Origin of the sequence: Streptomyces sp. NPDC088733, assembly GCF_044751185.1 — a bacterium.
Taxonomy (GTDB): Bacteria; Actinomycetota; Actinomycetes; order Streptomycetales; family Streptomycetaceae; genus Actinacidiphila.
In genome coordinates, this window is the sequence record NZ_JBIVLH010000043.1 from 1 (window position 1) to 41,823 (window position 41,823).

Consider the following 41,823-nt stretch of genomic DNA (forward strand, 5'->3'; position numbering starts at 1 on the left):
TCCACGGCTTCCTGCTCACACCCCACGAACGGCGGAATCGTCGCACCGGACACGCCCACCAGAGACGATTCACATGATCGTGTTACGAGCTCTAAAGATCCAATTACCCGTTCGCTGCATACAGTCAGCGTTTCAATCAAGAAGTGCAGGCGATCATGCGCTCCATGGGGGCAATAGTTACACCGGGTACTCGCATGAGTACTCGCCGAGTCGTGCAGATGGTCGGCGTCGCGCTGATGGCAGCGCTCGCTCTCGTCATGGGATCCGGGGCGACCGCGTTCGCCGCGCAGCCGGGCGAAGAGACCTACCCGCACCAGCAGTACGAGAACGGTGCGCCTCTCCGGCACCGGGGCTTCACCGAGGCCCGCGACCTCCGGGATCTCGTCCAGGTGTGGCGCGGTTTCGACAACGACAACATCTGGGTCTCCATCAACAACGGCGCGCCGATGCAGTGGCCGGGCGCACAGTCGCACGCGGCGCCGCAGATCGTGTGGACGGCGTACGGATTCCGCGTCTACCACACCGGCACGGACGGCCACATCTACTATGCGGGCCTTTCCACGGACGCCTACGGCCACATCACGGCGCTGGGGAGCTGGCAGCAGGTCCCCAACAACGTCGTCACGCCCAACGACTCCCCGCCCGCGGTGACCTCGCTGTACCACGCTGGTGACGTCAACTCCGAACTCGACCACGGCGGCGAGTCGGTGTATCTGGCCTACCGCGGCGCCAACAGCACCCAGATCTACGGCGCGTTCTTCTACGGCGTGGGAAGCAACCGCTACCCCAACAACTGGCACGCGCCCACGGCCATCCCTCACGCGACCAGTGAGGTCGCTCCGTCCCTGTCCTACCACCAGTCCTGGAACCGCATCGTCATGGCGTGGGCCGGGGAGGACCTGCACACGTGGGCCGCGTCTCAGATCGTCGGTCACAGTGACTGGTCCGCTCCGGAGCAGATCGGCACGATGCAGACTGTCACCAGGCCCGCCCTTGTCCTGACCGACAATGGTGGGGGCCAGATCGCGGTGGTTCCCTACGCGAACGGCTGGAGCGGCGGCACCACGGAGCTGATCAGCATTTTCAGGGACACGTCACGTGCGTCGGGAATCGGCTATGCACTGTGGACCGGAGAGATCACCGGGAACAACTGGTCGAACCTGTTCCTGTCGGCGATCGAGGACGAGGCCTACTTGAACGCTACGGACTACCGGGGCCTGGGCTACTACAAGCACACGTTGACGTTCAACGGATCGCCTCAGAAGCGGCGGTGAGCATCGCCGGTGTCCACTCGGTGACCGATCCCCATCTTGAGCGGGGGTGCAACGCCTGATCAGTGGCCTCCTACCCTGACGGTAGGGGGCCGCTGCGGCGCCGACAGCTAGACTCATCGGGTAGCCGCTGGTTCTGGGCCGGGCCGACCAACATCGTGTTGGAGGGCCCCATGACCTGCCCGCTGAAGATCCATGAGCTGGCCCGTTGTCGATGTCGTCTTGCCGCAACCACTTCGACAACGTGACGGGATGGATACCGAGCTCCACAGCCGTCTGTGTGGCCTGCTTGCCGGCGCGGATCAGCGCGATGGCGCGCGCCCGGAACTCCGGAGGATCGCCCGGAACTCCGGAGGATAGGGACGAGGCATGACGGCCAGCCTTCCGTGAAGGGCTGTCAGTTAGCCACCAGAACTGGAACCTGAAAGGCGGGGCAGGTCAACCTGCCCGTGCCCCTCTGGCCTTCCGTCGCCATCGGTAACCGTGCTTGCCACGCGTGTGCTCCCGCCGTCCCCAGCCCATCAGTCGGTCATCCCCAGGCTCCGGTCCGTGCCGCGTGCGGCGAGCGGGCGGCACTGCCGGCATGACATCGGCAGGGCGGCGATGCGGCAAGGACCGGTGGTCGCTTTCGCATACGGTCGCATCAGCTACAGGCGGCGATCCGCGGACGCGGTGGCGGCGGCTGGTTGCGGCTCGCACGGCGCCGAGGACGGCGGCTGCGGGCCCTGCGGCAGCCACACCGAAGCGCCCGGTCCCGGCGGGTGCCGCGCACCAACCTGGTGGCGGTCCGCCGTCGCGACACCGAACCCCCTGCGGGTGCGGGAAACGCACTTGAGGATTTCCGCAACCCCATCATGCAGGACACGGCCCTAGACCGGGCAAGCGCTCAGAAAATATAGAATCCCAGCGTCAACCTTCTGGCATTTTTTTACCATCACTGCGAGTTGATCGCGGATGGCCGTAAGGCGACCCGTGGCGCCGATAGGACATGGCTGAAATGCGCCATGGCAAATCGGCGACAGGTTCGCTTCATGCAAGGGATGATTTCAAGACCTTGCAGATGCAGGAGAGGCTCGCTCATGGCACGAACCTCCTGGTGGGGTGTTGACGCCAACAGCATGAGCGGCTTCCGCACGTTCTGCAGACGCGGTTCGGAATCGTGCGAGGGGATAGCCCTGAACGATCTCGTCCCGAAGTCTTAATGCCGACAATTCGGTCGGGGTCGCGGCGGCGCGTCATGATGGTCGCTTTCGACACCCAACCCGAATGCCGGAATGTCAGAAGGGATAGAAATACCAGTGAAACGAATCCGCCTTTGGGTGGCGATATCGACGTCGGCCATCGTTGCGGCGGGTGCAGTCACGCCCGCCACGGCTCAGGTTCCGTCGGCGACCGCGGCACGTACACCGGCGCCGCAAGACCGCACGGTCACCGTGCGGCTGATCACCGGCGACCGGGTCACCCTCAGCGACGCGCCGAACGGCAAGAAGGCAGCATCGGTACAGCGCGCGCCGGGCCGTGAGCACGTCCTGTTCCAGATGACCGAGAAGGACGGCGCGCTGACGGTGCTGCCCTCCGACGCGGCGCCGCTGGTCCGCACGGGGCTGTTGGACGAGGGGTTGTTCGACGTCGCGGGCTTGGCGGCCCAGGGGTACGACGAGGGGCACAGCGGCGCCCTGCCCCTGATCGTGGCAGCTCCCAAGGGCCCGGCCCGTTTGGCGGCCGAGCGGGTGGACGCCCTCGCGGAGTTCCAGGACGACTCGGCCGAGCCGCGGCGACTGCCGAGCATCGGCGCCCAGGCGTTGCGCGTGGCCGACGAGGACCTGACCGCGTTCTGGAAGCAACTCGCCCCAGCGACGGGTGCGGACGTGGCGAGCGTCGCCGCGGTGACCCCGAAGGTCTGGCTGGACCACAAGGTGCGTCCCACGCTGGACCGCAGCACCGCACAGATCAACGCGCCTGCCGCCTGGGCAGCCGGCCTCCACGGCGAGGGCGTCAAGGTCGCTGTCCTCGACACCGGTGCCGACCGGACGCATCCGGACCTCGCGGGCCGTGTCAGCGAGGCGAAGGACTTCAGCGACAGCGGTTCCACCGACGACCACTTCGGCCACGGAACGCACGTCGCCGCCACGGCCGCCGGCAGCGGCGCCGCCTCGGCGGGCCTGCGCAAGGGCGTCGCGCCCAGCGCCGACCTGCTGATCGGCAAGGTGCTCGGGGACGACGGCTCCGGCAGCGAGTCCCAGGTCATCGCGGGAATGGAGTGGGCCGCGGCGGAGGGCGCCAGAGTCGTCAACATGAGCCTTGGCGCCGACATGCAGACCGACGGCACCGACCCCATGAGCCAGGCGGTGAACGAGATCTCCCGCAGCAGCGGCGCGCTCTTCGTCGTGGCTGCGGGCAACGCCGGCGAACTCGGCACGATGACGGTGGGCTCGCCCGGCGCGGCCGATGCCGCCCTCACCGTCGGCGCCGTCGACCGCGACGACTCGCTGGCATCCTTCTCCAGTCGTGGCCCGCGCTTCGGCGACAAGGCGGCCAAGCCGGACATCACCGCTCCGGGCGTCGGGATCGTCGCCGCGCGCGCCGCCGGTACGGCCATGGGCGACCCGGTCGACGACCTGTACACCGCGGCGAGCGGTACGTCCATGGCCACGCCCCACGTCACCGGGGCGGCTGCCCTGCTCGCCGGTCAGCACCCCGACTGGACGGGTGAGCAGCTCAAGGACGCGCTGATCAGCACCTCCCACACGGTGTCGGGCCAGGTGCCCACCGAGCAGGGCGGTGGCCGCGTCGACGTCAAGGCGGCGTTCACCTCCCCGGTCACAGCCACCGGCACGATCATCCTGGGCCCGTTCGACCGTGACGCGTCCCCGGTGCAGCGCGCGGGGGTGGTCCGCTACTCCAACAACTCCGGCAACGAGGTGTCGCTGAACCTGCGTGCGGCGCTGACGACCAAGAGCGGTACGGAACTCCCGGCGCAGACGCTGACGCTGGGTTCGAGCACCGTCCGCCTCGCCCCGGGCGCAACCGTCGAGGTACCGGTCGGAATCGACCCGGCGAAGGCGGGTCGCGGCTCCTTCTACGGCTACGTCACCGCCACGTCCACCGGCGGCGTCTCGGTGCACACCACGCTCAGCCTCTGGGTCCGCGCCCCGATGCACACGATCACCACCACGTCCTACGGACGCGACGGTGAGCCCACCGTGTGGGGTTTGCTGGACGTCTTCGGCGGGGACACCGAGGTCCGGTTCACCGATATGGGGGTCGCCGAGGTGGAGGAGGGCACCTATCAGATTGCCGGCACCCTTCTGGAGGGCGGAGGCGCTGACGGCGTCCGGGTAATCCAGGTCATCAACCCCGAGGTGAAGGTCACCAAGGACACAACCGTCACCCTGGACGCGCGCGAGACCAGGCTGCTGCGCGTGCGCACGCCCAAACCCGCCGAGCGGCGCAACAACCTGACGTACCAGATGTACCGGAAGATCGACGGCGTCGAGCAGACCCAGGGCATCTACTACGAGGACGGCGGCGGGGACGTAGACCTGTACGTGAATCCCACGTCCAAGGTCAGCGAGGGCGCGTTCGAGTTCACTTCCCGCTGGGAGATGACGGCTCCCGAGCTCAGGGTCGAGGTCCGCGGCGCGGACTTCCGCATCGAGCCGTTCTACGCCAAGCAGTCGCTTCCGTTCAAGTCCCAGGGTGAGCAACTGGTCGCCGTGGACGCGGGGACCAGGGACAACCCGGACCTGCGGCCCGGCACTGTGCGGGGCAAGCTCGCCGTGATCCGTGACGACTACGCGATGGAAGGGGACGACCTCGCGAAGACCGCCGCTAAGGCGGGGGCCAAGGGCATTGCGATCGTCCTGCCCGAGGGTTTCCTTGCTTGGACCCGCTGGAAGCCGATGAACACCCGCACCGCTGTGCCTGTGATCAGGATGACCGCGGGCGACGGAGCCAATCTGCTGAACCACATCAAGAAGCGCACGACCGTCGTCAATGTGACGGGGACAGTGGAGAGCCCGTACCTGTACGACATCGCGTCTATCTGGCAGCAGTCCATCCCGAAGGACGTGACGTACACCGTCACGGACCGCAACACCGCGCAGGTCAAGGCGTCCTACGCCAACAACGGGCCACTGCACTGGACCAGCGAGCAGCGCTTCAGCTGGCGCCCCTACGCCGAGTTCGCCTGGGAGACCTCACGCTGGGCGCCGACGGACAAGTCCCGCACGGAGTACGTTACTTCCGGCGACACACAGTGGATGCACGTCGTCGACTTCATGACCGGCCCCGAGCAGTACTGGAGCGGCCCCCTGGTGTCGGGTCTGTGGGACGCTCCGCGCACCTTCACGACAGGTGAAAAGGCCACCGAGCAGTGGTACAAGGCCGTGGTGCGGCCGTCCATCCCGCGCGGCTGGAACCGTCCCGCCGTCCGCAACGGTGACGTTCTCAGCCTGTCGATCCCGGAGTACACCGACGCGGTGGCCGGCCACTGGGGCCGCAAGGAGGTTCCCCCGGCGGACGGTGGCATCGGCGCGAGGGCCGGGACGTCCGCGGCGGGGGACGATCCGTCCTACAGCCACGGCGACACCGTATCGGCAGTCCTCTACCGCAACGGCAAGCGGGTCAGTGAGGCCGCGGACGCCTGGAGGGACTTCTCCGTCCCTGCTGGGACGGCCGACTACCGCTTGGATCTGACGACCGCGCGCGAGACCGAGTTCTGGCGGACAGGCACAAAGACCTCCACGTCCTGGACGTTCCGCTCCGGTACCGCTGCGCGGGAGACGCTGCTGCCGCTCCTTCAGGTCGACTACGGCCTCCGCGCCGACCTGGACAACACCGTCGACGGCGGGAAGCGGCACGACGTCGACCTGACCGTCAGGAACCAGGACGGGCTCGTCGCCCCCACGGGGGTCAGGTTGAACGTCGAGGTTTCCTTCGATGACGGCAAGAGCTGGAACGGGCGGGTCCGCGTCAAGGACCGCGGCCACAACCGGTTCACCGCCACCATCGACCGGCCCGACCACCCGCGAAAGGGCGGCGCGTTCGTGACCCTGCGCGTCACCGCCACCGACAAGGCAGGCAACACCGTCCGGCAGACCGTGGAACGCGCCTACCAACTCCGCTGAGACCGCACACCCGGCCGGCACGGCGGGTGCCGGGGGCCAGTGCCCCCGGCACCCGTCGTCGTCGCACGTACCCCCCTCTTCAGCCGGCTCCCCACCACTTCGGCCGACGGGTGTCGTTGAGGTGACGGCCGGCCTTGAGGCGTTCCCACAGGTCACCTCCTTCCGGAAATCCCAGGGCACCGTACCCGGTGTCCGCTCGCGCACACGGGCCCGGGACGGGCCCGTTGGACGCGCTGCCCGCCCGCGAGGGGAAGGCCCTGGGCGCCTACACCGTCGTCCTCGTCGGGGCACCGTGCCCCGGCGCCCCCCTCAGCCCTGTCGTGTCACCTGCTGGGAAGCCATGCCCGCCCCACAAGAGCAACAATCCCCGCACCGCCCTGATCGAGGCCCGTGGCGATGGGACGTTGCTGGTGGTGGGTTGTTCTCGGAGCGGGTGAAGCAGGCTGCAGCTGGTGTTGTCGTACTTCGCACAGCCGTTGAACGGGCAAGGGGACGTGCCCGCCGCATAGGCGACGATGCGGATCGGACGCAGACGCGCACCAGTTCGGTCTCCTTGAGCGCCTTCCCGTCGCGCGGATGCTGGCCTCAAGCGCTGTCATCAGCTCACCCCCTCCACGACCGTGAGAGCCACGCCGGACGAAGTAACTGATTAGGGGCGGTACGAGGTGAACGGGTCATTGTGGACGTGCCGTTGACGTCGGGCCCCGCGTAGGGGGCGGATCAGGGGGTCAGGGTGACGAAGGTGTCCGCGATGCGGTCGGCGTCGGTCGGGTGGGAGGCGATGGCGATGATGCGCCAGGTGCCGGAGGCGTGACGCCGGACCTCGAAGTGGACTCCGAGGCGTTCGATCTCGGTGTTGTCGGCAGTACGGCGCGACCAGATCACGTCGATCCCGGCGGAGTGCGAGCTGTAGGCGATCACTCGGCTGTCGGGAACATCGGTGTGGGTGTATCCGGCGGCCCGCAGCGGCTCCTGCTGCGCGGCAAGGTAGACCAGTACCGCGTCCGGGTCGGTGCACCAGTCGTACAGGGCGCGGGCCGGGTCGGGGTCGTCCCTTGAGACGTTGAGCGGAGGGACCCAGAAGTCCAGAACGACCCGGGGATCGGCGGAGGGGTCCGCAGCCACGGCGGTCCAGGCCGGGAGGTACTGGTGGAAGAACCAGTCTCGGGCCTCCTCGGCCGCACGCGCCACGTTGTCCTTGTACTGGCCGAGGTCCACTTCGTTCCTTCGCCCTCCTCGCACCCCGGGCACGAGCCTGGCCCGGGCCCGGGATTGCCCCGACGACATTCTGACAAAACGTCAGACAAGAGGAACCCGACCCGCCGACCCACGCCGGGAGCGGCCGCCGCACCGGCCGCACGACCGCGTGTTCCTCTGGACGCCATCGTCCGTGCAGGCAGGCCCTCGGGGCGTGCGCGGGCATCCGGCGCGGACCTGTGCGTGACGACGAGAGAGGCGGACAGCGAAAAAGGCCCGTATCCCCATCCTGATCTCCCGACGCTGTGTACGGGGCCCGCACTGGCCAGTCGCTCCGTTGCGGGTCACCGTCGCTGGCGCGAGGCGATTCCGACGGCTGCCAGTGTGACAAGGGCTCCGAGCACGGTCAGCACAGAGGGGGATTCCTTACCGGCCGGCACCACAAGGTCGAGGGTGAGGGATCCGATGAGCTGTCCGGCGATGGAGCCCATGCCGAGGAGTAGAACTCCGACCTTGCGTACGAGGTGGGCGGATGCCGCGATGAACACAACCCCGTAGGTCCCGCCCGCATACAGCCACGGGTCGGTGGGCAATGTCTTGGCCGGGCTGGCATCCGCGAGGGTCTTCACTGTCCAGATCGCCGCGAGGAACAGGGTTCCCACACAAAAGTTGAGCCAGGTCGCGGGCAGAGGCGAACCTGACACTGCGCCGGACGCACCGTTCATCGCCTGCTGAAAGCCAAGCAGGAAGCCTGCGACCAGTGGGGCGAGCCCTGGCAACAGAGCTGTCCATGCTGCCGCTGACACGCGCGGTCAAGCCCACCCGCGGCCTGGCGGTCCTGGCGCGTGGCCGTCGTAGTGACCTGGGCCGGAACCCGCGGCGTGATGCCACTGGCCGCAGCCCTGTCCAAACCGCTCACCACCGACAGCGGCACCGCACTGACCGGGCGCCCACTGCTCTTGGTACTGACCACCGCCGTCGTGGTCTTCGCCTTCGTCGTCCAGGGCCTGAGCCTGGCCGGCGTAGTGCGCCGCTCCGGGCTGGTATTGGAGCCCGAGCACACCGCCCGCGAGGAAGCCGACATCCGGGACACACTCAACCGCGCAGGCCTTGCCCATGTCGACGAACTTGCCACTCTGGAGGTGATGCCCGAAACCGTCGTCGCCCGCGTTCGCAGCGGACTCAGCGCCCGCCTCGAGCAGAGCACCGACAGCTCCGACGGCAGCAGTCTGGACGCCGCCTACCGACAATTGCGGAAGTCGGTGATCGCCGTCCAGAGCGCAGAACTGCACCGCCTCTACGACGAGCACCGCATCAGCGACACCACCCGCCGCCGCCTCCAGCACGACCTCGACCGACAAGAAGCCGCACTCGGCAGGCAATGAAGGGGGCACCGCCGAAATGCGGTGATCGGGGGTTCGTAGGCCGCCGGCGAGGTGTCCCCTACGTACTCTCGTCCCAGGTCTGGGCGTCGAACCGGGTCAGGGGTGAGCGACGACGGCCACCGGCGCGATGCTGCGATGCAGAACCGCGTGAGTGACCGGACCGATGTGGCTGCCCACCGCCGAGCGGCGGATCCTCCGGCCGACCACGACCAGGCTGGCGTTGGCGGAGGCGTCCACCAGGTGGTCCGCCGCCCGGCCGATGACCTGGTGAACATGGACGTCCACATGGGCGTACTTCAGCAGCCACGGGTGCATGGCCTCGGTGAGCGCCGCGTCGCGTTCCGACGTCGCCGCCTTGATCAGATCCCCCAGGACCGTGCCGGGGCCGTGTACGTGCGGCGGCAGGGTCCAGCCGTGGACGACCTGCAGGCGGGCAGCCCGATCTGCTGCGGCATCGAAGGCGAAGGCGAGCACGTCCTCGTGGGGCCGGTCCAAGTCGAGGCCGAGGACGACGTCCCGGTACGCGGTGGTGGCCGATGCCAGCCCGTCGGCATCTGGCAGGTGCTCGTCCTGGGGGCCCTTCCCGGCCCTGACGAGGACGACCGGGCGGTGCACGGCGGCGATGACCCCCAACGCCACGGAGCCGACGAGGAAGCCGGTGATGCCGTGCAGGCCGCGGGAGCCGAGCGCCATGACCTCGGCCTGGTCGGCCGCGGCCGCGAGGACCGCCACCGGCTGCCCGGAGATCTCCTCGGACGTGATCTCCAGCCGTGGGTACCGATGGCGCAGGGCGACGGCCGCGTCCCGGGGTACAGCAGCGGCCCAGGCGCGAACGGCGACCGGCCCGGCAAGCGGTGCATTGGCGTACGGCTGCCATTCCCAGGCATGCAGCAACCGCAGGGGCAGGCCGCGCAGACCGGCCTCCCTGGCCGCCCAGTCGGCGGCCGACAGGCTCTCGGCCGAACCGTCCAGGCCGGCGATGACAGGACGGAGCATACGATGACCCCCTCACGGAGAGTGGCCAGCAGGCGCGGCCCTGATTCCAGCGTGCCCGGCGGACGCGGGGGCCGCATGGGCCGCAGGTCCCCTCGCGGGACCGACCGGCCCATGCGGCGAACAGGAGAACTCACGCGAGTTCCGACTGGTTGCCGTACACGCCAATGGCCCAATCGCCGCAAAGGCCCGGGGACGTAGGGTCCCCGGGCCCGTTGACCGGGACGTACGGGCGGGCTCAGCGGAGCCAGGCGTGGTCGTGGATGAGGGGCAGCCGGGCCCAGACCCTTCCCAGGCCCCAGGTGGCGCCCGCAGAGCCGGCGGCCAGCGCGATCAGCACCACGGCGTAGACGACGTGGTAGTCGACGAACGGGTTGCTCGACATACTCGGGGACCCGTCGGCCAGGTGCTTCGCAGGCGGCCATTCGGCGATCCACATCATGGCCATCAAGGCGGTGCCGGCGACGGCAGCGAGCCGCAGAGCCACACCGCTCATGACGGCGATGCCTACGCCGAGCAGCCCGAGCATGAACAGCCAGTCCACCCAGCCGGCGCCGGCCCAGCTGTGGAACGTGGATTGCATCGGCCCTGCGGCGACACCGCTGAGGAATCCCTTGGTGGGAGAGCCGCCGTCGATCCAGCCCTTGCCGGAGGCGGTGGCGTAGCCGAATCCGAAGGTCTTGTCGAGGAAGGCCCACAGGAAGACGAAACCGGTCAGGACACGCAGGCTGGCGAAGACGTACGCCTGTGTCGCTGTGCCGGTGGCCTCCTCACCGGATGTCGGCACGGCTCCGGTCTCGTGCAGAGACGGAAGGCGGAGGCCGGTGCGCCGGTGGGGGTGTCCTTGGATGGCCATGATGCTGATCCCTTCGGGACGGTGCACGGACGATGGATGGTGGCGTCGTTCTTGTGTCCTCACTGTCCCGCTGTACGAAGGGCACTGCCGTGGGCCGAAGGCCCATTCCACGAGGGCCGAACAGCCCTGCCGCTTGGGCTTGTTGGGTGGACGACGTCTGGACAAGGCCGACCTCCCAGGTGACGGGCCGCCATCGGGCTGTGGGCGGCGCTCAGTACGCCAGGCGGTGGATGAGCCACGGGGAGCCGTGGTCGACGATGGATGACCGGCTTGTCGCGGGTGAACAGGGCGTTGTACTCCGGGTCGGCCATGCCGTGCGGGTGCTCGTCGTTGGGCAGCAGTCGTGCCAGGTCGACGATGTCGATGACGTGCACGGCGAGTTCCGGCCGGTGCCTGCGCGGCAGCGAGGGCGACAGAGCCGGAGCGTTGCCGAGGGAAGGCGTCGGCTCCGGTCAGCCGTGCGGGTACCGACATGCCCTGCGCCCCCGGATGTCCGCGCCGTCTCAGGTCTCCGGGCCAGGATGGGCGCATGCCGAAGTCACAGAGGTGGCACAGGACCCTGCCCGGAGTCGCGGTACTGACCGGGTACCGCAGTTCATGGCTGCGGGGTGACATCCTGGCGGGCCTGACGGTCGCTGCGTACCTGGTACCGCAGGTCATGGCTTACGCGGGCCTGGCCGGGGTCCCACCGGTTGCGGGGTTGTGGGCGGCCCTGGCACCGCTGCTGCTGTACGCGGTGCTGGGGTCGTCCCGGCAGATGTCCATCGGCCCGGAGTCGACGACCGCACTGATGACGGCAACAGTCGTGGGGCCGCTGGCCGCGGGAGACCCCGGGCGGTATGCGGTGCTGGCAGCCGCGCTCGCTGTAGTGGTCGGGCTGCTGGCAGTGGTCGCGTGGGCCGCACGGGTGGGATTCGTGGCGGACCTGCTCTCGCGGCCGGTACGAGGTACCGACGAAACGGGCCTCCGGAAGTGACGAAAGTCGCTCCCGGGGCCCGCTTCTCGCGTTGATCTAGGGATCCGCAGGTCGGGTTGGCTGAACGTAACGTCCCTCACACGTCGAAGCCCCCTCGTCGGCCGTCACAGGTCGACGAGGGGGCTTCCGTGTTGAGGTGATGTCCTGGGTGTGATGCCTGTCACTCAGGTGGCGGGCGTCAGGTGGCCGATCGGGGTCCAGGTGCCCAGGGGCTTCGTCTTGCGTCTGCGGTTCGTGCGCCTGACGGGTCGTTCCCCGCTGAGGGCCAGGCTGTCCAGCCATCTTGTGATCTTGCGTCTGTTGGCGTGGGCGATCTGGAACACAAGAAGGATGGTCTGGGCGGCGAGGCCGCGGATGGGCCGTGACCGCGAGGACTCGATGGATTCGGCGAGTGGGCTCTTGGCGAAGCCGTTGAAGCCTTCGACGCTGTTGCGGAGGCGGAAGTAGATCTTCTGCCACTGTTCATCGCCGTAGTCCAGGGCCTGCCAGTGCTTGGCCCCTTCTTCTGGGGCGAGGGTGATGGCTCGCTGGCGGCAGACCTTGACGGGGCCGGTCGGGCTTGGCTCCGGGTCGACGAGGGGGAGCTGGATGCCGCGGCCCAAGGAACGGGGCTTGAGGGGGCACTGGACCTTGCCAGCCTCTGCGGGGCACATCATGCGCTGGTGGCCTTCGGCGTCCTGCCGTTCTTTGGGCATCAGGCGGTAGGGCTTACGTGCGGCGATGCGCGCGGTCCAGGTCTCGCGGTCGATGCGGCCGGCGTGGAGGTCGCCGGTGGCGTCGATGAGGGCCTGGGGCATGGAGGGGCAGTACCAGGTGCCTTCGACGAGGATTGCTCCTTGGGTTCCGCCCTGGTTGCCGAGCTGGTCGACGCGGTAGTCGTAGACGGGCTGGTAGCCCAGGGCCCGGACGGGCAACTGCCATTCGGCCGGTTCGGAGTTGTTGTAGGCGCGGTCGCCGGCGAGGTAGCCGGGGGCGTAGCCGCGCTTCTGGAGCCGGGAGATCGTTTTCAATCCGTTGTATGCGGGCCGCTCTCCGGGCTTGTCCAGGCAAAGACCGAGGACGAGTGCCGGGGGGACCTCGGGATCGGGCGTGCCGTCGTCTAGGAGCGGCTTGTCGTGCCGGGTGTCCCTGGTGACGGCGAGATGGGCGTCGAAGCCGAAGAGGTAGCGCTTCCTCAAGGAGGGCTTCTTCTGCGGGATGCCTGAGAGCTTTCGCGACTTCCGGGAGGGCTCTGCGTCGTCGGCGAGGGGCGAGGCGTCTGGGTCGCGGTGGTCGCCCTCTCGTACGTACCAACCGGCATCGGGGTCGGTGGACAGTTCAGGCCCGTTGGTGCGGCGGCCGCGGGCGTAGGTACGCACGGGAGTCGCATCCACGGCTACGCCGCCCGTCAGTTCGGCGAGCAGATTCTTGAGCGGGCCCACGGACGCGTCGAGTACGAACTCGGTGAACAAGGCCAGCCGATGCTCGCGCGCTGCGAGATCCGCGGGGTCGGCCGTGTCGATGAGCCTCTGGGCCTCTTGGCGCGTGAGGTGCTTGTTGGGAGGCAGAGGCGATGGGTCCATTGCGGTCTTCATGGCGTGGAACAGACGGCGTACGACGGCGTAGGCGGCCTCGAAGCCCCAGTCGTTGTCCTCGTAGTCAGGGATTTCGAGTTGGGTGCGCATGGCCGGGCTGAGGCGGAAGTAGAGGACGTCCGTGGTCCGCTCCAGGATGATCTTTCCGCCGGTGATCTGGCAGCACAGGTGGAGACCGATCAGCAGGGTGCGAAGGCGGAGCCGGCGATGGCGCCCACGGGGGAGGTGAACAAACTCTTCCAGCAGCGGGACGAGCGAGCTGCCGTCCACTTCTTCGATGGCGGGCTCGACGTCCGCGTCGGATAGGTGGTTGCGCTGGACACGCATGGCTGCCAGCCGCGCGTGGCGGTCCTTTGCCGCTGTCCGTCCGCCCGTCATTGCTCGCCTCGCAGAAGGGCCGCGGCGTCCGTCGGGGAGACCCCGGGCAGGAAGGGGAGGATCCGCGACAGGCCGTGGAGCGTGTCCACACCGGCGGCTGCGACGATCACGGTGATCGGGAGCCGCTCCTCGAAGAGCTCCAGCAGCCAGGTCGCGCGCAGGCGGCCCATGACCAGGCGTGGAAAGTCGTGGCTGCGCCGCGTGCGGGATAGGAAGTTCGTCACGGTGTTCGTACCGCGGCTGTGGCAGTTGGGCCGGAACAGATAGCTGGCGGTCCCAGGGTTCTCCAGACGCTCGGCCGCGGCACCCAGGACGCCCTCCCAGCGCCTACGGCACACGATGAGCCGCTCCCGGCGGCCGCGGGTGGCCACGACGACGGCTCCTGCCCCGCTGAGGGGCCGGCGTACGTCGTGAGCACGCAGAGGGATGATCTCGGGCGAGTCGAGGCCTGCACCGGCTCCCAGGGCCATCAACGTCTTGCAGCCCCAGCGCAGTTCATCGGTCGGCTGGCTGCCGGCCCAGCCCCACAGGTCGGCCAGTTCGGTGCGGCTGTAGGGACAGTTCGCGGTTGAGGCGGAGAGCTTCGCGGGAGCGCCGGTCAGGCACTCGCCACCGATGACGATCTCGCGCAGGCGTAGCAGCCGTGTGCGGTAGTTCCCGCGCGTTCCTGCCCCGACCTGAGGGCAGCCCACGGCGATGAACCGCTCGATGACCTCGCGCGAGAGCCAGACCTCCGCCGTGGCCGGCAGGCCTTCGCCGTTACAGAAGAGAGCCAACTGCGCCAGCGCCGTGAGCAACTCGCGCGCCTTGTAGGGCGTCAGCGGGTCAGCAGCCAGGACCACGCGGCGCACCTCGTCGCCGACGCGGCTCCACCCCGCGGGGGAACCGGCCGGACGATAGGAGTTGATCCGTTGACTCATCACATGCCGCCACACCAGCACCCCAGCGGACGGGGTGCTATTCGAATAACATCTATCCGAGGTGGAGGCCGGACGCGACTTGGGAGGACCGGATGAGTCAGACTGCACTTCATGCCGCAAGGAGATGCCCGCAGACTGCCACCGCGTGCTTATCGCATCAGCGGCACATGGCCTGAGGCCGTCATGGAGGAACACCACGGGGCCCGTGTCGCCCAAGCGCTTGCTGCCAAGCTCCAGGCCGCGATCGACGGGAAGCAGTGGTCCGTTGCCGAACTCTCCCGTCAGAGCGGCGTCGCGCGGTACACGATCACAAAGGCCCTCGCGGGGGAGGCGTGGCCGGACTTGTTGACGATCGCGAACCTCGAGAAGGCGCTCGACGTGGATCTGTGGCCTGGGCGCGGTGTATGACGTACGCCCGGTAATCACGCGCGCTCCGACGGCAGCGGTGGGCAGAGTCATTGAATACGCGAGATCGAACATGAGGTGGTCATCCCTTCGGGGGAAGGGCGGCACCATTTCTCGTAACCCGCTACCGGCGGCACGCGGCCGTCCGTAAAGTGAAGCGTGGCACGAACTGATCCGGCTCTGTGGAAGGTTCTCGGAATGTTCGTTGCTGTCGGCCGCCACCAGAGGCGTAAGTCCTGGTGGCGGCCTTCCTTTTACGCGCTCTCGCCAGGAGTGGTGCCTGTGCCGAGCACGCTAGCCGTGATCGACGTTGTACTGGTAAAGCGCACCGGGGTGCTTGTGGAGAATGCCGGCACGCCACATGTCGTCCATAGCGACGCGGAGAGCCTTCTCGTTTCCGTCCTGCAAGGCGGCAACGACCTGGGCCACCTTCCAAATGCGGCTGGGGTCCTGGACCAACAACTCCTTGACGAGCTGCTTGCGAGTGGGGCCTCGGGAGCCACTTGAGCCGGACTCCTCGTCCGGATCGCCGTAGTCGGGCGAGTGTAGGTCGTCTGCCTTGCGCTGATCAGGCACTCCGTTGCGTTTCCAGTCCTCGAAGGTGTCCTTCTGCTTCTTGAGGTGACGAACGTGTCGCAACCTTTGGCGCACCTTGAAGAGATCTTTTTGAGTTGCTTCCTCCTCCTGTTCGAGCATCTTGACGTACTTATCCGGATCGCTGGCGTACTCCGCCCATGGAAGGTCCTCAATCATGTGAGAACGGTATCCATGAGAAGGCACAGGGGAACCCCTTCGCAAGGGGTAATTCACCCGATGTGGCGACAAGATCGAGTACCTCAGGTGAGGTGTACATAGAGCGCTGCAAATTACCTGTGCCCCTGTTTTTGGCCCTGTCTGCATTTTTCCTGTCTCGAGGCACGGGTGACACAGGGGCAGGTTTGTTGGGTTAGCTAGCACAGTGGGCTGTGAAACCATTCCGCCTCGCCAATTGGACAGGTTGTGTGCCAGGCCTGATTTTCCAGGACGTGAGGCCTGTTTCGTTGAAGGCATCTGCGTGTGTATGTCTGTTGAAACCTGCTGCGCAAGGTCGGGTAGGGCTGGGGGCGGCAGATGGGTAGCTGGTGCGGCGTTTGCGTACAGGGCTGGATTCACAGCGCCTGCCAGAATCGACCGGCCCGTGTTGATGTTGCGATGGACTTCTGAAGGTCGGGTCAGGAGGACAGGTCCTGGTGGGCGGATGTTGTCTGAACAGTCCTGGGCCATGCCGACGGCAAGCCTGTCGACCTCTGGTCTGCCCGTCTCGACTGCCGCGTCCTAGTGGTTTGGGGGACAGGCCTGTGTAGGAGTTTCCTACTTGAGCTGTCCCCCACGGCAGCCAGACATTGTCGCGAGCCCGTGTAGGCAGGGCCGCTTCGAGAGAAGGTGGCTCCCGTACCGGGTGTACCGCGGTTCCTCAGGGAAGCCCCTGCCTCGGCGCCTTCATCAGTCAGGACCGGCAGGGTACGCGCAGACTATTGCCACTCGAGGGTCAAGGGCCCGTCAGGTAGCCATCCGTCCCAATAGCCATCCACGACATCCGGTAGCTCTGGCGGTAGGACGCGAGTCCCAGGCTGACGCAGCTGTGCCGGAGTCCACCACCTGGCGGGTTGGGTGGGATCCGCAGCCGCGATGTGTCTGATGAGCTCCGCGGGTAGGGGGCTCTCCGGGATGGCCAGGAGTAGTCGCCTCTCAACCCGGTGGCCTGAGGAGGGATGGGGATGCGACGCCCAGATGTGCCCGACCACAGATCCAAAGTGCACAGCGACGGTCCCGGCGGTTCCCGCCTTTGTGAGAGCCGACGCTGCGGACCCGTACGAGGCTGGGCTGGTCGTCTGGCCTGCCATGGGTGACCAGGACCCTGCCCGATCAACAAGTAGGACAGTGCGCCGGCAGCGGTCCAGCAGAGCAACAAGCGCAAGTCTTTGAAGGCGAGGCCCGGGAATCAGCATGTGGCTAGCCTGAGGGCATGTTATTCGAATCGCATTCCAATTGGTGCATACGGGTGAGGGGGCAGTCGGCGGTTATCGGAGCCGGAGGTTATCGTGGCCATCCTGTGCTCGTTTGTGTGTTTCGTCGCGAAAGTGAGCCGGGTGCTGGCCCTGCCGGAGCAGACTTCTGGGCATGACGAACAAGAACAGTGGTGTCTCGACCGACGATGCCTTGCGCGCCATGCGGCGCATCACCGGCCGTCGAGTCGAGGGCGATCGCGCCGCTGATGCTTCGGCCCTGGATGGTCGGACGCAGGAACGTGTCCGGGCGCTTACCCAGCTACTCGGCCGAGACTCAAGGGCGCGAGGACGCGGCCACGAAGATCCCATGGATGATTTCTCGATCATGCGCTGGTGGCTGCTGCAGCAGGAACACGAGGCCATCCAGGACGCTCTCGAGGCGGGAGAGACATGGGAGACGCTGGCGGGCTCGCTCAGCCTCGGGTCGGCGAACGCTGCCAAGGAGCATGCACAGCTTTTGGAGTGCGTCTTCGGCCCAGAAGAGGCGTCGCACGGGACGGACTAAGCAGGCCAGGCGGCTCGGACCCAGTGGTAGTGCGCCGTGCCTCCGGCGGGTCAGGTTCCGAATCGCCCCAGCGGCTCTTCTTCTAGCTGCTGGCGTACGGGTGTACGTACCTGCCTTTGTTGAACGGGGTGAACCAGGAGCCGAGATCCATCGGCGCGATGCCCAGGGACGCTGTCTCCGGGGCCTCGTCGATGCCGTCCATGGAGTCGTCGTAGAGCCACTCGAAGTCCATGTCCTCGTAGACGCCGTTGGCGAACACGTCGAGTGCCGACGACACTCCCGAGCTGAGAAGGCCGTGCGTGTCAAGAACGACGCTCGCCTCCCGTAGCAGCAGCTTCAGGGCCAGCTCTTCGGCGACGCAGCTGAGCTGTTGGAATGTGCCTTCCGTGAATCGGGTCGTCATGGCGAGGGCTGTCACCAGGAAACGGCGGGTGAACTGAGCGTTGTATTGGAGGGCGTAGCGGCCAGGCAGCTCATCCAGCAGCCACATCATTCCCTCGCACTCGGCGACGTTGCTGTTCTCATGGCTCAGGGTCTCGGCGTCCTGGAACAGTTCATCCACCAGCAAGCTCGTGCCGTACACCAGGGCGCCGGCCGCGAGTTCGGCGTCGCTGGCGGTGGTGCTGAAATCCTCGTCGTAGGTCGACTCCGGGTCGCCGTCCTGGAGCTCCTCTTCGGTTAGGCAGCCGAACATCCCGGGCCCGAACGCCCGAAGCTCGGTGGCCATGGACCGCATTGACCGTTCAGCTTCTTCGGCGTCTGCCTGGGCATCGAATGGCTCCGTTTCGGCTCCAGCCTGAGGCGACTGCCCGAGAATTGCCCGTCGGGCCGCAGGGTCGTCAGGGGGAGCATCGGGTCCATCCGCGGCTTCCAGGCTCTCGCGAGCCAGATCAGGGTGGAGCTCGACCGCACACCGCTCGATGGTCCAGTCAGCCAGGAGCTCTGACCTGTCCAGGAGCTCGGCGACTGCCGCGGACACGGATTCTTCGGCGAACTCCAATGCCGGCGCCTCCACGAACACCTTCACCATGGCCCCGCCGGGGTGGACGGCGACGATGCTGTCGAGGAGGTCGACCTCGATGCCGTCCGGTCCTTCGATTGCTTCGATCGCATCGAAGCCCTCTTTGAGCAGTGCCAGCGCCCCGGTCCGGTGCAGGGCGTCCATCTCCGCACCGCCGGCGGGAATGCGGGTATCCACGGTCACGACGTACACCACCCCGCCAGCCTGCCAGGCCCACGCACACTGTGAGGCCGATTCTGTGAGTCCGGCGGGAGCGCACCGGCCCCCGCGCAGCGGAGCAACTCGTCCGGGCTTGGCCGCGGGTCTCCGCGATAGGTCCACGAGTCGTGGCATTGCTGCGTCAACGGTGCCTTGGCAGTGCTCGACGGAGGGGGTCGCCGCGTGAGCACAACCCCACGCTGGAATGGGTGCTTGCGGAGAAGGCTCATTCCGGCAACTTGGCTGTAGCGGATGCACCCTCAGCCATCCGGGTGCACGGTAGGAGTGCGGCCCCGCTCGCACACCCCGGCAAGTCCATTGCCCGCGCAGCGGGACCGCCCACTTTTCCGCTGGAGCGCCCAGCGAAATCTAGTGTTGGAGCCGTATCCGAACAGGGAGAAGCGGTGCTCGCAAGCGTTTCCGCCGATGAGCACGCTGATCGCGTCGGCGACGCTGTGCCACAGGGCTCACTCCTCCGCCACGCTGGCGCTCTGGTCCGTGCAGCACTCGACCGCCGGGTTGTCGGCGAGGTTGCCCGGGCGCAAGTCCTCCGGTCGCCCAGAAGCCGTTCGCCCTGCGGTCCCGGCAGGTCAGGCCGCGGCCAAGTGCGCCGGGACGCCGGGGACGCTCGCGCCCCCGGCGGGGTCGAGGGTGCCGTCAAAGAAGGAATCCTCGATGCGGTCATGGTCGTAGAACCACTCGAGGCGCCTCAGATGGAATCGGGGCCCCGGGTGGGGTGCAAGTGCGGGACGCAGTGGTCGGCGGGGCCGATGCCGAAGCGTGGGCCAGGCCGCGAGACCACCGCGCAGCCTGGGGGCGGGCACGGTGGACGCGGGGCAATTCACCGCGTCCGCCACGTACACCGGCCGTCCCGCTGCGGCGGAGGGGGTCGTCATCCTTGCCGGTCTCCGGGCTCGTGCTGCTTCCGGCCGGGGAGCATCTCCTGCACCTTCGCCTTGAAGCCCTGACGGACCATGGCGGCCCGGTCGGAGTCGCCCTTGAGGACGGAGGCGGCCGCGGCCTCGATCTGGTCCAGCGTGGCGTGCGGCGGGATCGGGGGCACGGCGGGGTCGGTACGGAAGTCCAGGACGAACGGCCGGTCCGCGGCGAGCGCCCGCTGCCAGGCGTCCTCGACGTCCGCGGGCTTCTCCACCCGCAGTCCGTCCAGACCGATCGAGCGTGCGAAGTCCGCGTACCGTACGTCCGGAAGCGACTGCGAGGGCAGGAACTGCGGGGCGCCGGACATGGCGCGCATCTCCCACGTGACCTGGTTGAGGTCGCCGTTGTTCAGGACGGCCACGACCATGCGCGGGTCGGACCACCCCTCGTAGTACTTCGCCGCGGTGATCAGTTCGGCCATCCCGTTCATCTGCATCGCGCCGTCACCGACCAGGGCGACCGCGGGCCGCTCCGGGTGGGCGAACTTGGCGCCGATGACGTAGGGGACCCCCGGACCCATCGTGGCCAGCGTGCCGGACAGCGAACCGCGCATGTCCGCGCGCATCCGCAGGTGGCGGGCGTACCAGTTGGCCGCGGACCCGGAGTCTGCCGCCAGGATCACGTCGTCGGGCAGGAGAGCGTCCAGGGCGTGCACGACGTGCTCGGGGTTGATCGGATCGGCCTCGACGGCCGCCCGCCGCTGCATGACCTCCCACCAGCGGGCCGTGTCCTTCTCGATCTTCTTGCGCCAACTGCCGTGCTCCTTGCGCTCCAGCATCGGCAGCAGCCGCGCCAGGGTGCGTCGCGCATCGCCGACGAGGTTGACCTCGAAGGGGTAGCGCAGCCCGACCATGAACGGGTCGATGTCGATCTGCACCGCGCGGGCCTTGCCGAACTCCGGGAGGAACTGGGTGTAGGGGAAGCTGGAGCCGATGACGAGCAGGGTGTCGCATCCGTGCATCAGCTCGTAGCTCGGCCGGGTGCCGAGCAGGCCGATGGCGCCGGTCACGTACGGCAGTTCGTCGGACAGGGCGTCCTTGCCGAGCAGGGCCTTGGCCACGCCTGCGCCCAGGGTGTCGGCCAGCTGCTCCACCTCGGCCCGCGCACCCCGGGCGCCCTGGCCCACGAGGATGGCGACCTTCTCGCCGGCGTTGAGCACCTCCGCGGCCAGTGCCAGGTCCGCGTCGTCGGGTACCGGTGCCGACGCGGACATGCCGAGGCTGGAGGGCACCATCTTGAAGGCGTGTTCGGGCTCGGAGTATGCGAGTTCCTGGACGTCCGCCGGAATGATCACCGCAGTGACGGTTCGCCGGGCCTGGGCCGTGCGCATGGCCCGGTCGATGACATTGGGCAGCTGCTCGGGAACGGTCACCATCTCGACGTACTCGGACGCGACGTCCTTGTAGAGGCTCAGCAGATCGACTTCCTGCTGGTACGAGCCACCCATCGCGCTGCGGTTGGTCTGGCCCACGATCGCCACCACCGGCACGTGGTCGAGCTTCGCGTCGTAGAGCCCGTTGAGCAGATGGATGGCACCGGGCCCGGAGGTGGCAGCGCACACCCCCACCCGTCCGGAGAACTTGGCATAGCCCACCGCCTGGAAGGCGGCCATCTCCTCGTGCCGGGCCTGCACGAAGACCGGCTTGTTGTCCGCCCGTCCCCAGGCGGCGAGCAGTCCATTGATGCCGTCGCCGGGATAGGCGAAGACGTGCTCCACATCCCATTCCCGCAGGCGCTGCAGGACGAAGTCCGAGACCTTGATCGACACGGGGTTTCCTTCCTCTGTCGTCGGTGTTGCCGGCTGTCAGCGGCGCCTCAAGGCCGGGCCGAAGGACCGGGCCCCCAGGGCCGCTGCGGGCACGCGTCCGTCCCGCCGTGACGCTCGGGCCGCTCGGCGAGGCGTCCGCCCAGGGCAGGTGCACGCCGGTCGCTGCCGCTCTGCTTGATCTGGGGTGCGGCATCTGAAGCCGTCGGCGAGCCCGACGGCCTCGGGGGGCCGCGGCCCGCACGACGGGCAGAACCGCCCAGCTCACCCACCGCCATGGGCGCCGGGCCGCAACAGCCCTCGTCAAGCACGTCCGGGCCCGGACCTGCCAGGGATCAGTTCGCGGTCCGCGTCGTCGGTCAGTAGGGCGTGCTGGCGGCATTACGGCCCCATTGGTGCAGCGCCCGCCCAGGCTCGTCCCACCGCCGCGCCACAGCAGGGGCGCGCTGAACCTGGCGCACACGGCATGGCCGCGGCACCGACGTCCGGGGTTTTCGGCACCACGAGACCGTTGGGCACCTGGCGGTAGTTGGATCCGTCGGTGGTGTGCGCGCCCCGGGTGCCGCCGTTGAAGCGCACCTCCCCGTCAACCCGCTCGCGCAGTGCCCGTTCCAGCGGGGGTGCGTCCAGGCCGCGGTCCGGCCCGCTGAGGGTCTCCGCTCCTCGCGCATGCGTGCCGCCTCCCGCCCGGCCGGGCGGCCGAGTGCCGCCCCAAGGGTCGGCTGCCCGAAGGCCGCGTTCCCTAACGCTCCGGGCGCAACGGTCCACAGGCGGTTGGCGGGCCGTCCCTCGGGTACGCGACCCTTCCGCCCCGACGGAGGTCCATGTCCGAGAGGAGTGATCGACCATGCGCGCGACCGTGTGGCAGGGAAAGCGTGACGTGAGGGTCGAGACGGTGCCCGACCCGCGGATCGAGAAGCCGACGGATGCCGTCATCCGCATCACCTCGACCGGCCTGTGTGGCTCTGACCTGCACCTGTACGAAGTCCTGGCGCCCTACATGACACCCGGGGACATCCTCGGCCACGAGCCCATGGGCATCGTGGAGGAGGTGGGCGCCGACATTACCGATCTCGCTCCCGGTGACCGGGTCGTGGTGCCGTTCCAGATCTCGTGCGGCACCTGCTACATGTGCCGGGAAGGCCTGCCCACGCAGTGCGAGACCACGCAGGTCACCGAGTTCGGTTCCGGTGCCGCGCTGTTCGGCTACACCAAGCTGTACGGCAGGGTCCCCGGCGCCCAGGCCGAGTACCTGCGGGTGCCGCAGGCCCAGTTCGGGCCGATCAAGGTTCCGGACGGGCCGCCCGACGACCGCTTCGTCTACCTCTCGGACGTCCTGCCCACGGCATGGCAGGCCGTGGAGTACGCCGCAGTGCCGGCCGGCGGTTCCGTCGCCGTGCTCGGTCTCGGACCGATCGGCGCCATGAGCTGCCGCGTGGCACGCCATCTGGGAGCAGGCCGCGTGATCGGCATCGACCATGTGCCCGAGCGGCTCGCGCGGGCAGGGCAGGACGGGACAGATACGTACGACCTGAACGACTTCGACGACGCGGAGGAGCTGGTCGCCGCCGTCCAGGACGCCACGGACGGCCGCGGCCCGGACGCCGTGATCGACGCCGTCGGCACCGAGGCCCACGGCAGCACGTTGGGCAAGACGGCGCAGCAGGCAGCCGGCCTCCTGCCGCGGGCCTGGGCAGCCAAGCTGATGGAGTACGCGGGCGTCGACCGCCTCGGCGCGCTCCACCTGGCCATCGACATGGTCCGGCGCGGCGGCACCGTATCGGTGAGCGGCGTGTACGGCGGGATGAGCGACCCCATGCCGATGATGACCATGTTCGACAAGCAGATCCAGCTGCGCATGGGACAGGCCAACGTCCACCGCTGGAGCGACGAGATCCTGCCGCTGCTCAACGACGACGACCCCTTGGGCGTCGACTCCTTCGCCACCCACCACATGCCGCTGGAGCAGGCGGCACAGGCCTACGAGATGTTCCAGAAGAAGGCCGACGGTGCCATCAAGGTGCTGATGCGTCCCTGAGACCGCGTGAACACCGCCGGAAGCGGTCCGCCGCGCGACGTCGCCGGCCACTCAACTCCACAGCGCTTGTCGCCGCGTTGAGTGATCGGGCAGGGGCAGGCGCAGCGACGAGCGTCCGGTGCGCCATGCGTCGAGCACATGGGTTTCGAGGTGTTCCTCCAGCAGCGCGGCGGCGCGCACCCCGAACACGATGTCAGGTGTGAGCGCGGGTTCACGTGCGACGAGGTCACCCAGGACGTCGCGCCGCATGACCTGCTCGTGGACCGCGTCCGCGTCGATGTGTTCGGCGTAGAAGTGCCGGCACGCGGCGCCCCCGCCCAAGCGGTCGATGGCCTGCACCAAGCGGCGTGCGCTGGGAGCGGTGGTGATCTCTCCTGCGGCGAAGTGGCCGACGAGCGCGCCGCGCAGGCGGCGGTGCAAGCCCAGATGCGATACCAGGTTCACGGTGGCCAGTGTGACGGCGGGCACGCTGTCCACATAGTGCCCGTAGACCGGATCGAGTCCCGCATCCCGCATCAGGTCGGCGAAGAGCTGTGCGTGCACACGTTCGGCGCGCCCTGCTCCGAACTCGTCGTACTCGACCGCGACCAGCGCGGCCTTGGCGCGACCGGCCAGTCGGGGGATCACCCAGGCCTGCGGGTCCGCCTCTTTGAGCTGATACACCGAGCGGTGGACGAAATACTCACGCAGCTGGTCCCAATCCGCACGGTCACGCAGATAATGCCCCACGCTGGTGCCGTCGACGGGTTCGACGAGCATCGTGTCCAGTTCGGCCTCGAGGTCCGCAGCGCTGCCGACTCCCCTGGTGTCGGCGCGAAGGGCGCTCTCGAAGGCCGCTTCCAGGGCCGCGCGGAACCGCAGGAGCGCCGGATCCCACTCCCAGGAGGCGTCGACGTCGGCGAGCCCCCTGTAGTGCAGCTCGTAGCACACATGCAAGGCCAGTTGAAGATCGTCGCCGTATGGATCGGTCCGTTCGCATTCTGCGTCCGGGGCGGGTAGCGGGCGCGGAGGCGGTCCGCTGGTCAGTGCGTCCGTGACGAGTGCGGAAAGCGGTCCGCGCGCTGATGGGACCGCAGGCTCACCGCTGATGCCGGAGACCGTGGTCATCTCGCGACTCCCCTCCACGCTCGGGTACGGGGGCGCATGCCCCAGCGCCGGGAGTCCATGCCGGTCACGTCTATCCGGATGCGCGGAGGGTAGTCGCCGTGCGTGAACCTTTCATCCAGCGGGAGGGAGCCCCGCATGAGCGACGAGGCTGAGCGTGCCGCCCTGTTCGACATGGACGGCACTTTGGTGGATACCAATTACCTTCACGTCGTGTCGTGGTGGGAGGCGTTCCGGCAAGCCGGATGTGTCGTGTCGATGGCTGACATCCACCACGCCATCGGCATGGGCTCCGACCATCTGCTGGACCGGCTGCTGGGAGAGACCCGCGACCGCCGGGGCGACGACGCGATCAGCGGCGCACACAAGGCCCTCTACGGCGCCTATGGTCCGGCGCTCGCTCCTCTGGACGGCGCCGCGGACCTGCTGCGCGCGGTCGCGGCCAGGGGCTTCCGGGTCGTGCTGGCCACATCGGCCGACAGCAACGAGCTCGCGGTCATGCGGGCCGCGCTCGACGCCGATGACGTCATCGCCGACGCGACCAGCAAGGACGACGTTTCCGCGAGCAAACCGGCTCCCGACCTCGTGACGCAGGCCCTGGAGCGGGCGGGTGTCCCGGCCGGCCGAGCAGTGTTCGTGGGCGACACCGTCTGGGACATCGAAGCCGCCGGTAAGGCGGGGGTGCCCTGCGTCGCGCTGCTCTCCGGCGGCATCGGACGAGCGGAACTCGAGGAGGCGGGCGCGGCCGCGGTCTACCGGAGCCCCCGGAACATGCTGGCTTCCCTCGACAGCAGTCCGCTGTGGCGCTGACCGCGCCCGACCCGAGCGCACGTTTGACCGGTGACGTCCGGGTAGTGATCCACACATGCGGCTTTTGCGCCTGCCGGGGGTCTACCGGCCTCAGGACGACACTCTCCTCCTGCGGGATGCTGTGGAGCGCGAACCGCTACCGGACTGTGCCAACGTCCTCGATCTCGGGACCGGTTCCGGCGCGCTCGCCATGACGGCGGCGGAGCGCAGAGGTACGCACGTGACGGCGGTCGACGCCGCTCTGCGCGCGGTCTGCACGACATGGTTCAACGCCAGAATCAACGGCATGCGCGTCCGGGTCCTGCGGGGCGACCTCACCAGGCCGGTCATCGGTTGCAGCTTCGACCTGATCATGGCCAACCCGCCGTACCTTCCGTCACCGCTGGCCTGCCTGCCACGACGCGGCCGCGCGCTGGCCTGGGACGCCGGCCGTGATGGCCGTGCGCTGCTCGACAGGATCTGCATCGACGCCCCCTCCCTGCTGGCCCCGGGCGGCGTCTTGCTCCTGGTGCACTCAGGGCTGTGCGGCGTCGAGGACACCCTGAGCCGGTTGCGCCGTGCCGGACTCCGTGCCGCCGTCTCCGAGCGCCGGTGCATCCCGTTCGGGCCGGTGTTGCGCCGCCGTGCCCGCTGGCTGGAGGAGCAGGGGCTGATAGCGCACGGCACGCAGAATGAGGAACTGGTGGTGATCCGTGGTGAGCACCAGGGGTGAATCCGTCCCAACTCGCGTGACGATCACCGACGATGGCCCGATCCTCATCGAAGGTCCCGTCGAGGTCGTTCTCAGTGACGGCCAGCTCCTGCGATCCGACCGCTTCCTCGTTGCCGTCTGCGCATGCCGCCGCAGCCGTACTTTTCCGTGGTGCGACACCAGCCACCGTCGACGCACACGGCGTGTGGCGGCTTCGAAGGACCGACCGTCCACCGGTTGCGCCCCGGAGACTCGCTGACCACATGATGGGCGCCATTTTTATTCCCGGTGACGACGAGGCCGGCCACACGGGTTGTGCGCGATGGTCCGACCGTCGTCGTCCCAGAGAGCATCGCGTCCGTGCTGCCGTTGATTCGGGTCCCTTCATGCCGGTCGTCCACATCGAGGCACCGCGACCATCCCTGTACCAGCCTTCCTGCTTGCCCGTGAGCGGAGACACCGACTGGATGACGCGCCATCGAACGGTAGTCGCGGGGTTCGGGGGTACACGCGGCGGGAGGGACGACATCGCTGGAACCGGGGAGGGCCGCATGAACTCTGGAAGCAAGACGCCCCCCTCGGGGCGGGGGCGCGACGAGACCCGGGAGGAGCGCGCCGACCGGCAGTGGGGCGAGCTCATCCAGGAGGTGCGCGTCGCGCAGACGGGGGTGCAGATCCTCTTCGGCTTCCTGCTGACCGTCGTGTTCACCCCGCACTATCCGCGGCTCGGGGACACGGAGAAGGCGATCTACATCGTCACGGTCGTCCTGGGAGCCTGCGCGACGGGGGCGCTGATCGGCCCGGTGTCCTTCCACCGCCTGGTGTCGGGACGGCGCATCAAGCCCGAAGCCGTCCGCTGGGCGGCACGGCTCACGTTCGCCGGGCTGGTCCTGCTGCTGGCCACCATGACCTCGGCCCTGCTGCTCGTGCTGCGGGTGGCCACCCACGACGCATTCGTGCCGTGGCTGGTGGCGGCGGTCCTGCTCTGGTACCTGCTGTGCTGGTTCGTGCTCCCGCTCTGGGCCCGGATCCGGCTCGCCGAGGACTGAGGGCGGATCTCACCAGGTACAGAAGGCTTCGCCCGTACGGCCTATCCGCACGGGGCGTGCTGGTGCCGATGGTCCGAGTGTGCATTCACCGGTCCGATGAACCAGAGCCGCACGGTGTGCCGCGGCCCCGAGGCCCAAGCCTAGAAGGCAGGCTGGCACCCGTGCGAGAGCACGCTGACGGCGGCCGTCCCCTGCTGTTGCAGGTTCTCGACGAACTGTGCTTGCGCGGCCTGCTGACCCTCCATACGCCCACCCTGGTGCGACCGCCTACTCAGCGGGATCACGACGGCCGTTCTGGGTGGTGACGGCTGTGAAACCCCTGGAGGCCGTGGTGCCGGAGCCGCTCAACGAGGTGCACGACCTGCTCGGCCAGGAGATCAGGGAAGGGGCTGGCGCCCTGGGACGTTGCCCTCTCGCTGCACCGATCGCCGGAACTCTCCTTTGAGGGGCACGCCGGCGGAGGAGTGCGGTGGCGGCAAGGTCGTACTCACCGACGAGGGTGTTTTCGAAGGCGTCGATGCCGCGCCGATGTTCCACCCCGCTGTTCACAACTGGCGGTGGGCCCTCTGACGGCATCAGCCCAGGTCCGCGTCGCGTGTCCGGCCGTTTTTCCAGCCATCTCGCCCGGCAGGGTCTGGACCTCAGCGAACCGGTTCCGGGGGCCTGGCTCGGCTCTTCCGACACCGGTGACGTCAACCATCGTGCGTCGCCATCCGCCGGGCTCGCCGGCTTCGGATCACACAGCGTAGTTTGCCTACGGCGCAGCCGGTCCGCGGGGTCGCGCGGCAATGCTCGCGGCCGGCGAGGCTCTCGCGCGCACCGCCGTTGACGTACTGCTCACGCCGGGGCTCGTCGACAGGGCGTGGGCCGTGCACGATCCGCCGGCCGAGGGATGCGTGCGTGCCTTCGGCGAGATCGGGAAGCCGCCTTTGAGGAAGCGTTCGTCTCTGCCCGAGAAGGAGATCGTGATGGGACACGGCGGCAACGTCATCGCAGAGCTCACGGCGGACCACCGCGAGGTCGAGGAGTACTTCGCTCGCCTCCAGGCCCTTCCTGTCGGCGACAAGCAGCGCCGTGACGTGCTCGACGACCTGACCATCGAGCTCGTACGGCATTCGGTCGCCGAGGAGATGTACCTGTACCCGGCGGTCCGGGAGCACGTGCCCGGGGGCGGGCCGATGGCCGACAAGGAGATCGAGGAGCACGCTGAGGTCGAAAGGGTCCTGAAGGACCTGGAGGACGTCGACGTGGACGACGCGCGGTTCGACGCCCTGGTGCTCAAGCTGATCACCGACGTCACGGAGCACGTGCGCGAGGAGGAACAGCAGCTCTTCCCCAGCCTGGCCCAGGCCTGTACCCCCGAACAGCTGACGGAACTGGGCGATCAGGTCCGTCGGGCCAAGAAGGTCGCGCCCACCAGGCCGCACCCGAGCGCACCGGACACCCCTCCGGGCAACAAGCTGCTGGCTCCCGGCGCGGGTCTCGTCGACCGGGCCAGGGACTTCGTCACCGGACGCGGCAGGTCCTGACCGACCTTGGCGGCAGGGGCCGGCCGACACCCGCCGGCCCTGCTGCATTGCGCACCCGCGATCGACATCGCGACCTGCTTACGCCGATGCCGCACGCAGCCAGACTTGTGTCCGCTTGACCGCGGCGCCACAGCTCACCGGGCGATCTTGGGCGAGCATGTCCCCACGTGACCGCGTCGGCGGCCCAGTGGGAAGAGCCGACGTCGTTGAGGGCCTGGACCGCGTCCCCGCTGACCTTGTGCCCGCCGTCCTCGTTGCCGATCGGGCATACGCTGCGACTTTGCCGTAGGCAGCGGTCCCAGATCGTCGGATTCGGATCGCCCACCGTCCAAGCGTTCCAGTACGCGCTGGGCGGCGCTGCTTGATGGCTCAGCCAGAGCGACTCCCGGTCGCAGGCCAGGCGTTCCGCTCAAGCATGTCCACTGACCCACCCCAGGACGTGTGTTGTGGTCACCCGACTCCCCGGTCACGCCCTGCTTGTACAGTGCCGGCTAGGGAGTCATAGGTGACCGGTAGAGCACGGGCATCACACAGGGGTGCGCTACGCCTCGAACGCATCCGCGGGGCGTGTCAGCGGGTCTTGTCGTCCACGGTGCGGAGCTGCTGCAGTCGGGCGATGAGCAGCTGGATGACCGGGGTCCGGTCCCGGTGTTCGCGTTCGTACCGCAGTACCTTCTGCGCGCCGTCCTGGTCGAGTGTGCCGACCCGGCCTTCGACAGAGATCCGCGGCAAGTGTTTGTAGTCGGGTATCGGAAGCTCCTGGGTCACCGGAGCGGGAGTTATGTCATCAGGCATATCCACCGAAGTCACTCCTCAGCATGTCTAGTTCGGCTTCCCGGCCAACGGGCCGCAAAACAGCCCGAGTATGCACGGGAGGTCGGCGTGCCGATCTTCCACGTGGCAGACGTCGGAGCTGCCGGTTGCCGAGGGCAGCCGTCGGCGTCCATCCAGCAGGTCCGGGGGTGGGTCCGCGCCGCCGTCCCGGTACGCGGCCCGCGAAACGCAGCCCGCCACACCACTTCGGCTGGGGCGGGTATGCATCGAGGCACGCGGGGACGTCCCCGGGCTTCTGGGAGCCTGGAACCTCCACCGCGTGACGTAGTTCGCGCACACGTTCGACTGTGGTGAGGTGAGGACCCAGCCACCCACCTTCGGTCGCCGCTGCGGGTCGCTGTCCCTCGTAGTCCAGGCCGCGTGTCGGTTCCGCAACGTCCGTCTCAACGTGTTGGTATCGAACTCCGCCTCCAGCCCCGGCCCCTCGGCGCCCGACTCCACCCCTACTGCGCGCTATGCGTAAAAGAACTCGTCGTTCTCCGAGGGTTGTACGACTCCTATTGGCGCATCCGGGACCGAGCTCACGACATGGCCGGCCGCCCGGACAGCGCCGGTTGCGTGCCCTCGGCGTGGCCTCCATTGGTGGGGGACTTCTTCCCGCATGCGTCTGCTGAGATCACCGCTCAGACTGGAAAGAGGCGGAGAGACGAGCACGTCAACGGCTGCTGCTCCATCGCACACTCCACCTGCGAGGTAGACGGCCCGCATACATGGGTGCCACTCGCCAGCCGGAGCCCCTGCTCGGCAGCCCCTGAAGGGAAAAACAATGGCTGATGTACCCAAGGCCGCTCTTGCTGCCGCGGTTCTCGGCGGCTACGTCCTGGGGCGGACGAAGAAGGGGCGGGTCGCGTTCGCGATGGCGACCTACCTGGCAGGTCGCCGTTTCGGGCTGGAGCCGCAACAGCTGCTTGTGGAAGGGGTCAAGCGGTTGCGTGAGCTTCCGCAGTTCGACGACCTCAACAAGCAGCTTCGCGGTGAGGCCCTCGAAGCCGGACGCAGGGCGGTGAGCGCGGTGGCCGACCGCAAACTCGCCGATCTGGCCGACTCCTTGCATCAGCGCACCGAACGCATAGGCAGCAGGGGCCAAGAGGAGCCGCACGACGAAGACGAAGAGCCCGAGGACGACTACGAGTACGAGGAAGAGGAGGAGGAGGAGCCGGAGGACCAAGAGCGCGACGAAGAACGGGATGAGCCTGAGGACGAGTACGAAGAAGATGAGGAAGAACCTGAGGAGGAAGAGGACGAGTACGAGGAAGAGCCGGAGGACGAGCACCAGCAGGAAGAAGAGCCCGCCCGTCGCCGTCGCCGTCCCGCCAAGGAGCCGGACGAGGAGCACGCTGCGAGTGCCCAGCGTCGTCGCGGTCGTCCTGAGAAGGCCGCCGCCCGTAAGACACCTGCCAAGAAGTCGGCCCCCGCGAAGAGGGCCCCCGCGAAGAAGGCAGCGGCGAAGAAGGCAGCGCCCGCGAAAAAGACGTCGACGGCGAGAAGGTCCTCGGCGTCGCCGAAGAGGACCACCGCAAAGACGAGCGGTGCGAAGAAGGCGACGGCGAAGAAGGCATCTCCAGGGCCGCGGAGGTAGACGCATGGTCGGGACGGCACGTGACACCGAAAATGGGCAGGGCTCGGGACTGGACCAGCTACGCGGAGCGCTCAAGGAGTTCGTGGGAGCCCAGGCGGAAAACCTTGCGGGCAAAGCCGGCGGCAAGCTGGGCGACCTCACCGACGGACTCTCGGGGGTAGCGGAGAACGGTGGCGTGCTCTCAAAGGCCGGTTTTCGGATGCTCCAGGGGGACTCACCGGTCAAGGCTCTGGTCGGCGAGAAGGCGAAAAGTGTGAAGGAAAGTGTGGTCGGCAAGGTCAAGGAGACGTTCGGTGGCGGAGGCGGCGGGAAGGGACGTAAGTCCGGCACCACCAAGGTCATGAACATCATCGAAGTGCAGGACGTGGGCATACCTATCCGTGACGCCTACGACCACTGGACCCAGTACGAGAAGTTCAGCAGCTTCACCAAGGGCGTGCGCAGCGTCTCGAAGGGTAAGGACGCCGACAGCGACTGGAAGGTCAAAGTCGGTCCCTCAACGCGTGGTTGGAAGGCTACAGTCCAGGAGCAGATACCGGACGAACGTATCGTGTGGACCTCGGAGGGAGCCAAGGGCACCACCCGTGGCTGCGTCAGCTTCCATGAAATGACACCCAATCTCACCCGCATCGTACTGGTCGTCGAGTACTACCCTTCCGGCTTCTTCGAGAAGACCGCCAACATCTGGCGTGCTCAAGGGCGGCGGCTGAGGCTGGATTTCAAGCACTTCCAACGCTACGTCACCTTGACCGACGAGGAGCCGGAAGCCTGGCGGGGTGAAATCCGTGACGGTGAAATCGTCCGCACACACGAGGAAGCCGTCGAGGAGGAGCAGCAGCAGGACGCAGGCGCCGACGAAGGCGCCGACGTCTACGCCGATGATCAGGACATGGAATATGAGGAGGGAGATGAAGGCGAGAGTGAGTACTACGACGGAGACGAAGACGAGGGGGAGGAAGACGACAACGAACTGCAAGAAGGTGAATACGAAGACGAGGAATACGAAGACGACGAGGAAAAGCGGGACGATCGATGATCGTCGGTGCGAATCGCCACGATGAAATAGTAGGTGAGGCCTTACGCGTCAGGGACGTCGGTCGTGTTGGACGATCGCGGCGCTGAGGGCGGTGGCGTACCAGCACCAAGCTGCATACGGCAGGAGGGCGGCAGTACCTCGCCGATCGCTGCGGGATACGGTGCGGATGACGTGGAGGTTGCTGACGTCCAACAGCAGGTTGCTGGCCAAGCCAGCGCGTGGGCTGCGGGCTGCGAAAAAGCTCCAGCTCCAGGCTGCGTTCAAAGTCAGGTTCACCGTCAGCGCGACTACCAAGTTCCTGCGCTCTGGCTCGCTCGCCCGGTTCCAGGTCCGTCCCGCCGACCATGCGATGGTCGCGTACAGCGGCGTCCAGACTGTCGGAAACACCCATGACGGCGGTTGCCACGGCGGTTTCGGTAGTTCCCGGTACCAGGCACTGTTCGTGTCAACGGCTGCAGCACCTGTTGCTGCTGCGGCGGCTACAGCGATTGCTGCACCAACGTAGGGCCTCCAGTTCAGCTCTGTGCCGAAACCCGGCATGAGTCGCGAATAACCCCCGCGTTCACTGATGAGCCTCATAGGCATAGACCTTCTTCGTTAACCCGTTATGGCAGATGGCTGTGCGAATTCTGACAGGGAGTAAGGCGTAAGGCCTGGCAGGCGCCGCACAGTAGTCAAGCGATCAAATAATTACGTCTTCGCCACTCGGCCTCAATTGTGCCTCGACGGGGGCCGTTTTGTACCCAACCTCTGCCTCGCTGTTGCCGAGCGCCGAAGCATTTCCCCCTGGTGGCCTGGTTGGTCACATGCCGAAGGAGTCAGTCCTAGTCTTTCCCGTGTCCGTCCGGCGGGGATGCGATGGCAACGGCTCTCGCTGTGTCCCCAGAGGATCGTTCTGTCGATGCGGACGCGGCGACCCCCGGCTCTGCATCTGGTCGGAACCACTGCCCCTCGCCGGGCCTGGAAGTGGCCTCGCTTCCGCGGGTGAGTGATCCCTCGGAGCGGAGTCTCCCGTAGAAGAGAACGGGCGCATGGTCCCGGGTCTCCACGCTGGGCCCGCCCGTCATTATCCGTTGGAGGTCACCCGTAAGGAGGCCCACCGGTTGCGCCTCCCGCCGGGACCGGCCACCGTGGTGTTTGTTGCTTGAGGGCTTCGTTCATCCCCCGGCGGAGTCCTCTGCCCATGAGCCGGCCCCCGCCACGGTGGTGTGGTGGGGGCCGAGCCGTGCGCCACGCAGGTACAGGTCTCGCGCCAAAGCCGCCAACCGCGGCGCTGGTTTCTGCGCAGGGACAGCCAAAGTTCGAAGTGGTCGAATGTGGTGGCAGCAGAAGTCGGGACGCCGAGGGGCGATGGCAACCGGCCCTCTTAAGAAATTTCCGGCCCCCTGGGGTTGTGCGATGCTCCTCCGATTACCCTGCTTTCGGCGCCAGGCACGGGGTACGGCCCATGCCACTCACAGATCAGGACGGTGGCATCGTCCTGGAGGCGCCCGCGGTGGTGATTGAGGACGGCGTGCATCAGACGGCGCAGCGTTTCGGGAACTGGCAGGTCCTCGGCCTGCTGGCGGATGATGAACTCGGTGAACCGGTCCAGCCCGAATTCCTGGCCTTTCGCGTCCCGCGCCTCGGTGACGCCGTCGGTGTACAGCAGCAGGCGGTCACCGGGTTGTAGATGCGCATGGCACAGGTTCACGGGAAGGCCGAGACCAGTGCCCATCGGGTGGGAGGGGGAGCAGACGCACATGGTGACCGAACGGTTGCCGCGGATCAGCACCGGTGGGGGGTGGCCGCGATTGACCCACGTCAGGCGGCCAGTGGACAGACTCAGGTCGGCCAGCACACCCGTGGCATAGCGGGTATGCGCGAATTGCTCGATCAGCACCTGATCGATGCCCTCGCTCATCGCCACCAGGCCGGCGTCGTGACGACGCTGATTTCGGCAGGCAGCCATCGCCAGGTTCGCCGTCAGTCCAGCTGCGGTGTCGTGGCCCATGGCGTCGAACACCGCCAGGTGCAGTACGTCACCGGCCAGTGCGTAGTCGAACGCATCACCGCCGACACGGTAGGCGGGCTCCATCTCGGCACAGACCACGATCTGGCCGTTGGCGAAAGTCCGGGGCGGCATCAGCGCCCATTGCATCTCCGCGACGATGTTCATCGGTTCGCTGCGGACCAGACGGGCGTGGGAGTCGCTGAAGGACCGTTTGCTCACGAGGTGCAGGCCGACCAGCGAGGCAAGGTGGCGGGCCGCTTCGAGCGCCTCGGCATCGGGGACATCCACCCGCAGGACACCCAGGCGCTGGGTACCGTCGAGGACGGGAACCCAGTGCCGCTGCAGCCCCGCCACAGATCCAGGCTCCGCCATGGTCCGTGTGAGGCGAAACGCCCGCCCTGGCAAGGTGGTCTCGATGGACAATTCATCACCATCCTGCCCGGCATTGACCCCCCGCCCGGTCAGTTCCCGCAGCATTTGCTGTCGCAGATCCGCCACATAGACGCGGACGTCCTGGAGACCGGCAACGGCCGCGTGCTCGGCCACCAAGCCCGGGAGCTGTTCCATGCTGGCCAGGTGACCGGCGCCCAGCAGCCCGCTCAGCATCCCCAGTAGGTCTTCCGTTCTCACCACGAAACCTTTCGCCACCTTGTCTCAGCGGCCGGGCGTGAGGTGCTCTGATCCACGGTGCGTCGAATCCGGCAGTGCGCAGCACGTCGGCCTCGGTCGTTCCACGAATCGTGTTGATGCTGCAGGCCTTCTGCCACGCGAAGGTCATCGGCGGCGGCGGCGCGGAGGCGACTTTCCGCGGAGGCTTTCCTGCCATACCAGGAAGGTCGCCTGAGCATCCAGGCATCTACCAGTAGTGCCGTCGTCCGCCAATGGCGTGGCCCAAGGCTCCCATGACCCACAGCACGAGGCCGATGACCACCAGGATGATGCCGATGGTCCACAGAATCGAGATTCCGGTGAGGAATCCGATGATCAGCAGAATGATGCCCAGGATGAGCATGGTGCCCTCCGTATGCCGGCGTTGAATGGGCGGTGGTGCGCCTGTGCCGTGCGTGCCTGACCGCTGGTTCCGCTCATCGGCTACTTGTCGAGAGCGCGCTCGAGTTCGGCCTTGTTCATGTGGGACCGGCCGTCGATGTTCCGGCGCTTGGCCTCCGCATACAGCTGGTCGCGGGTCGGTCCCTGTGATCCCTTGCCCGACCGTTGCCCGCCGCGGTGCCCAGAGGGCACGTCCTCGGTTGAACTGCGGCTGGCGGTCGAGGACTCGCCGGCCCGGGCGCGTTCCTTGTTGACCGTGCGCGCGGCGATTTCCTCGGCACGCTTCTCGCTCTCGCCGCGCTCCTTCGCACTCTCCTTGATGTGCTCGTACTGCCGTTCGCGCTTGCGGTTCGACCCTGCTGGCATCTCTTCACTCCACTTTGTGCGGTATGTCCATCGAGAAGCGACTACCCCTGCGGTGCATCCTCACCCGCATTCCGTCCTGGAGCAGGCCCAGCGTCTGGTCGTCCTCGGCTTTGGCTGCGGGTTTCCCGGGTGCAGGCCCTACAAGTGGTGGCTTTGGGGGCTCGCTCCCCTCGCTGCTCCACCCGGGCGGCACTTTGCTGGGCGGATAACGTGACCCGATTTGTTGGTCAAAGGTCAAGGCCGCCCGAGACCCTTCAACGCGCGGCCCCGCAGCGCACCAGGCCGTACGTGCACTTACGCTCCTGTGCAGCACGCTTCACCAGACGATTACGGGAGCGTTGGTCATGCCCAAAGCCCGGCTCAAGTGCCGTACGCCCGCCTCGGCCGCCGCCGTCGTCATCGCCGGCACCGGGCCCGGGGACGCGCAGCACCGCGTGCGCCAGGACGGCCGCCACGTCGTGATTGCCTACGCCAATGCCGGCTGGCCGTTCGACGTTGCTGAATGGGCGGCGCTGGAAGGGCACGCCAGCGACAAGGCCGCGGCCCGCATGATGGTCAAACTGCGGGACTAAACGCCGCAGCAGCCGGCTTGCGGCGAGTCAGGGTGCGTCCGGTTGGGCCAGCGCTCAGTCTTGATGTGCAGCCCCGTTCGTATATGAGTCGCGCACGCCTATCGGGCGGGGCTGCTCGGGCGTGAGCCCTCGCCATGCATGGCTGCGGCGGGGTTGCTACTGCCAGACGGCCGGGCCCTCGTCGCGCCAGTCGATGAGCTCGGGGTCGGTGATGTCGACTGTGTCGGGGTCGAGACCGGCGCGACGCAGGAACTCCAGCAGATCGTCCGCGTTGAAGGCGACGCCGAGGATCTCTTCCTCCGTCCGAACCTGCCGGCCGCCGCTCGGTGACACGGGCATCACGATCACGCGGTGGTCCATTCGCTCAGGATGACCCTGGGCGAATGGCGGCGCATCCTGGAATTGCGGCCCTGCCTGCGCATCGGCAGCTTCGGCGCCTTCGGGGCAGGGCCGCCCGGAGAGAGGTCCGGCGCCGCCCTGGCTAGGCCGCGTCGGATACTCCACGTCACCCATTGAGCGCCCTCCGCGTGCGCCTGTAATCGAGACCGGGCAGGCTCGGGGGTGCGAGCCCGAGGGCCACGGTCCGGAACCCGCCAGGCACTCGCGCCATTGGGATCGGCCCCCCGCTGCGGCGAAGCGACGGGGGGCCGAGGTCGTTGCACCTACGGTTTGGGCGCCGGCAGATCATTTACGGGACGTTCGTGGTCCCGACTGCGGCCGTGCAGGGGCGCGGCTCCGGGAGAGAGCGGTTGGTGCCGATTGCGCCTTGACGGTTCGAGACAAGAAGATGGACGGTACTCGCTGTACTGCAACAGGTATGCCCTCGCGCAGTGTTCGAAGGCTGAAGCTCGTCGTCCTTGCCGGCGCCATCGGGCACTGGACCGGACTGCCCTCACCACCTCCCACAGCGTCCCCGCCCGGGCGATTTGCCCACCTTGTTTTCCATCAACAACGCAACGCGTGCGGGGAACCGCTTCCGCCCGTCAAAAATGGGGACGCTTTCCGACTGGGAGACCGCGATCGGTCTGTCGCAGTTCCACGTACAGATCGAGGAACACGGCAAGGTGCCCACCCGGCCAGCGCCGTCATACAGCACGGGGCCGCCACTAACCAGGCAGGCCGCCCCGGGTCATAAGCCATGGCCGGGCCCCGAAACGTGGATTCTTCGCTGTCAGATCGGCACCTTGTGGGCTCTGCCCGCCCGTTCGTACCAGCCGCGATGGCGGCGGCGGCCGCGGTGGGTCACGGTGGGGGAACACCGGCGGGCGCCGCTGTGTGAGCGCTATCCAAGGAGCCGGGAGCATGTCCGAACGCCATACGGTCTTGCGGAGCTTGCACGATGTGGGGCTGGCCGCGTGGTTCGGCGGCTCCCTGATGGGCGCGGTCGGTCTGAACGGCGCCGCCCGGGCTGAAGGCAGTGGCGAGCGGGAGACCGCGCGGATCGCGGCCTGCGGCTGGGAGAGGTGGAGCCCGGTCAACGCTGCCGCGATCGGCTGCCACCTGGTCGGCGCCGGCGGCCTGCTCGCGGTGAACGCGCCCCGGGTCGCCGTCCAGCAGGGCGTGGCGACCTCCACCCTGGTCAAGACGGTGCTCACTGGGGCCGCGCTGGCCGCTACCGCATACAGCGGCGTACTCGGAAGGAAGATCAAGCTCGCCTCCTCCGACCGTCCGGAAGACGCGCAGAAGGCGACCGAGCACCCCGTCGACATCACCACCGCGCAGCGACATCTCGCCTGCCTGCAATGGCTGGTGCCCGCGCTGACCGGCGGACTCGTCATCGTCAACGCCCTACACGGAGAACAGCAACGCCCCGTCCAGCAGGTCCACGGCGTGTGGCAGCGAGCCCGCTCCCTCGCCCAGCACACCACCGCACTCCCCACCCACGCGCCAGCCGTCCCCAGCTGGCACATGACGCACTGACCCCAGCACATGCACCCCGGATCGCTCCCCGCGGCCGGCTCCGGCCCTGTTCACGCGTAGTGCTCGCATCGCGGGGCAGACGCGCAGTCAGGAGGTCGACGACATGGTTCCTTTGATTCTTGTTCTGCTGCTCGCCCTAGTCCTGTTCGGCGCGGGCTTCGCCCTCAAGGCGCTGTGGTGGATCGCCATCATCGTGCTGGTGGTGTGGGCCCTCGGGTTCGTCTTCCGAGCCGCCGAAGGCGGCGGACGCCGCCGCTGGTACCGATGGTGACCTGACACCACCCCAGATCAAGGGCGGGGTTCGTGCCGCCGACCGGGCCGCGAGCCCCACCCCTTGCACTGTTCGGCCACGGCCCGGGGTAGGCGAGCAGCAAGCGGCTTGCTGGCACCGCGCTCCCGGGAACCGGCGGACCTCCCCGGCGAGCCGCCCCGTCACACGCGGCCGGCAACAAGAGAATCGCCCGCCCGGCACGTTTGCAGCGTTGTCCGGCGGTCAGACGCACAACAATCCCTCGACGTCAACGGCAGAAAGGTGCACCGTATGACTGCCAACGAGAAGGCCAAGGCGAAGACCGAGCAGGCTGTGGGCAAGGCAAAGGCGGCCGCGGGCAAGGCCGTGGGCAACGAGCGCTTGACTGCCAAGGGCCGCGCCGAGCAGGCCAAGGCCGACGCCCGCGAGGCCAAGGAGAAGCTCAAGGACGTCGGACAGGACATCACCCGGCCCTGAACCAGCAGCACGAGCCACATTGCGTGTGGGGCCGCCCCTAGGGGCGGCCCCACACGCACGTCTGCGGCACTGATCACGAAAGTGTCGGGCTGAACCGGTCGGCCCGTCCTACGTTGGAATGCGTCCGTCCGGCCGGTGCAGAACACGTTGCCGCGTGCGCCACCGGCCGGACAGACACCTGACAGGACGCCGTGCGGCGCCTGGTGGTTTGGACGTTGGCCAGATCGTCCCCGACGCCGTAGTGGAAGGTCCGCTGGACCACAGGAAGGGTGTACTGCGCCAGTTCCTTGCGCTCGATGAGACGGCACGGCACAGCTCGTGCAGGTCTGGCGGTACGCCGTAAACGTGACGTGGCCGACGGTTCGTCGTTGAACCCATGAGACGCACATCGCCTCCAGCACGGGGCCCCGGCCACCAGTGGCCGGGGCCCCGTGCTGTTCGTAGGCGTCATCCGACGGCCGCGCCCTGGGAGGGGCCTCCACAGGTAGGCGCCGCCGGGACGGCCAGGAGCGGTCGCGGCCTGCTCTGGTCGGCACGGCTCTGCCTGAACCGCCCCGTCTCAGCAGGCGGCATCACCATGCGTCAGATACGGTGACCGAGCGTGCATGCCGTCGTGTATGCGTCTGGCATGTGCCAAATGCGGCCTACGGCCGGCCTTTACTCTGAGAGAGGAACACCAGTGAACGCTCGAATCGGGATGCGCTGCGGCAAGGCGCTTGCGGTCATAGCCCTGGCCGCGACAGCGGCGTCGACGATCTCGGGATCGTCGACTGCTGTCGCGGACGAAAAAGGTCTCTTCTCGGACCACTGGGGGGTGATCACCCGCAACACGATCGGCTCCCCCGTTGCGATACTGCGGAGCGGGCCGTTCGGCTCCTTCGGCGTGCAGGGGCCTGCGTCCCAGCCGCCCTACGGCACCGGCAGCCTGGGTATCGCGGTCGCGAACAATTCCACCACGCTCACTCCTCCGAGTGAGAAGGTTGACTTCGGCAACGAGCGCGACTTCTATGGCAACCCGGTGCTCGGCTTGACCAGGGTCGGCTTCCACGTCTTCCAGACCGGCGAGAACGTCGGCTACGGCGGCCCGAGCAACATGCCGAACATCAGGTTCGAGATCGACCCGAACATGACCGCCGGCGACAACTACTCCACCATGGTGTGGACCCCGCCCCCATTGCCGGTGGTCGACCGCTGGAGCCCCTACCTCGACGCCACCACCACCGGCACCTGGTTCCTCACCGGCAACGAGACCTCCTGCACCCAGACCACCCCGTGCACGTTCGCGCAGCTCAAGGCGTCCTTCACCGGAGGCGTGGGGCAACCGACCATCCTCACCGTCGCGGTCGGCAAGGGGCGCGACCACATGTGGATCGGCGCCGTCGACGGCCTCCGCATCAACCGCAACGTCTACGACTTCGAAGCAGACGGCGTCAAAACCCGCCTCCAGCCCTTCTGACAGGACCAGGCCAGCAGGGCAATCACATGCATCACCATGTGGCGTGCGTCCACGGCCGGCTGATGCGGGCACTTTCCGGTGCCGGGCCCATCCCTGGGCCTGGCACCCATAGAGAGGTGACCGCTGCCGTCACGGGGATCGTCAGCTCAGAGTGGCGGATGGCTCATGCGTGTGATGGTGACGATCACGGTGAGAGCCTTTGCAGGCAAGCCGTGGGTAGCCAGCAGCGTGAGCAGGGAAGCCGTGGTCCGGTCGTGAACGGTGCGGGCTACATCCAGAGCTCGCAGGCCTTCGGTCATGACGCAACGCACCTCCACTATCCAGCCCGAGCCTTCCTCGCCGGACGTGACCCGGATGCCGGAGCGCGGTGAAGCGAGACCGTCGCCTCTCACGCCTGGGACCTGCCGTGAGGCAGCTTGAGCCAGTCGGCTGGCGAGGGTGGGCTGCAGAGCGACCACCCCGGGGACCGCGAGCGTGGTCTCGGCGGCGACCTGCCGGATGTCAGCGATGGTGCAGGCGGTCATCGGGTGCCGTCCTGCCCGCCGCCGCCCTGAGAGACCGAATGATGCTCCCGGGCTGCCTGCTCTACGTCGATCACGGTGACGTCCACGGCGGTCACCCTCAGTCCCAAGGCATGGTCGGCTGCGGCGTTGACCGCGTGCCGTACCAGCGCAGCGGTTTCCTGCAGCGGCCGGCCCAGAACAGCAGCCAGGGTGATGCTCACCGACACGCCCGCCGACTGGTCGGCTGGAATGATGCGGCAGCTCGCTGTGGTGACGCCGGGTATCGAGTCAGCTGCGCGCCGCAAAACGGCGGCTGCCGTATGTTCGGCGATCTGGAGACTGCGCGTGACATCGTCCAACGGCACCATGGGCCCCAGGCGCACCTCGTTCCGGATGATGTCCATGACGCGGGAGATCAGCTGCTGCGAGCTGGGTGGTTCTTGCTCCCGCAGGGCTGTTGTCGCCGTGTTCAAAGCGGCCAGGCCCTCCGTGGCTTCGCGGCAATAAGGGCAGGTGGACAGGTGGTTGTCGGCGGCCGGGGTGGCGTCCCGCGCCTGTTCCCACGCGTGGCTGAGGGTGCGCCCGCAGGTGAGCAGTTCGTCACCGGTGAACCGGCGGACCTCTTCGAGGCTGTCGCCGTCTAGGGACGCCGATCGGCTTCCGGAGTGCGGGGGCCGGGGTGGACGGTCGTCTAGCGCCATGTGCCCAGTGCCTCCTTCAGGGTTCGCCGTGCTCGGAAGAGCCGCCCGCGGACCGTCTGCTCGGTCGTGCCGGTCACGTGGGCAATCTGTGCGTAGCGCAGTCCGTGGAGTTCACGCAGGATCCAGCAGATCCGCTGCTGCGGTTCCAGAGCACTGAGGGCGCCGGCAAGGGCATCGGACAAGGCGTCGTGTTCGGCTGCCCGTGCTGGGTGTCGGCGACGGCTGAAAAGTGGACCGGTAGCGACGCTTGAAAGTTGACCCCCTTCAGGGGTCTGGCTCGTTGAGTCAGGCCGGGAGGAGTGGTG

37 protein-coding genes and 2 pseudogenes are annotated in these 41,823 nt (G+C 67.8%); 19 read left to right on the plus strand and 20 right to left on the minus strand.

Translation table 11 applies throughout. The features are described from left to right. Window positions 1-194 precede the first annotated feature (194 nt). Window positions 195-1,274, plus strand: a complete 1,080-nt coding sequence (locus ACIP64_RS39965) for a hypothetical protein (RefSeq protein WP_401597374.1) — start codon at window positions 195-197, stop codon at window positions 1,272-1,274. Between the two features lie 1,430 nt (window positions 1,275-2,704). After that, window positions 2,705-6,400, plus strand: a complete 3,696-nt coding sequence (locus tag ACIP64_RS39970) for a S8 family serine peptidase (protein ID WP_401597377.1) — start codon at window positions 2,705-2,707, stop codon at window positions 6,398-6,400. 720 nt (window positions 6,401-7,120) lie between these two features. Here the strand turns inward: ACIP64_RS39970 and ACIP64_RS39975 are convergent. Continuing rightward, the gene (locus ACIP64_RS39975) at window positions 7,121-7,618 is read right to left on the minus strand and encodes a hypothetical protein (protein ID WP_401597379.1); all 498 of its coding nucleotides are present in this window, start codon (window positions 7,616-7,618) and stop codon (window positions 7,121-7,123) included. Window positions 7,619-7,941: 323 nt separating this feature from the next. Then, window positions 7,942-8,376: a DMT family transporter gene (locus ACIP64_RS39980; RefSeq protein WP_401597382.1), complete on the minus strand. Its 435-nt coding sequence runs from the start codon at window positions 8,374-8,376 to the stop codon at window positions 7,942-7,944. A gap of 66 nt (window positions 8,377-8,442) precedes the next feature. Between ACIP64_RS39980 and ACIP64_RS39985 the strand changes: the two genes are divergently transcribed. Further along, window positions 8,443-8,982 carry a hypothetical protein gene (locus ACIP64_RS39985; RefSeq protein ID WP_401597385.1) on the plus strand — a complete coding sequence of 180 codons (540 nt, stop codon included), beginning with the start codon at window positions 8,443-8,445 and terminating at the stop codon, window positions 8,980-8,982. A gap of 96 nt (window positions 8,983-9,078) precedes the next feature. Here the strand turns inward: ACIP64_RS39985 and ACIP64_RS39990 are convergent, their stop codons facing one another. The 3 genes and pseudogenes from ACIP64_RS39990 to ACIP64_RS40000 all read right to left on the minus strand — a co-directional run. Next, entirely contained in the window at window positions 9,079-9,978 is a 900-nt protein-coding gene (locus tag ACIP64_RS39990; RefSeq protein ID WP_401597388.1) for a universal stress protein, read from the minus strand. A gap of 235 nt (window positions 9,979-10,213) precedes the next feature. Then, on the minus strand, window positions 10,214-10,831 hold the full coding sequence (locus ACIP64_RS39995) for a hypothetical protein (RefSeq protein ID WP_401597390.1): 618 nt from the start codon (window positions 10,829-10,831) through the stop codon (window positions 10,214-10,216). Window positions 10,832-11,045: 214 nt separating this feature from the next. Continuing rightward, a pseudogene (locus ACIP64_RS40000) lies at window positions 11,046-11,235 on the minus strand (hypothetical protein); the annotation flags it as partial. 125 nt (window positions 11,236-11,360) lie between these two features. Here ACIP64_RS40000 and ACIP64_RS40005 point away from each other — a divergent pair. Next, window positions 11,361-11,774 (plus strand): annotated as a pseudogene (locus ACIP64_RS40005) (SulP family inorganic anion transporter); the annotation flags it as partial. Window positions 11,775-11,971: 197 nt separating this feature from the next. Here ACIP64_RS40005 and ACIP64_RS40010 read toward each other — a convergent pair. Together ACIP64_RS40010 and ACIP64_RS40015 are read right to left on the minus strand one after the other, a co-directional pair. Then, complete coding sequence (locus tag ACIP64_RS40010) at window positions 11,972-13,708, minus strand: hypothetical protein (RefSeq protein ID WP_401597392.1); 1,737 nt, start codon at window positions 13,706-13,708, stop codon at window positions 11,972-11,974. 47 nt (window positions 13,709-13,755) lie between these two features. Next, a complete protein-coding gene (locus ACIP64_RS40015; protein WP_401597395.1) occupies window positions 13,756-14,679 on the minus strand; it encodes a hypothetical protein in 924 nt (307 codons plus the stop codon). Window positions 14,680-14,862: 183 nt separating this feature from the next. Between ACIP64_RS40015 and ACIP64_RS40020 the strand changes: the two genes are divergently transcribed. After that, window positions 14,863-15,087 (plus strand): multiprotein-bridging factor 1 family protein, encoded by a 225-nt coding sequence (locus ACIP64_RS40020; RefSeq protein WP_401597397.1) that lies wholly within the window; start codon window positions 14,863-14,865, stop codon window positions 15,085-15,087. Window positions 15,088-15,378: 291 nt separating this feature from the next. Here ACIP64_RS40020 and ACIP64_RS40025 read toward each other — a convergent pair whose 3' ends face one another. After that, window positions 15,379-15,837 carry a hypothetical protein gene (locus tag ACIP64_RS40025; protein WP_401597399.1) on the minus strand — a complete coding sequence of 153 codons (459 nt, stop codon included), beginning with the start codon at window positions 15,835-15,837 and terminating at the stop codon, window positions 15,379-15,381. A 1,407-nt stretch (window positions 15,838-17,244) separates the two neighbouring features. On the opposite strand from ACIP64_RS40025, the gene ACIP64_RS40030 reads away from it, so the two are divergent. Then, a complete protein-coding gene (locus ACIP64_RS40030) occupies window positions 17,245-17,637 on the plus strand; it encodes a hypothetical protein (protein ID WP_401597402.1) in 393 nt (130 codons plus the stop codon). Between the two features lie 82 nt (window positions 17,638-17,719). On the opposite strand, the gene ACIP64_RS40035 is transcribed toward ACIP64_RS40030, so the two are convergent. Further along, window positions 17,720-18,853 carry a hypothetical protein gene (locus ACIP64_RS40035; protein WP_401597405.1) on the minus strand — a complete coding sequence of 378 codons (1,134 nt, stop codon included), beginning with the start codon at window positions 18,851-18,853 and terminating at the stop codon, window positions 17,720-17,722. An 895-nt stretch (window positions 18,854-19,748) separates the two neighbouring features. Then, a complete protein-coding gene (locus ACIP64_RS40040; RefSeq protein ID WP_401597407.1) occupies window positions 19,749-21,563 on the minus strand; it encodes a thiamine pyrophosphate-requiring protein in 1,815 nt (604 codons plus the stop codon). Window positions 21,564-22,407: 844 nt separating this feature from the next. Between ACIP64_RS40040 and ACIP64_RS40045 the strand changes: the two genes are divergently transcribed. Further along, window positions 22,408-23,598, plus strand: coding sequence for a zinc-dependent alcohol dehydrogenase (locus ACIP64_RS40045; protein WP_401597410.1), 1,191 nt, complete (start codon window positions 22,408-22,410; stop codon window positions 23,596-23,598). Window positions 23,599-23,649: 51 nt separating this feature from the next. On the opposite strand, the gene ACIP64_RS40050 is transcribed toward ACIP64_RS40045, so the two are convergent. Further along, window positions 23,650-24,705, minus strand: a complete 1,056-nt coding sequence (locus ACIP64_RS40050; RefSeq protein ID WP_401597413.1) for an iron-containing redox enzyme family protein — start codon at window positions 24,703-24,705, stop codon at window positions 23,650-23,652. A 135-nt stretch (window positions 24,706-24,840) separates the two neighbouring features. Here ACIP64_RS40050 and ACIP64_RS40055 point away from each other — a divergent pair, with 135 nt between their 5' ends. The 5 genes from ACIP64_RS40055 (at window position 24,841) to ACIP64_RS40075 (ending at window position 28,781) form a co-directional block, all read left to right on the plus strand. Next, entirely contained in the window at window positions 24,841-25,512 is a 672-nt protein-coding gene (locus ACIP64_RS40055) for an HAD family hydrolase (protein ID WP_401597416.1), read from the plus strand. Window positions 25,513-25,567: 55 nt separating this feature from the next. Next, window positions 25,568-26,224, plus strand: coding sequence for a HemK2/MTQ2 family protein methyltransferase (locus ACIP64_RS40060; protein ID WP_401597419.1), 657 nt, complete (start codon window positions 25,568-25,570; stop codon window positions 26,222-26,224). A gap of 16 nt (window positions 26,225-26,240) precedes the next feature. After that, window positions 26,241-26,462, plus strand: coding sequence for a CDGSH iron-sulfur domain-containing protein (locus tag ACIP64_RS40065; RefSeq protein WP_401597421.1), 222 nt, complete (start codon window positions 26,241-26,243; stop codon window positions 26,460-26,462). Window positions 26,463-26,754: 292 nt separating this feature from the next. Further along, window positions 26,755-27,252, plus strand: a complete 498-nt coding sequence (locus ACIP64_RS40070; RefSeq protein WP_401597424.1) for a DUF6328 family protein — start codon at window positions 26,755-26,757, stop codon at window positions 27,250-27,252. Window positions 27,253-28,220: 968 nt separating this feature from the next. After that, window positions 28,221-28,781 (plus strand): hemerythrin domain-containing protein, encoded by a 561-nt coding sequence (locus tag ACIP64_RS40075; RefSeq protein WP_401597427.1) that lies wholly within the window; start codon window positions 28,221-28,223, stop codon window positions 28,779-28,781. A gap of 570 nt (window positions 28,782-29,351) precedes the next feature. On the opposite strand, the gene ACIP64_RS40080 is transcribed toward ACIP64_RS40075, so the two are convergent. Then, entirely contained in the window at window positions 29,352-29,576 is a 225-nt protein-coding gene (locus ACIP64_RS40080) for a hypothetical protein (RefSeq protein WP_401597429.1), read from the minus strand. An 805-nt stretch (window positions 29,577-30,381) separates the two neighbouring features. Between ACIP64_RS40080 and ACIP64_RS40085 the strand changes: the two genes are divergently transcribed. Beyond that, window positions 30,382-31,194, plus strand: a complete 813-nt coding sequence (locus ACIP64_RS40085) for a histone protein (RefSeq protein WP_401597431.1) — start codon at window positions 30,382-30,384, stop codon at window positions 31,192-31,194. A gap of 4 nt (window positions 31,195-31,198) precedes the next feature. After that, window positions 31,199-32,230, plus strand: a complete 1,032-nt coding sequence (locus ACIP64_RS40090; RefSeq protein WP_401597433.1) for an SRPBCC family protein — start codon at window positions 31,199-31,201, stop codon at window positions 32,228-32,230. 48 nt (window positions 32,231-32,278) lie between these two features. Here ACIP64_RS40090 and ACIP64_RS40095 read toward each other — a convergent pair whose 3' ends face one another. From ACIP64_RS40095 to ACIP64_RS40110, 4 genes are all read right to left on the minus strand, one after another. Further along, window positions 32,279-32,815: a TspO/MBR family protein gene (locus tag ACIP64_RS40095; protein WP_401597435.1), complete on the minus strand. Its 537-nt coding sequence runs from the start codon at window positions 32,813-32,815 to the stop codon at window positions 32,279-32,281. A gap of 781 nt (window positions 32,816-33,596) precedes the next feature. Beyond that, window positions 33,597-34,829 (minus strand): PP2C family protein-serine/threonine phosphatase, encoded by a 1,233-nt coding sequence (locus tag ACIP64_RS40100; RefSeq protein ID WP_401597467.1) that lies wholly within the window; start codon window positions 34,827-34,829, stop codon window positions 33,597-33,599. Window positions 34,830-35,079: 250 nt separating this feature from the next. After that, entirely contained in the window at window positions 35,080-35,235 is a 156-nt protein-coding gene (locus ACIP64_RS40105) for a DUF6131 family protein (protein WP_401597438.1), read from the minus strand. An 80-nt stretch (window positions 35,236-35,315) separates the two neighbouring features. Then, a complete protein-coding gene (locus ACIP64_RS40110) occupies window positions 35,316-35,639 on the minus strand; it encodes a plasmid stabilization protein (protein WP_401597440.1) in 324 nt (107 codons plus the stop codon). Window positions 35,640-35,983: 344 nt separating this feature from the next. Here ACIP64_RS40110 and ACIP64_RS40115 point away from each other — a divergent pair, with 344 nt between their 5' ends. Beyond that, on the plus strand, window positions 35,984-36,211 hold the full coding sequence (locus tag ACIP64_RS40115) for a hypothetical protein (RefSeq protein ID WP_401597443.1): 228 nt from the start codon (window positions 35,984-35,986) through the stop codon (window positions 36,209-36,211). Between the two features lie 156 nt (window positions 36,212-36,367). Here the strand turns inward: ACIP64_RS40115 and ACIP64_RS40120 are convergent, their stop codons facing one another. Further along, entirely contained in the window at window positions 36,368-36,571 is a 204-nt protein-coding gene (locus ACIP64_RS40120) for a hypothetical protein (protein WP_401597446.1), read from the minus strand. A gap of 942 nt (window positions 36,572-37,513) precedes the next feature. Between ACIP64_RS40120 and ACIP64_RS40125 the strand changes: the two genes are divergently transcribed. From ACIP64_RS40125 to ACIP64_RS40140, 4 genes are all read left to right on the plus strand, one after another. Next, entirely contained in the window at window positions 37,514-38,131 is a 618-nt protein-coding gene (locus ACIP64_RS40125; RefSeq protein ID WP_401597449.1) for a hypothetical protein, read from the plus strand. Window positions 38,132-38,234: 103 nt separating this feature from the next. Next, the gene (locus ACIP64_RS40130) at window positions 38,235-38,402 is read left to right on the plus strand and encodes a hydrophobic protein (protein WP_401597451.1); all 168 of its coding nucleotides are present in this window, start codon (window positions 38,235-38,237) and stop codon (window positions 38,400-38,402) included. 270 nt (window positions 38,403-38,672) lie between these two features. Continuing rightward, entirely contained in the window at window positions 38,673-38,858 is a 186-nt protein-coding gene (locus ACIP64_RS40135) for a CsbD family protein (RefSeq protein ID WP_401597454.1), read from the plus strand. Window positions 38,859-39,537: 679 nt separating this feature from the next. Continuing rightward, complete coding sequence (locus ACIP64_RS40140) at window positions 39,538-40,314, plus strand: hypothetical protein (protein ID WP_401597457.1); 777 nt, start codon at window positions 39,538-39,540, stop codon at window positions 40,312-40,314. 146 nt (window positions 40,315-40,460) lie between these two features. On the opposite strand, the gene ACIP64_RS40145 is transcribed toward ACIP64_RS40140, so the two are convergent. From ACIP64_RS40145 to ACIP64_RS40155, 3 genes are all read right to left on the minus strand, one after another. Further along, the gene (locus ACIP64_RS40145) at window positions 40,461-40,838 is read right to left on the minus strand and encodes a hypothetical protein (protein ID WP_401597460.1); all 378 of its coding nucleotides are present in this window, start codon (window positions 40,836-40,838) and stop codon (window positions 40,461-40,463) included. After that, a complete protein-coding gene (locus ACIP64_RS40150; protein WP_401597463.1) occupies window positions 40,835-41,518 on the minus strand; it encodes an Asp23/Gls24 family envelope stress response protein in 684 nt (227 codons plus the stop codon). Before ACIP64_RS40150 ends, ACIP64_RS40145 begins: the two co-directional genes overlap by 4 nt. Further along, on the minus strand, window positions 41,509-41,823 hold a 315-nt coding region (locus tag ACIP64_RS40155; RefSeq protein ID WP_401597465.1), incomplete at its 5' end, for an RNA polymerase sigma factor. The genes ACIP64_RS40150 and ACIP64_RS40155, both read right to left, overlap by 10 nt.

Excerpts from the sequence above, each read along its gene's own strand:
- ACIP64_RS40045 (WP_401597410.1), top strand. The coding sequence starts at position 22,408 with ATGCGCGCGACCGTGTGGCAGGGAAAGCGTGACGTGAGGGTCGAGACG.
- ACIP64_RS40030 (WP_401597402.1), top strand. The coding sequence starts at position 17,245 with ATGACGAACAAGAACAGTGGTGTCTCGACCGACGATGCCTTGCGCGCC.
- ACIP64_RS40120 (WP_401597446.1), bottom strand. The coding sequence starts at position 36,571 with ATGGACCACCGCGTGATCGTGATGCCCGTGTCACCGAGCGGCGGCCGG.
- ACIP64_RS40095 (WP_401597435.1), bottom strand. The coding sequence starts at position 32,815 with ATGCCTATGAGGCTCATCAGTGAACGCGGGGGTTATTCGCGACTCATG.
- ACIP64_RS40070 (WP_401597424.1), top strand. The coding sequence starts at position 26,755 with ATGAACTCTGGAAGCAAGACGCCCCCCTCGGGGCGGGGGCGCGACGAG.
- ACIP64_RS40105 (WP_401597438.1), bottom strand. The coding sequence starts at position 35,235 with ATGCTCATCCTGGGCATCATTCTGCTGATCATCGGATTCCTCACCGGA.
- ACIP64_RS40135 (WP_401597454.1), top strand. The coding sequence starts at position 38,673 with ATGACTGCCAACGAGAAGGCCAAGGCGAAGACCGAGCAGGCTGTGGGC.
- ACIP64_RS39995 (WP_401597390.1), bottom strand. The coding sequence starts at position 10,831 with ATGGCCATCCAAGGACACCCCCACCGGCGCACCGGCCTCCGCCTTCCG.
- ACIP64_RS39965 (WP_401597374.1), top strand. The coding sequence starts at position 195 with ATGAGTACTCGCCGAGTCGTGCAGATGGTCGGCGTCGCGCTGATGGCA.
- ACIP64_RS40020 (WP_401597397.1), top strand. The coding sequence starts at position 14,863 with ATGGAGGAACACCACGGGGCCCGTGTCGCCCAAGCGCTTGCTGCCAAG.
- ACIP64_RS40100 (WP_401597467.1), bottom strand. The coding sequence starts at position 34,829 with ATGCTGAGCGGGCTGCTGGGCGCCGGTCACCTGGCCAGCATGGAACAG.
- ACIP64_RS40110 (WP_401597440.1), bottom strand. The coding sequence starts at position 35,639 with ATGCCAGCAGGGTCGAACCGCAAGCGCGAACGGCAGTACGAGCACATC.
- ACIP64_RS40075 (WP_401597427.1), top strand. The coding sequence starts at position 28,221 with ATGGGACACGGCGGCAACGTCATCGCAGAGCTCACGGCGGACCACCGC.
- ACIP64_RS40050 (WP_401597413.1), bottom strand. The coding sequence starts at position 24,705 with ATGACCACGGTCTCCGGCATCAGCGGTGAGCCTGCGGTCCCATCAGCG.
- ACIP64_RS40145 (WP_401597460.1), bottom strand. The coding sequence starts at position 40,838 with ATGACCGCCTGCACCATCGCTGACATCCGGCAGGTCGCCGCCGAGACC.
- ACIP64_RS40060 (WP_401597419.1), top strand. The coding sequence starts at position 25,568 with ATGCGGCTTTTGCGCCTGCCGGGGGTCTACCGGCCTCAGGACGACACT.
- ACIP64_RS40115 (WP_401597443.1), top strand. The coding sequence starts at position 35,984 with ATGCCCAAAGCCCGGCTCAAGTGCCGTACGCCCGCCTCGGCCGCCGCC.
- ACIP64_RS40085 (WP_401597431.1), top strand. The coding sequence starts at position 30,382 with ATGGCTGATGTACCCAAGGCCGCTCTTGCTGCCGCGGTTCTCGGCGGC.
- ACIP64_RS40015 (WP_401597395.1), bottom strand. The coding sequence starts at position 14,679 with ATGAGTCAACGGATCAACTCCTATCGTCCGGCCGGTTCCCCCGCGGGG.
- ACIP64_RS40130 (WP_401597451.1), top strand. The coding sequence starts at position 38,235 with ATGGTTCCTTTGATTCTTGTTCTGCTGCTCGCCCTAGTCCTGTTCGGC.
- ACIP64_RS39990 (WP_401597388.1), bottom strand. The coding sequence starts at position 9,978 with ATGCTCCGTCCTGTCATCGCCGGCCTGGACGGTTCGGCCGAGAGCCTG.
- ACIP64_RS40025 (WP_401597399.1), bottom strand. The coding sequence starts at position 15,837 with ATGATTGAGGACCTTCCATGGGCGGAGTACGCCAGCGATCCGGATAAG.
- ACIP64_RS40150 (WP_401597463.1), bottom strand. The coding sequence starts at position 41,518 with ATGGCGCTAGACGACCGTCCACCCCGGCCCCCGCACTCCGGAAGCCGA.
- ACIP64_RS40090 (WP_401597433.1), top strand. The coding sequence starts at position 31,199 with ATGGTCGGGACGGCACGTGACACCGAAAATGGGCAGGGCTCGGGACTG.
- ACIP64_RS40055 (WP_401597416.1), top strand. The coding sequence starts at position 24,841 with ATGAGCGACGAGGCTGAGCGTGCCGCCCTGTTCGACATGGACGGCACT.
- ACIP64_RS40080 (WP_401597429.1), bottom strand. The coding sequence starts at position 29,576 with ATGCCTGATGACATAACTCCCGCTCCGGTGACCCAGGAGCTTCCGATA.
- ACIP64_RS40125 (WP_401597449.1), top strand. The coding sequence starts at position 37,514 with ATGTCCGAACGCCATACGGTCTTGCGGAGCTTGCACGATGTGGGGCTG.
- ACIP64_RS40010 (WP_401597392.1), bottom strand. The coding sequence starts at position 13,708 with ATGCGTGTCCAGCGCAACCACCTATCCGACGCGGACGTCGAGCCCGCC.